Source organism: Leptospiraceae bacterium (assembly GCA_025059995.1).
Taxonomy (GTDB): Bacteria; Spirochaetota; Leptospiria; order Leptospirales; family Leptonemataceae; genus SKYB61.
Map to the genome: position 1 here is coordinate 402,389 of JANXCF010000002.1, position 57,671 is coordinate 460,059.

55 protein-coding genes (2 of these 55 running past the window's edge) are annotated in these 57,671 nt (G+C 34.2%); 27 read left to right on the forward strand and 28 right to left on the reverse strand.

The window, feature by feature from the left end; genetic code table 11:
- On the reverse strand, positions 1-544 hold the 5' end (the start) of the coding sequence (locus NZ853_04285) for a glycoside hydrolase family 31 protein (GenBank protein ID MCS7204892.1). It extends 1,787 nt beyond the left edge of the window; 544 of the gene's 2,331 nt are visible here — the first part of the coding sequence; the start codon lies at positions 542-544; its stop codon lies beyond the left edge, outside the window.
- Between the two features lie 20 nt (positions 545-564).
- Between NZ853_04285 and NZ853_04290 the strand changes: the two genes are divergently transcribed.
- The 5 genes from NZ853_04290 to NZ853_04310 all read left to right on the forward strand — a co-directional run bounded on the left by NZ853_04290 (position 565) and on the right by NZ853_04310 (position 5,300).
- A complete protein-coding gene (locus NZ853_04290; GenBank protein ID MCS7204893.1) occupies positions 565-1,317 on the forward strand; it encodes a hypothetical protein in 753 nt (250 codons plus the stop codon).
- Between the two features lie 119 nt (positions 1,318-1,436).
- Positions 1,437-1,787 (forward strand): hypothetical protein, encoded by a 351-nt coding sequence (locus tag NZ853_04295; GenBank protein ID MCS7204894.1) that lies wholly within the window; start codon positions 1,437-1,439, stop codon positions 1,785-1,787.
- Complete coding sequence (locus tag NZ853_04300) at positions 1,788-2,930, forward strand: DUF1577 domain-containing protein (GenBank protein MCS7204895.1); 1,143 nt, start codon at positions 1,788-1,790, stop codon at positions 2,928-2,930.
- Positions 2,902-3,747 carry an endonuclease gene (locus tag NZ853_04305; protein MCS7204896.1) on the forward strand — a complete coding sequence of 282 codons (846 nt, stop codon included), beginning with the start codon at positions 2,902-2,904 and terminating at the stop codon, positions 3,745-3,747. Before NZ853_04300 ends, NZ853_04305 begins: the two co-directional genes overlap by 29 nt.
- 68 nt (positions 3,748-3,815) lie before the next feature.
- Positions 3,816-5,300, forward strand: a complete 1,485-nt coding sequence (locus tag NZ853_04310) for a hypothetical protein (protein ID MCS7204897.1) — start codon at positions 3,816-3,818, stop codon at positions 5,298-5,300.
- Here NZ853_04310 and pth read toward each other — a convergent pair.
- Entirely contained in the window at positions 5,292-5,846 is a 555-nt protein-coding gene (gene pth / locus NZ853_04315; GenBank protein ID MCS7204898.1) for an aminoacyl-tRNA hydrolase, read from the reverse strand. The two genes, NZ853_04310 and pth, sit on opposite strands and share 9 nt — an antisense overlap.
- 60 nt (positions 5,847-5,906) lie before the next feature.
- Between pth and NZ853_04320 the strand changes: the two genes are divergently transcribed.
- On the forward strand, positions 5,907-6,587 hold the full coding sequence (locus NZ853_04320; protein MCS7204899.1) for a hypothetical protein: 681 nt from the start codon (positions 5,907-5,909) through the stop codon (positions 6,585-6,587).
- On the opposite strand, the gene NZ853_04325 is transcribed toward NZ853_04320, so the two are convergent.
- Complete coding sequence (locus tag NZ853_04325) at positions 6,588-7,217, reverse strand: YbhB/YbcL family Raf kinase inhibitor-like protein (protein MCS7204900.1); 630 nt, start codon at positions 7,215-7,217, stop codon at positions 6,588-6,590.
- A gap of 138 nt (positions 7,218-7,355) precedes the next feature.
- On the opposite strand from NZ853_04325, the gene NZ853_04330 reads away from it, so the two are divergent.
- Complete coding sequence (locus tag NZ853_04330; protein MCS7204901.1) at positions 7,356-9,122, forward strand: M28 family peptidase; 1,767 nt, start codon at positions 7,356-7,358, stop codon at positions 9,120-9,122.
- Here the strand turns inward: NZ853_04330 and NZ853_04335 are convergent, their stop codons facing one another.
- Positions 9,123-10,064: an AEC family transporter gene (locus NZ853_04335; protein ID MCS7204902.1), complete on the reverse strand. Its 942-nt coding sequence runs from the start codon at positions 10,062-10,064 to the stop codon at positions 9,123-9,125.
- Positions 10,065-10,115: 51 nt separating this feature from the next.
- Here NZ853_04335 and fmt point away from each other — a divergent pair, with 51 nt between their 5' ends.
- Together fmt and NZ853_04345 are read left to right on the forward strand one after the other, a co-directional pair.
- Positions 10,116-11,096, forward strand: coding sequence for a methionyl-tRNA formyltransferase (gene fmt / locus NZ853_04340; GenBank protein ID MCS7204903.1), 981 nt, complete (start codon positions 10,116-10,118; stop codon positions 11,094-11,096).
- The gene (locus NZ853_04345; protein ID MCS7204904.1) at positions 11,093-12,091 is read left to right on the forward strand and encodes a PASTA domain-containing protein; all 999 of its coding nucleotides are present in this window, start codon (positions 11,093-11,095) and stop codon (positions 12,089-12,091) included. The genes fmt and NZ853_04345 overlap by 4 nt, the downstream gene beginning before the upstream one ends.
- Here the strand turns inward: NZ853_04345 and NZ853_04350 are convergent.
- Genes NZ853_04350 through NZ853_04360 form a run of 3 tightly spaced genes read right to left on the reverse strand, consistent with a single transcriptional unit; the run spans position 12,088 to position 15,033 of the window.
- Entirely contained in the window at positions 12,088-12,744 is a 657-nt protein-coding gene (locus NZ853_04350) for a hypothetical protein (GenBank protein ID MCS7204905.1), read from the reverse strand. The genes NZ853_04345 and NZ853_04350 overlap by 4 nt on opposite strands.
- 40 nt (positions 12,745-12,784) lie before the next feature.
- Positions 12,785-14,047 carry an adenylosuccinate synthase gene (locus NZ853_04355; GenBank protein MCS7204906.1) on the reverse strand — a complete coding sequence of 421 codons (1,263 nt, stop codon included), beginning with the start codon at positions 14,045-14,047 and terminating at the stop codon, positions 12,785-12,787.
- A complete protein-coding gene (locus NZ853_04360) occupies positions 14,044-15,033 on the reverse strand; it encodes an ATP phosphoribosyltransferase regulatory subunit (GenBank protein ID MCS7204907.1) in 990 nt (329 codons plus the stop codon). Before NZ853_04360 ends, NZ853_04355 begins: the two co-directional genes overlap by 4 nt.
- Positions 15,034-15,116: 83 nt before the next feature.
- Here NZ853_04360 and NZ853_04365 point away from each other — a divergent pair, with 83 nt between their 5' ends.
- The 6 genes from NZ853_04365 (at position 15,117) to NZ853_04390 (ending at position 22,234) form a co-directional block, all read left to right on the forward strand.
- Positions 15,117-16,130, forward strand: coding sequence for a hypothetical protein (locus NZ853_04365; protein ID MCS7204908.1), 1,014 nt, complete (start codon positions 15,117-15,119; stop codon positions 16,128-16,130).
- Positions 16,131-16,137: 7 nt separating this feature from the next.
- Positions 16,138-17,286, forward strand: a complete 1,149-nt coding sequence (locus NZ853_04370; GenBank protein MCS7204909.1) for an STAS domain-containing protein — start codon at positions 16,138-16,140, stop codon at positions 17,284-17,286.
- On the forward strand, positions 17,283-18,944 hold the full coding sequence (gene murJ, locus NZ853_04375) for a murein biosynthesis integral membrane protein MurJ (GenBank protein MCS7204910.1): 1,662 nt from the start codon (positions 17,283-17,285) through the stop codon (positions 18,942-18,944). The genes NZ853_04370 and murJ overlap by 4 nt, the downstream gene beginning before the upstream one ends.
- 78 nt (positions 18,945-19,022) lie before the next feature.
- On the forward strand, positions 19,023-20,510 hold the full coding sequence (locus NZ853_04380; GenBank protein MCS7204911.1) for an aldehyde dehydrogenase family protein: 1,488 nt from the start codon (positions 19,023-19,025) through the stop codon (positions 20,508-20,510).
- Positions 20,511-20,613: 103 nt separating this feature from the next.
- Positions 20,614-21,642 carry a histidinol-phosphate transaminase gene (gene hisC, locus NZ853_04385; GenBank protein MCS7204912.1) on the forward strand — a complete coding sequence of 343 codons (1,029 nt, stop codon included), beginning with the start codon at positions 20,614-20,616 and terminating at the stop codon, positions 21,640-21,642.
- Positions 21,614-22,234: a hypothetical protein gene (locus NZ853_04390; GenBank protein ID MCS7204913.1), complete on the forward strand. Its 621-nt coding sequence runs from the start codon at positions 21,614-21,616 to the stop codon at positions 22,232-22,234. Before hisC ends, NZ853_04390 begins: the two co-directional genes overlap by 29 nt.
- On the opposite strand, the gene NZ853_04395 is transcribed toward NZ853_04390, so the two are convergent.
- The 11 genes from NZ853_04395 to NZ853_04445 form a co-directional block, all read right to left on the reverse strand.
- Positions 22,231-23,496, reverse strand: coding sequence for an FAD-dependent oxidoreductase (locus NZ853_04395; protein ID MCS7204914.1), 1,266 nt, complete (start codon positions 23,494-23,496; stop codon positions 22,231-22,233). The two genes, NZ853_04390 and NZ853_04395, sit on opposite strands and share 4 nt — an antisense overlap.
- Before the next feature lie 160 nt (positions 23,497-23,656).
- The gene (rfaE2, locus tag NZ853_04400; protein MCS7204915.1) at positions 23,657-24,145 is read right to left on the reverse strand and encodes a D-glycero-beta-D-manno-heptose 1-phosphate adenylyltransferase; all 489 of its coding nucleotides are present in this window, start codon (positions 24,143-24,145) and stop codon (positions 23,657-23,659) included.
- A gap of 5 nt (positions 24,146-24,150) precedes the next feature.
- Positions 24,151-25,125 (reverse strand): D-glycero-beta-D-manno-heptose-7-phosphate kinase, encoded by a 975-nt coding sequence (rfaE1, locus tag NZ853_04405; GenBank protein ID MCS7204916.1) that lies wholly within the window; start codon positions 25,123-25,125, stop codon positions 24,151-24,153.
- Positions 25,109-25,870: a hypothetical protein gene (locus tag NZ853_04410; protein ID MCS7204917.1), complete on the reverse strand. Its 762-nt coding sequence runs from the start codon at positions 25,868-25,870 to the stop codon at positions 25,109-25,111. The genes rfaE1 and NZ853_04410 overlap by 17 nt, the downstream gene beginning before the upstream one ends.
- Positions 25,837-27,813: an ATP-dependent DNA helicase gene (locus NZ853_04415; GenBank protein MCS7204918.1), complete on the reverse strand. Its 1,977-nt coding sequence runs from the start codon at positions 27,811-27,813 to the stop codon at positions 25,837-25,839. The genes NZ853_04410 and NZ853_04415 overlap by 34 nt, the downstream gene beginning before the upstream one ends.
- Positions 27,788-28,264, reverse strand: a complete 477-nt coding sequence (locus NZ853_04420; protein ID MCS7204919.1) for a hypothetical protein — start codon at positions 28,262-28,264, stop codon at positions 27,788-27,790. The genes NZ853_04415 and NZ853_04420 overlap by 26 nt, the downstream gene beginning before the upstream one ends.
- Before the next feature lie 72 nt (positions 28,265-28,336).
- Positions 28,337-30,262 (reverse strand): 1-deoxy-D-xylulose-5-phosphate synthase, encoded by a 1,926-nt coding sequence (gene dxs, locus NZ853_04425; protein ID MCS7204920.1) that lies wholly within the window; start codon positions 30,260-30,262, stop codon positions 28,337-28,339.
- Between the two features lie 14 nt (positions 30,263-30,276).
- Complete coding sequence (locus tag NZ853_04430) at positions 30,277-32,976, reverse strand: CHASE2 domain-containing protein (protein ID MCS7204921.1); 2,700 nt, start codon at positions 32,974-32,976, stop codon at positions 30,277-30,279.
- A gap of 36 nt (positions 32,977-33,012) precedes the next feature.
- Positions 33,013-33,873 carry a tryptophan synthase subunit alpha gene (gene trpA / locus NZ853_04435; protein ID MCS7204922.1) on the reverse strand — a complete coding sequence of 287 codons (861 nt, stop codon included), beginning with the start codon at positions 33,871-33,873 and terminating at the stop codon, positions 33,013-33,015.
- Between the two features lies 1 nt (position 33,874).
- Positions 33,875-36,703, reverse strand: a complete 2,829-nt coding sequence (gene secA, locus NZ853_04440; protein ID MCS7204923.1) for a preprotein translocase subunit SecA — start codon at positions 36,701-36,703, stop codon at positions 33,875-33,877.
- On the reverse strand, positions 36,700-38,154 hold the full coding sequence (locus tag NZ853_04445; protein MCS7204924.1) for an O-antigen ligase family protein: 1,455 nt from the start codon (positions 38,152-38,154) through the stop codon (positions 36,700-36,702). Before NZ853_04445 ends, secA begins: the two co-directional genes overlap by 4 nt.
- Positions 38,155-38,268: 114 nt before the next feature.
- On the opposite strand from NZ853_04445, the gene NZ853_04450 reads away from it, so the two are divergent.
- A complete protein-coding gene (locus NZ853_04450; protein MCS7204925.1) occupies positions 38,269-39,285 on the forward strand; it encodes an NAD(P)-dependent alcohol dehydrogenase in 1,017 nt (338 codons plus the stop codon).
- Positions 39,286-39,293: 8 nt separating this feature from the next.
- Here the strand turns inward: NZ853_04450 and NZ853_04455 are convergent, their stop codons facing one another.
- On the reverse strand, positions 39,294-40,106 hold the full coding sequence (locus tag NZ853_04455) for a CPBP family intramembrane metalloprotease (protein ID MCS7204926.1): 813 nt from the start codon (positions 40,104-40,106) through the stop codon (positions 39,294-39,296).
- 49 nt (positions 40,107-40,155) lie between these two features.
- Here NZ853_04455 and NZ853_04460 point away from each other — a divergent pair, with 49 nt between their 5' ends.
- Genes NZ853_04460 through NZ853_04475 form a run of 4 tightly spaced genes read left to right on the forward strand, consistent with a single transcriptional unit; the run spans position 40,156 to position 42,547 of the window.
- Positions 40,156-40,371, forward strand: coding sequence for a flagellar FlbD family protein (locus NZ853_04460; GenBank protein MCS7204927.1), 216 nt, complete (start codon positions 40,156-40,158; stop codon positions 40,369-40,371).
- Complete coding sequence (locus NZ853_04465; protein ID MCS7204928.1) at positions 40,371-41,159, forward strand: motility protein A; 789 nt, start codon at positions 40,371-40,373, stop codon at positions 41,157-41,159. Before NZ853_04460 ends, NZ853_04465 begins: the two co-directional genes overlap by 1 nt.
- 1 nt (position 41,160) lies before the next feature.
- The gene (gene motB, locus NZ853_04470; protein ID MCS7204929.1) at positions 41,161-41,970 is read left to right on the forward strand and encodes a flagellar motor protein MotB; all 810 of its coding nucleotides are present in this window, start codon (positions 41,161-41,163) and stop codon (positions 41,968-41,970) included.
- Positions 41,971-42,016: 46 nt separating this feature from the next.
- Positions 42,017-42,547, forward strand: coding sequence for a flagellar basal body-associated FliL family protein (locus NZ853_04475; protein MCS7204930.1), 531 nt, complete (start codon positions 42,017-42,019; stop codon positions 42,545-42,547).
- Positions 42,548-42,549: 2 nt separating this feature from the next.
- On the opposite strand, the gene NZ853_04480 is transcribed toward NZ853_04475, so the two are convergent.
- From NZ853_04480 to NZ853_04495, 4 genes are read right to left on the reverse strand one after another with little or no spacing between them, the layout of a single operon-like run.
- The gene (locus NZ853_04480) at positions 42,550-43,167 is read right to left on the reverse strand and encodes a hypothetical protein (protein ID MCS7204931.1); all 618 of its coding nucleotides are present in this window, start codon (positions 43,165-43,167) and stop codon (positions 42,550-42,552) included.
- Between the two features lie 3 nt (positions 43,168-43,170).
- Positions 43,171-43,584 (reverse strand): biopolymer transporter ExbD, encoded by a 414-nt coding sequence (locus NZ853_04485; GenBank protein ID MCS7204932.1) that lies wholly within the window; start codon positions 43,582-43,584, stop codon positions 43,171-43,173.
- Entirely contained in the window at positions 43,581-43,988 is a 408-nt protein-coding gene (locus NZ853_04490; protein MCS7204933.1) for a biopolymer transporter ExbD, read from the reverse strand. The genes NZ853_04485 and NZ853_04490 overlap by 4 nt, the downstream gene beginning before the upstream one ends.
- Positions 43,969-44,691, reverse strand: a complete 723-nt coding sequence (locus NZ853_04495; GenBank protein MCS7204934.1) for a MotA/TolQ/ExbB proton channel family protein — start codon at positions 44,689-44,691, stop codon at positions 43,969-43,971. Before NZ853_04495 ends, NZ853_04490 begins: the two co-directional genes overlap by 20 nt.
- A gap of 186 nt (positions 44,692-44,877) precedes the next feature.
- On the opposite strand from NZ853_04495, the gene fliM reads away from it, so the two are divergent.
- From fliM to NZ853_04520, 5 genes are all read left to right on the forward strand, one after another.
- The gene (gene fliM, locus NZ853_04500; protein MCS7204935.1) at positions 44,878-45,945 is read left to right on the forward strand and encodes a flagellar motor switch protein FliM; all 1,068 of its coding nucleotides are present in this window, start codon (positions 44,878-44,880) and stop codon (positions 45,943-45,945) included.
- A gap of 66 nt (positions 45,946-46,011) precedes the next feature.
- Positions 46,012-46,938, forward strand: coding sequence for a transglutaminase-like domain-containing protein (locus NZ853_04505; GenBank protein ID MCS7204936.1), 927 nt, complete (start codon positions 46,012-46,014; stop codon positions 46,936-46,938).
- Positions 46,913-47,920: a polyprenyl synthetase family protein gene (locus tag NZ853_04510; GenBank protein MCS7204937.1), complete on the forward strand. Its 1,008-nt coding sequence runs from the start codon at positions 46,913-46,915 to the stop codon at positions 47,918-47,920. The genes NZ853_04505 and NZ853_04510 overlap by 26 nt, the downstream gene beginning before the upstream one ends.
- A gap of 2 nt (positions 47,921-47,922) precedes the next feature.
- The gene (locus tag NZ853_04515) at positions 47,923-49,185 is read left to right on the forward strand and encodes a lipase (protein ID MCS7204938.1); all 1,263 of its coding nucleotides are present in this window, start codon (positions 47,923-47,925) and stop codon (positions 49,183-49,185) included.
- 1 nt (position 49,186) lies between these two features.
- Positions 49,187-50,644 carry an MBOAT family protein gene (locus tag NZ853_04520; protein MCS7204939.1) on the forward strand — a complete coding sequence of 486 codons (1,458 nt, stop codon included), beginning with the start codon at positions 49,187-49,189 and terminating at the stop codon, positions 50,642-50,644.
- A gap of 10 nt (positions 50,645-50,654) precedes the next feature.
- Here NZ853_04520 and NZ853_04525 read toward each other — a convergent pair whose 3' ends face one another.
- From NZ853_04525 to NZ853_04535, 3 genes are read right to left on the reverse strand one after another with little or no spacing between them, the layout of a single operon-like run.
- Positions 50,655-51,347: a diphthine--ammonia ligase gene (locus NZ853_04525; GenBank protein MCS7204940.1), complete on the reverse strand. Its 693-nt coding sequence runs from the start codon at positions 51,345-51,347 to the stop codon at positions 50,655-50,657.
- A 5-nt stretch (positions 51,348-51,352) separates the two neighbouring features.
- Entirely contained in the window at positions 51,353-53,260 is a 1,908-nt protein-coding gene (gene uvrC, locus NZ853_04530) for an excinuclease ABC subunit UvrC (protein ID MCS7204941.1), read from the reverse strand.
- A gap of 43 nt (positions 53,261-53,303) precedes the next feature.
- Positions 53,304-54,341 carry an RluA family pseudouridine synthase gene (locus NZ853_04535; GenBank protein MCS7204942.1) on the reverse strand — a complete coding sequence of 346 codons (1,038 nt, stop codon included), beginning with the start codon at positions 54,339-54,341 and terminating at the stop codon, positions 53,304-53,306.
- A gap of 106 nt (positions 54,342-54,447) precedes the next feature.
- Here NZ853_04535 and NZ853_04540 point away from each other — a divergent pair, with 106 nt between their 5' ends.
- Complete coding sequence (locus tag NZ853_04540; protein MCS7204943.1) at positions 54,448-54,672, forward strand: hypothetical protein; 225 nt, start codon at positions 54,448-54,450, stop codon at positions 54,670-54,672.
- 271 nt (positions 54,673-54,943) lie between these two features.
- Positions 54,944-56,338 carry a GH1 family beta-glucosidase gene (locus NZ853_04545; protein MCS7204944.1) on the forward strand — a complete coding sequence of 465 codons (1,395 nt, stop codon included), beginning with the start codon at positions 54,944-54,946 and terminating at the stop codon, positions 56,336-56,338.
- Here the strand turns inward: NZ853_04545 and NZ853_04550 are convergent.
- Both NZ853_04550 and NZ853_04555 read right to left on the reverse strand, forming a co-directional pair.
- On the reverse strand, positions 56,335-57,075 hold the full coding sequence (locus tag NZ853_04550) for a hypothetical protein (GenBank protein ID MCS7204945.1): 741 nt from the start codon (positions 57,073-57,075) through the stop codon (positions 56,335-56,337). The genes NZ853_04545 and NZ853_04550 overlap by 4 nt on opposite strands.
- 100 nt (positions 57,076-57,175) lie before the next feature.
- A protein-coding gene (locus tag NZ853_04555) for a hypothetical protein (protein ID MCS7204946.1) crosses the window boundary here: on the reverse strand, positions 57,176-57,671 show its final stretch. The gene runs 749 nt beyond the window's last position; the window shows 496 of its 1,245 coding nt (coding positions 750-1,245); its start codon lies off the right edge, out of view; it ends in the stop codon at positions 57,176-57,178.

Below are 57,671 nucleotides of genomic sequence, written 5' to 3' on the forward strand. Positions count from 1 at the left end.
TCTCGTATTTTATAGGATGATGCTGTTGAGAATTGATGACAATTTCTAAAGGATATGGTGTGTAGAATAAAACCGCAAAATGCTTTTGGGAAAACTTTCTACGAAAAAAAAGAACAGGAAAAGATGCATAAGGTTGATTCTTGAGTAAATAAAACATTGTATCGATGTTTCTTAAAATGTATCTTCCATTTTTGTGGATGTAATTTCCGTTGATAGCCCCCATTCCGTAAATATTTACTTCGTCATATAGCGAAAATTGAAGAAATTGTTCTTCTTCATTTTTGATTATCCCCATTAAAAGGGTTTTATTTTCAATATCGATTCGAATGTTTCTTGTAGGAGGATCATACATAAACAAAAAAGATTTCTTTTTTGCTGTGATTTTTCCTTCAGCGTCCTTAAAAACAGGGATTTCAGTTTCTTTACTCAAGATGGGGGTTGACTCTAAGTTTTCTCTTCCAAAAAAAGAGAATCGATAGACTTGTTTTTCGTAGTTGTGTATCTGTATGATTTTTTTGAAATTCTCTTGATGCTCCCTATTCATAAAAAAAATTTCGAACCATCATGTTTTTTGTAAATCGAATTCTATTGATAGCTCTCGGTTTTTTTTTGTTGTATATAAACTTTTTCCCCATTCACTATTTTAAGCCAAAAGAAAGAGTATATCATCACCTCAGTGAAGTAATTCAAGACTTTTCTTTAGAGAGTTTGCCTGTCTTTCGAATTCATCAAGATTCTGATTATTGTTTGATGGTATTTTCTTTTTCTTCTGAGTTCCCAGATTTTCCCTGTGTGATTTATTTTCGAAGTGAGATTTGGTCAAAAGATTTTAAAAAAAACTTAGACTTTTTGTATTGGATTTCGGATTTTTTGGTAAAACAAAAAAAAAGAGTTATTCTCTATACAGAAAATGACTTCCACCATTATGGTTTTTTCGTTGCAGGTTTTTTCCCAGAGGTTGAAGTCCTTATCATCAATGGCAGTTTTTATCAAGAATTACCTTGGATTTGGAAAGTTTTTGAACCAAGGATTTGTCAGGTCATAAACCCTGATCGTTGTATAAAATACAAGTTGTATAAATTTGTATTCAGAGAAGAATTCTTAAAACAAATACGCTCTCCGGTCTTTTGGTATTTATCAAAAGAAGAACTTCTACATTCTAATGAGAACATTAAAAAATCACTTGATGTTTTCCATCAATTAGGTGAAACTCCCTCTTTTAAGACAAAAAAACGAATTTTTATGTCAAACTCGAGTAAAAAAGAAGAAATTTTTGATTTGATTCAAAATCAACTCGCAATTTATATAGTTCATTAGAGAAGAATATAATATCAAATTTATCATAAAAAAAGAGTAGAAAAAAGAAAGGATTTCGTTTATATGTTTTTTGGCAAAACTCTTGTTTTTTATTTCTATAAAATCTATGAGGGTAAAAAATGCAGTGCCATAATAAGGTACTTATTGTTTCCAACGATTATGACATCATCCAGATTTTAAGAGAAATTCTTTTGACAAAAAACCTTCATATAGACATATCATCAACGTTGACAAAAATTTCCAATGATTATTGTTTGATCATCATAGGTCCGGATATGGCTCAGGATGAAGTTATTGAGTATTTGAGGGGTTTGAGAGGGATACTACCGAACTTTTTATTCTTAGAAAATGAAAATTCCTTCAATTTAGAATATGTTTCTTGCAAATGCAAACGATTGGCACTTCCTATGGAAATTTTTTACCTCGAAGATTATGTGGATTCCCTATTAGCATTGCATCATTATAGCTAAATGGCAATCAAGTCTGATAGAAAATTAGAATGGTTTCGTAATCCAAAAAAAATTCAACTTATCATAGAAAAACATTTACTGAATAAAAATATTTTTCTTAGAGTTTTAGATCAACCACCTGAATTAAAAATCTTAGAGATTTTACCTAATTCATTTAAACTCCATTCTGAGGTTGTTTTAGACAAAGAAAAAGAATACATTGCTTATAAAGTTTTGGGTAGATACGTAGAGATACATTTTGAAGTTTTATCTCCTTATGCTGAAAAAGGGTTTTATGAAATCAATATCAAAGCCATCGGAATTTCCCTTACAGAAAGAGAAAATGTTCGTATCCCTATTAAAAATAATGAAATTTATTTAACCAATTTTTTGGCAAGTAAGCATATCATTGACTCAAATACAAAGGTTATTCCCACGACCATCAAAATTGGTTTTTCGGAATTGGAAAACCAAATCAAACAATTATATGATTTTGTTAAAGTAGAGTCGTTTGAAAACTATGATTACCTTTTGGATTTGGTAAAAAAAACAGGAAAAATCATTTTTATTCCCAATACTAACAATAACAACTCTTTCTCTTTGGAGCATCAAGAGGTTCTGAATTTAAAAGAAATCTTTCATTCGGAATTAAACGAAGTAATTTATCGTTATCGAAAGGAGCAAGTGAAAAGTGAAATCGTAGCTCCTTTTTATTACCAAACTCATGATCGAAATTACATACCCATAGGTTATATACAAATTCGTAGCAAGCAAAAAGAACTAACTTGGGATGATGTAGAAAAAATCAAGTCTTGGAATCAGGAGCTGATAAGTCGATTACAACAAATCAACACCATACCTATTCAAGAAAAAGAAGAAGTATTGAATATCTCTCGAAACGGTTTTCGAACAAAAATAAAACACTTAAAGCTCATAAACTACCTTTTAAGACAGTCCGGTTTTTCTTGTGATATTGTTTTTAAAGGTCACAATCCTATTAGCATATACTCTGAAATTCGCTCCAGCGTTCGAGATGATAATGGCATCTTGTATATTGGTGCAAAGATCATAGAGTTCAAAAATAAAGAGCAGAAAGAACTTTACGAACAAATCCTAAAAGCATATGAAAAACGATATGCTATTTCTCAATCCAAAGAAAGTTAAAATTGTGTTTCTTTTTGCGATTTTATGGGCATTGTATCCGATTTATCCAGATACAGATGAAATTCTTTTTTTTCAACGCTTTGTTTTAGAAAAATATGACTTAAAACAAAACTACGGAAAAGGCTGTGAACTAAAGGATCCCAATGAGCAAAACTTTCGAGAGATGAAAAAGAAATTAAGAATTCTATACATCAACCATTATCCTTATTCGTTTTATTGTCAGTGTAAAATTTTTTGGGATCCTCTGTCGAATAAACTTTATCCTGATCCTTCAAGTTGTGGATATAGAAAAAAATCTCCCAAGGCTAAGGTTTTCATCAATTGGGAGCATGTTATGCCAGCATCGAGGATTGGTGGAAAACTTCCTTGTTGGAAGGAGCGCTTGTGCTTTGATAAAGACAAAGGTAAACCCTTTCGCGGACGAAAATGCTGCAATGAAATCGATCCTTGTTTTAATATCATGGAAGGGGATGTCCATAATTTGGTTCCAGAAATCTTTGAACTCAACAATGATCGAAAAAACTTTCGATTTGGATTGATACATGGCGAAAAAAGAGAATATGGTGAATGTGATTTTGAAGTGGATACAATTTATGATGTTGCTGAACCAATGGAGTCAATTCGTGGTGATATTGCGAGAGCATATCTATATATGTCTTGGTTTTATGGCATTCCATTAACAAACGAGGAGAAAAAACTCTTTTCTGAGTGGAATCTTCTTGATCCTCCTTCCGAAACAGAAATCAAGCTAAATAAACTAAAAGCAAGAATCCAAGGAAACGAAAACCCTTTTATTTCTTATTATAAAAAGCCCTAAATTGCATATTCAATCCAAACTACAAATCAGTTGACGTAGGTTTTTCTGTTTTTTTCGTAAAATTTAAGATGCTCAAACCTTTTCTTTCTTTTTTAGGGAAACAGGAATTAAAGAAGATAATTTTGTTCGTTATTGTCTTGGGAATTTTTATTAGAGCTTTGTTAGTAGAAAATTCCTTTGGTCCTTTTGCTATTGATGATTACAACCATAATGTTATCCCTGCTTATGCAATGGCTTTGGGTATCCCTGAGCAAATTCCGAATTACCGATCTCCCCTTTTTGTTTGGATATTGTCGAAGGTCTTTGATCTCGGTATGATGATAGGGATACAAGAGAAAGTTTCTTTATTGAAATTTATGCATTTTAGTTTAGGAGTCTTTTTTTTATTTTCTAATTTGGGTTTGTATTTGTATCTAAAAAGCAAAACAGCAGATCATAGTTTGATTTCTTTAACTTTGGTTATATATAATTTCCACTTCTTGTTGGTCTATATATCTACAAAAGCTTTCGGTGAGTTTTTTTCTATTGTTTTTTTTATGGCTGGTTTGGGAATGATAGAAATCTTTCATAAGAAAAATAAGTTTCTTTTTTTGCTCGGTATTTTTGTTTTGGGATTTTCTTCGTTTTTTCGTTATCAAAATGGAATTCTTTATATAAGCTATTTGGTTTATTGGTTTCTCTTTCGAGGAAAAGATAAAGTTTTGTACTTCATTAGTATGGGGCTTCTTTTGGTGGGACTTCAAGCTCTGATAGACATTCTTTTCGGACGATACCCTTTATCTACACTTCTAAATTATCTTGTAGTAAATCAAAATGTAAGTGAAGTTTACGGAAGAACAGGGTATCATACTTATGTGGTTTTGTTTTTGGGGCTCAGCTTATTTCCTTTGTCCTTGTTATTTTTGAGAAGCAAAGAAAAACTATTAATCCTCACGAAAGAACACGAAGTGATTTTATTTCTTTTTTTTGTTTTTTTATTCATACATAGTCTGATTCCTCATCAAGAAGAACGTTTCATGGCACCTATTATTCCTTTGTTCTTGATTTTACTTTCTCATCTTCTGTATCTATATCAAGATGACGTTTGGGTGAATAAAATTTACTTTCCTTTTTTTGGTATTCTACACGGAGTACTTCTATTCATCGTGATAACAAACAATAATCAAGTTGGGTCATTTGTTCCTATTGCAAAAATATCAGATCAATTCCCATCAGCGAGAATTTATTATAAAGACGCTACTTTCGTTCGAAATCTCTACTTAACTCATTTCTTCGCTTTCCAAAAAGATATTGAGTTTATAGAAATAAAAAATTCAAATCAGACCCTTTCTGAATTAGTAAAAATCTCTCCGAAAACTCACGTAGTATTTTTAACGAATAATGAAGAACTAAAAAACGAATGGAATTTAGAAAAAGCTAACATACCTTATGATTGTAGTGATTGGATCAAAGAAACCTCATTGGTTGATGAAGTTTTATTTCGGCTCAATCCAAAGATAAACTTCAAAAGAGCTCCTTCTTTTTATTTTTATTGTGAGAAAAAATTACATTGAAGAAATGCTGATTTTTTTTATAAATTTTTCTAATAATTCCTTTACTTTTTGATAGATGATTGGGAAATCCTTTTGTTCGTCTGTAGTGAAGGGAGATAGTAAATAATCAGCAACGGAAATACTTGGATCATGAGGTCTTCCAACACCAATCCGAATACGATTAAATTTATCACCACATTTTTGGATGATGTCCCTTAAACCGTTGTGTCCTCTGTGTCCGCCGCCTTCCTTCCATCGAACTTCTCGAAAAGGAAGTTCAATCTCATCATGAAGCACCAGCACTCTATCCAAAGGAAGGTTTTCTTCTTTGATACATTTACAGACGGCATTGCCAGATAAGTTCATATAGGTTTGGGGTTTTAGGAATTGGATTTGGGCCTCATGAAGATTTGCCTCAAAGTAGTGTCCAAGGTATTTTTCTTTCCATACGGCATGAGGGAAGAGCTCGTTTATCCACATGTCTAAGAAAATAAATCCTGCGTTGTGCCTTGTGAGTTTGTATTGAATGCCTGGGTTTCCTAAGCCAACAATCAAAAATTGATTCATGATAGAAATCAGAATTCTTGGTTGTAATTAACTGAAAAGACAAAATTATCGACGGTTTGTATGATAAAGGACTCAGAGCTTTTGGTTTTGTTTGATTTTGATACCCTGATATACAACAAGAACAATGTTTGGAGGGTGGTTCATCCTTCGTTGGGGAGGGTTGGTGGGGCAGTGGACGTTTTGGTGGTATTGAATTTTTTTTTGCAGAATTTCGAAAAACCTCGCTTTGATCTTTTGGAGTATTACATTCCGTCAATATCGGATTTTCCTGTTTTTTCGGTTAAGGAAATACAAAATACTGAATGGAATTTGTTTCCCATTGGAAAATTACAAGAAGGTATTCTTCAACATAAAATCCGTGGAAGAAAAATGTATTTTATAACTTTGCTTAAAAATCCAAAAATCCAAGAAATTCTCTTTCATAAACTTTCTCATGTTTTAGAAGAAAATTTGTTTTGGCAAATTCCGTGGAAAGAATACTGGGTAAAACCCAGTATCAATCAAATCAAAAGCTACGAATTCCCTCAGTTTTTAAAATTGATTTTTATCAAGAAGTTGATCAAAAGACTCAATCGCTACGAAAAAGAACAGCTTGATTTCGAAGTCAAATACAAAAGGATTTTTTACTATACGACCGATATAGAGATACTTCATTTGTTAAGGCAATATTTTTTTGAACATTTAGAAGAATATGAATTCAAACATAAAACCGTAATTTCTTACTTAATTACAAAGACTTAGTTATTTCTTTAGAAACTTTGGATTCAATGTGTAAGTTCCCATGATTTCGGAATAATCAAGCACATGACCTTCCATTGCGTTGAGGACATCATTTCCAAAGAACCTTCCACTCAAATTCAAAGAAGGAACATCCAATGCATAAACTTTAAAATAATAATGATGTATCAACTCATCATTCCAAGGTGGGCAAGGACCATCATAACCATAATAATCACCACCCAACTCAGCATGGTTGCCAAAAAAGTTTGTATAGTCATTGATACCGCGAATACCAAAAGAAGTTTTTTGCTCCCTCTTGCCTTTTGTTACTACGGCATCAGAGTCAGCACCTTCGGGGAGCTCCGTGATGGAAGGAGGAATATCAATCAATATCCAATGGAAAAAGTCAACCCTCTTTAACGAAATAGGAATGACTTTTCCTTCTTGGTTAACATCATCTGCCTTTGAGGGAACATCTTTATCAATACACAAAACTACAAAGGACTTTGTCTCTTTTGGGAAATCTATCCACTTTAGATGGGGACTTACATTTTTTCCAAAAACTACTTTTTCTTTTTCTGAGGGCACGCAAAAGGCATATTTTTCTGGAATACTATCTCCATGATTGAAGGAATAACTAATGAGCTTCATATCACCTCCATATAAAGTTTGTAAAGTTTGATTTTCCTAAAGCTTTTAAAGTAGCAAGTAGATTTTTTGATCTATGGCGTTAGCTAGTTTGGTAAAAAAGATTGTCTCAAGAATCTGGTGTCATTTACTTTATATAGAATGAGAGATATTAAAAAAAGCATAATAATTCTTTTCGTTTTTGTTTATGGGATTCTTGTAATCTTTACTTTAGTTTCCGACCAGCAGTTTCGCTATTTTACTACAAAAGAAATCTCCCTTAACGACATGCAGATGTATTTACGTCTTTTTTCGGATGATTCTAAAAAAGGACGTTATCCTGGAAGCAAAGAAATGGCAGATTTACAAACATGGTTGGTTTCAAAATACCAAGCTTTAGCAATCTATCCCATTTTTGATGGGAAATACACAATGGAATTTTCTTTTCCAGGTAGGTATCAAAAGGTTCAAAATAGTTATATAAAAATCAAAGGTTGTGATGATTGTGTGCTTGAAGTAGAACCTATGCCTTTGGGGGCTAATGGTTCTTATGAAGGGAAGATTATTTACGGTGATTATTGTATCGAAGAAAACTTTGATTTGAGTCGTGCAATTAGAGAAAAAAACATCACCAAAACCAATGAATATATCGTGATTTGCAAACGATATGCTCCGGAAGAAGTGAAACAAAAATTCTCGAACGAAGCACAAAAACTCATGTCTTTTGAACACAAATACAGCAACATCCAAAGATTGGGCTTTAAAGGAGTGATCTTTCTTAAAGAGGAGGGAGATCCCTTCCGATTGGAGCATGCCTTCTTTACAAAAAAAGGGTCTGCTTTTTCTGTATTCTTGGATGAAAAAAAATATAGCGAAATGATGCGAAAGATTACTACCCATTCTGAAATTGAAGTAAGTGTTCGTTTTGATAAAGAAACCCTTTTGGGGAAAAATATTGCTGCTTCCCTCAAGCCCCTACAAGAGAATCAAAAAATCATCATCATTGGAGCTCATTATGATCATTTGGGTTTTGGTGTGCCTCAGTTTTCGATGGGACCAATGAATGAAATTTACAATGGTGCTGATGACAATGCTTCTGGAAATGTAGCCGTTTTGGAATTGGCAGAGTATTTCTCAAAAGAATATGAAGAAAATCCTAAGATCATTCCTGAAGATTGGAATTTGGTTTTTATTCACTTTGATGGGGAAGAGTGGGGATTGATTGGTTCAGATAAATTTGTGAATTCAAACTACCTTCCCAAAAAGACAGTGGCTATGTTTAATTTTGATATGGTTGGACGATATCGTGATTCTCTACAAATTCAGGGAAAAGATACAGGCGATACGATTTGGCAGAACTGGCTTGAGAAAACCATAGAAAACTTTACACAAAAAAATCCCCTCAAAGTAGTATATCTGAAAGGTGGAATAGGACCAAGTGATCATACCTCATTTTATAAAAAGAATATTTCTATCTTGTATTTTTTCACTGGGATTCATGAAGACTATCATAAGCCCACAGATGACTTTCAAAAAATTAACTACGAAAAAATGGGGCTCATCGTTAATTTAGCAAAAGAGCTAATTTTGAATTTAGTAAACTTAGAGACTACACCTACTTTTCAAAAGGCAAAGGATGAATCAGACACAAGAAGACATCAATATCGAGTTCGTTTAGGAATCATTCCAAAAAATTATTTCAATGGAGAAGGAATAGAGGTGGGTGGTTTCGTAGAAGGAGCTCCCATCCAAAAATCAGGAATCAAAGAAGGGGACATCATCATCCAAATTGAAGATAAAAAACTACAATCGATTTATGATTTAATGGAGTTTCTCTCCCAAGCCGAACTAAAGAAAAAATACAAAATCTATTACAAACGAAATGGAGTAGTTTATCAAACCTACGCAGAACTCATGGGAAAAGACTAATCAATGAAAAAAATACCAAAAAATTGGTGCTGTAAAAAATGACAAAGGAATTCCTAATGCGAGCATTAGAGCTACTAAAGACGGACGGAGTTGATAAGAAATAGCAACGATACCTCCCGTAATCATGGGACCCATAGCTGCTTCAAAAATCGCAATGTGATAGACTTCTTTGGAAATATCAAGTGGGGCATACAAAATCACAATCAAAATGGGAGCTATCAGAAGTTTATAGAGAAGCCCAAAGATTAGATAGATTCCATCGTTTTTGATTTCGCTTAGTTTTAGCTGAAATCCAACGGAAAATAATGCCAAAGGTGGCAGGGTACTACCGAGTTGAAGAAGTACATTTTTCAACCAATCAGGATAAGGGAAGGGACGTAAAATCAAAGTAATCATCAACACAAAAAACGGTGGGAAAAACAAAATCCGTTTGGTGATGCTTATGAAGTCTTGGGTTTGATGTTCTGTATGAATGGGGGTATACTTCATAGCAATCCATAGTCCCAAAGTAGATAGCATGAAGAATGTTCCTCCTTGATCGGCGATGAGCCCATAACCAAGAAATTCCTTTCCGTAAAAAGCTTCGATCATGGGAAGTCCTACGAAAGAAGTATTCCCCAAGCCAGAAGTTAAGATAAGTCCACCAGTTGTAGGTTTATCCCAACGAAAAAGTTTCGCAAAAGTATTCATGGTCAAAATACCAAAAGCGAAAACAATCCAAGGCATAAAAATCAAAGCAATCAAAGAAAACTGAAATGGAACCTCATGAATATGATATAGTATCAATGAAGGAAGGGAAATATAAATAATAAAGGCATTCAAAACCTTTGGGGTTTCTATGGGGAATGTGATTTGGGATTTCTTCGAATAAGAAGATTCACTCCATCTTCGAAATAGAATTCCTAATAAAAAGCTTACGATAATCAAAATGATGTTGGACATGTTTCTACCTTTTTCGGTTTTCTATCGTCGAAAAGAAAAAAATTTGGCAATGTGGATGTTTGTTATTTTGGAACACCTGATTATTCTCGAGCTCTGCTTTGGGAATTATCAAAACACCATCGAATCGTTTGTGTGATTTCAAATCCTGATTCTATATCCGACCGAAGTCGAAAGTGGAAACCTTCTCCGGTTTCAGAATTAGCATTAGAACAAGGATGGAAATTACTTCGACCTCAAAAACTCAAGGACCCAGAATTTTTAGAAGAATTTTTCTCCAACAAATATGATATTGGGATTGTATTCTCTTATGGAAAGATTTTACCAAAAGAACTTTTAGAGATCCCCAAATATGGGATTTTGAATCTCCATGGTTCTTTGTTGCCGGATCTTCGTGGAGCTTCGCCTTTACAAACTGCCATCATGAAAGGTTATACAAAAAGTGGATGGACCTTACAAAAGGTTTCAGAAAAAATGGATGAGGGGGATATTGTAGCTCAAGTGGCTTTCGAAATCCAAGAAGAAGAAACCACGGGCGAACTCTTACAAAGGGTCCTTCCATTGGGGATTGAATTGGTTTTGGAGGTTTTAGGAGATTTGGAACGCTATCTTCTTAAATCCAGAAAGCAGGATCCAAGCTTAGCAACTTATTGTTATAAAATCACAGATGAAGTAAGTCGAATTGATTGGAAGAAATCTTCTCAAGAAATCCATAATTTGATTCGAGCTCTCAATCCAAACCCAATCGCCCATACAACACTAAAAAAGCATGATTCTCAAGAAATCTTTCCCATAAAGATTTATCGTTCTCGATGGAAGATGGAACCAGAAATCCAAAGACTTTTAGAACCCCATTCTCATGACGAAGAAGGAAAAATTGTTTTTTTGAAGTATCAAAAAAAGAATCGAATTTTTGTGAAGACAAGTGATGGATGGATAGAAATATTGGAATTACAATATCCTAATAAAAAAATTCTTAATGCCCATGATTTCGTGAATGGAAAATTCATCCAAGAAGGAGAAAAATTTATATGAAAGAAATACTCAAAAACTTTATCAAACAATACTTAGTGTTGTATTTGGTGTTGTTTCTTTTGTTTTTTGTAGTGGTTTATTTGATTTTGTTTTTTAAGATGTTTTCTATTGAAAGCTACATCATGCCAAGTTTGGTAGGGAAGTATTATATTGATGTTCACAACGAAGTCTCGAAGTACCAGCTCAATGTGGAATTAAGAAAGGTTTACATTCAAGAAAAGCCAGAAGGAATCATCCTACAACAAAACATCATGCCAGGGGAAAACATCAAACCCAAAGATAAATTGGTTTTAGTAGTGAATTCTTATGAAGCTTTGCTAACTATGCCTCATGTAGAAGAACTTACTTTGAATAATGCTATGGAAGTTTTATCCACAATCCCTTATGATGAAGATGTTTATCAATTGGAAGTAGCAAAGATACTTTATGTTTATACCGAAGATAAATCCGACAATATAGTTTTGTATCAATATCCAGCACCTGGAACAAAAGTCAAAATCAACACTAAAGTGTTTTTGATTGTATCCTCAAAAGAACAAACTGAAACCGTTCCCCTCGAAGAACTAAAAAAATTAGATTTAGGGATTGTATCCCAGTATTTGGTTTTAAAGCAAATTCCGTATTTAGTCAAAGAAATCATAACTCCAAAAACAAGCAAAGAGAATGGCAGAATTCATGAGATTCGTGTAGTGAACGATATTTATGAAGTCGAAGTGTATTATCGAAAGAAGAAACATAGTTTTTTCTCGGATTATGAATTGGTCTCTTTTCGTTTTCCTCGAGAAGAAACATGTGATTTGTATCATTCCCCACAGAGTTTAGAAAATATAGAAGATATAGAGAGAACCAGAAAAATTTGGTTTTCTCGTCCTAACATCTTTCGAGAAAGAAAATTGGATTTGTTATTCTATCGAAGTGGAAATTCGCATCTCTATCTGATTTGCAACGAAAAGATCGTTTGGAAAAAAGTTAAAAAGCCTGATTATTCTATTTAATCTTTATCTTTTTTTTCATGCTTTTCGTGCTTTTCATGTTTATCATGTGAATCTTCTTTATGAGGTATATTCTCCTGTTTTTCTTTTGTTGATTCGTTGGTTTTGAACTGCGAATGATATTCTTCTATCAGGACCTTTCGAAAGTAGGGTGCATCTAATTCATAAACAATTTTTCCACCTAAGTATCCTGTAATCAAGACCAGTCCCACTGCTATAAAAGACATCACGAGGGATAAGATTCTCATTAAGAAGTGAAATCCAATTTTGCTGTGTCCAAGAAAAATTATTGCTAAAAGAAAAATAGAAAACACAAACAAACTTTCGGCAAAGACTTCGTGTTGTTCAATCGTTTGCTTTAAGTAAGGACTATGTTGAAGAAGTTCATTCTCAATATCTCCTGAATAAAGTGAAAAATAAAGAAAGATCAAGTTGATAACTTGCAGAATTATGATGAAGTTCCAAAGGAGCTGGGACTTATCCCCGAAGACATTTTTTTTCACAAGGATAAGTATAGCTAAAATAAAAAATGGCAAAAGCAAAGTCAATACAATAGGAAAATGAACAATTACAGGATGAAAGGGAGTATCGCTTGGGATATTTTTGAGCTTAATATAGGCTTCTTGGGCTTGGAGAAATATAAACAAAGTATTCATAATAGCATGGTTTTTATTTGTTTATTTCAATGCAAGGATTTTATAATTCAATGGTTTGGTTTCGGTTCGGACCAATGGAAATGAATTTGATGGGAATTTGAGTCCATTCTTGTAGTTTTTCGATATAGTTTTTGCAGTTTTTGGGAAGCTCTTTCCAACTGCTGATGTGAGAGATATCCGTTTTCCAACCTGGAAGGTATTCATATATGGGTTTACAATTTTCTAATCCAAAGCTGGGGAAATAGGGCATAGGTTTTTGATTCACTTCATATCCTACAGCAACGGGAATTGTATCAAAATGGGATAAAACGTCAATCTTGGTCAAAACCAGTCCTGTGAGTCCATTGATTCGTCCAGCGTGCTTTACAAGCTCCACATCGAACCAGCCGCATCTACGAGGTCTTCCTGTGGTAGCACCGTATTCATTGCCGTATTTTCGAAGAAGTTCCCCCATTTCGTTATTTTGTTCCGTTGGGAAAGGACCTTCTCCTACTCTTGTCACATAAGCTTTACAAATACCATAAACATTTTCTATATAACGATAGGAAATTCCTGTTCCTGTTAGAGCTCCCCCTACTGTGGTATTGCTGGATGTTACGTAGGGATAGGTTCCATGATCGATGTCTAAGGCAGTTCCTTGAGCTCCTTCTAAAAGAACGGTTTTTCCTTTTTTTAGGGCATCTTCAAAAAACGTGGGAGTGTGAATTACCATGGGTCGTATCTTTTCTGCGAAATCAACGAGTTCTTCGTAAATTGTCTCGAATGGGATTTTGGATAAGTGATAGATTTGTTCAAGTTCTTTGTTTTTTATCTCGACGAAATATTTGAGCCGTTCCTCTAAATTGTAATAAAGATCCCCAATGCGAATTCCGATTCTTAGCATCTTGTCTGCATAAGTGATTCCGATGCCACGTTTGGTGGTGCCAATTTTTCGGTTATCTGCCATTGTTTCTCTGTGGGAATCAATGATTTTATGAAAAGGCAATACGATGTGGGAGGCATCAGAGATAAAGATTCGGTTTTCATAGGAGATGTTTTCTTTTTTTAGACTCTCGAGTTCTTCCAGAAAGGCTTGTGGATCAATTACAACTCCATTGCCTAATACACAGATGGTATTTGGATAAAGCATGCCGCTGGGAATCAGATGAAAGATAAATTTTTTGTTGTTAACAACAACAGTATGACCCGCGTTAGCTCCGCCTTGATAACGCGCTATGATATCAATTTTTTCGCTCAAATAATCAATGATCTTGGCTTTTCCTTCATCGCCCCATTGAGCACCCAAAACAATAGTTACACTCATTCAATCACCTCTATGGAATTAATTAACTCAGAAAAATTAATGGCAAAACCACATGCCGGAACCTTATGATGCGAAAGCTGAAGGGAAAAGTGATCATAAATACCTCCAGAGAGAATTTTTTTATTTGTATTTTGGCAATAGGCTTCTATGATAAAACCTGTATAATAATCAAACTCTCGCACCAAGCTAAAATCAAAAAGAATTTCATTAGTATCATTCTCTGAAAGCTCATGGATGGTATTTTTAACAATTTCGAGAAGTTCGGGCTTTTGGGATAAGATTCGTTTCCATTCTTTAAGGACTTCTTTTTTTCCTACAAGAAAAGGAATTTCCAAGAGATAATCTGCAAGCTTACGAGAAATGTCATGTTTTTTAATGATTTCTTTTAATTTATATTTGTCTTTGAAGTAAAATGCAGTTAGGATTTCTAGTAGAGCCTCCTTGGGATAGAGCTCGAGAAAATGCTTCATGAATAAAGAATTACCCACAACAAAAGTGAACTGAAAAGGAAAGATTTTCAAAAGTTCTTTTGAGGTTTGGTATAATTTCTCCACTCGATGTTCGTAATTTCCTATCCATTCTACGCCTATTTGATAAATTTCTCGATGGAAACCTGCTCCCTTGCTGAAATCTCTATATACTGGTTGTATGTAATAATACTGAATTTTTTCTATCATCTGGGTTTGAAATAAAAACGACTTCATTGCCATTACAGTAATGTCTGAGCGAAGGGAAAGGAGTTCACCATTTGAGTCTTTGACTTCAAAAAGCTTTTCTGCGTAAAAAGATTTTCCATTTAGAAAAGAATTGGTATTGATTAAAAAAAGGTCAATAAAATCAAACAAGGGAGGAATAAATTCAATGAAGCCTTGACTTTCAAGCCATTCTTGGGCCTTTTTTTTGTATTGATTGAAAATCTTGGTTTTTTTTAGAGAGAAATATTCTATACCAGAAGGAATGGATGCGTATTTATTTATGAAATGCATTCGCTCTCAATTTTTTGAGCATTAGAAAAAAATCAATAGAATTTCTCTTGATAGGTTTTGACTTTCCGATAATACAAATAATTATGAAAAAGTTTCTTTTGTTTTTGGTTATTGGTATTGTCGTGATTTTGTTTCTTCTATTGGGAGTTCTTCTTCCGGTTTATTTTATATACCAAAATGGGAAAGGATTTATTGCTGAAATCCAAGAGCAAACCAAACAAAGGGCTTATGAAATCGCTATTGCTTTGGATACCATGAGTGGGGAGAGTTTTTACTATGATAACTTTATTTCTCTTAGTAATGTGATGGCAAAAGTAATTGAGTACAGCAATCAAAGGGATGATCCTTTTAGAATTAAAGAAATCTTCTTGTTGGATAATCAAGGAAATCTAATAGCCCATAATAATATTGTCAAAGTTGCGAAGTCCTTTCAGCCGAAATACGAAAAAGAAACCTTTCGATGGGATGAAGTTCGCTTTCAGGGTAATCCCGTAGAGCTCAAAATCACGGGCTTTGCAAAGTTGGAATTACCCGAAGAATTCGCTCTTTACGAAAAGATACTCTTTTTTGTTCCAGTCAGAAAGATAGTTGAAAATAGTTTAAAAAAGCATCTTCCTGAACTTTTGGCAAATGAATATCACATCATTACCTCTGTTTATCCACCGGATGAAGTATTACCCAAAGCAACGTTGCATATTTTGATACAAAATCAAGGGATACAAAAAGTAACATCTTACTGGTTCGGGGAATTGTTGAAAAACTTTATGATCTTTTTGGGGATTTTTGTCATAGTTTTATTGAGTATGATAACTTTTTTTATTTTGAAAATGGTACCTAAGCCCACAGATGATGATACAAAACAAAATCAAGCCAAAAAAGAACCAACTTACGAAGAAGAGGAATTGCCATTAGAACCCATTAAAGTAGAAGACATCGATACTGACAAAGATTTAGAAAAAGAAAAAAAAGAAGTCAGTATGAGCTCTAAAGTCATTCCTTTTGAAGAAGCCCAAAAACTAAAAATAGAAAAAGAAAAAAAAGAAGAAAAATTTCCAACAATAAACGAAAATATAATGGATGCAGTACCCTTAGAGTAGGAGAACTATGGGAAATCAAACCATTCAAGATATTCTCGCAAATCGAGTGGCGTTTTTGACTCTTAAAGGGGATCTACGAAATGGCAATGCCTTGTCTTTTAAAAAAAGCATCTTTCATCTACCGGAAAATAAAGATTTTTTGATTTTGGATTTGACGAATTTAAATTCTATCTCAGGAGAAGGCATTAAGGTTTTTGTTGAGAGCATTAAGTATTTCAAAAAAAAAAATGGAACCATTGTAGGGATACAACCCAAAGAGGAAGTTTATCTACTCCTGAGATTTTTACAGCTACTGCCTTATATTAAACTGGTTGGTAGCTACGAAGAAGCGAAAGAATATATCGTATCGCAACTACAAACCACAAAAACTCAAACCTTCAACATTGAAGAAAAACATTGGGATGAGATTTTTCAAAAAATTGAGGATTTAAAGACCAATCTCACCAATGCCATAGCCATACAAGAAGAAACTTCGAATTCCCCATCAAACCCAAAATCTCAAGAGACCAACAAGCAACAAGAAGATCATTACGTTGAAGTCAAAATCTTAAATGAATTTACAAAAAGGCAGGAAGAGTCCATAAAACAGCTCGAAGGTTTAAAAGAAAACATTCACAATATCAAAGATCAGCTTCAGAAAATCACTCAACGTTTGGACAAACAAGAATCACCAAACCAACAAAAAGAATTGATCAATCACATAAACAGTAAAATCCAAGAAATCAAATCCTACAATGAATTTCATTTTCGGGAATTCCAAATTCAGTTAAACCAACTCAAGGAAAATCAGAAGAACTTCGACGAAACCCTCACTTCGATTAAAAACGAACTACAAGAAGTCAAACAAGCAATCCAATCAGTCAAAGTAGAAAAAGTAGAAAAACTTGAATCCAATGTAAAAACAGACCTGCAAAAAGAATTCAAAGAACTACAGAAAACCAATAAAGAAGAACCCAAAGTACAAGGCGAAACCCCCAAAACCGAAACCCCTCCGAAAAAAGAAATCAAAAGAATTGATGGTTATATCATAATTCGGTGTCAAAACTGTGGTCAATTACTACGAGTCTATCAAGAAGGAAAACACCTTTGTCCCAAATGTAAGTCCGAGTTTATGGTTTTACCAAAAGGTGAGGTAAAATTTTTTGAACCTTTGTGAGTTCTAGTGCTAAAGCTTCTGTAAAACTGACTTTTTTGACTTTCATTTCTCGGATATTGGGGCTAATTCGAGATCATTTGTTAGCAAGATCCTTTGGAACGGGAATTTATTCTACTTACTGGGAAATAGCCTATATGTTTCCCAACATGCTAAGAAACTTATTGGCAGAAGGAGTTCTTTCTCAATCCTTTGTTCCCTTGTATTCTTCTTCGCTAAAAGAATCTGAAGAGAAAGCAAAACGAGATTTTGGGATAATCGTGGTGGTAGTTGGGATATTCGTTGGGTTCGTGGTGCTTTTTGGGATTTTTCTTTTTCCGATTGTGTTGCCTTACTATGTAGGCAAGCCCAAAGAGGAGATCGAACTTTTGATTTTGGTTTCTCAAATAGTGTTTCCTTTTATTTTTTTTATTAGCCTTTCTTCCGTTTATGCGGGGGTTCTGAATACCCATCAAAAATATGTGGTCCCAACTTTGTCGCCAATCCTACTTAATATTGATTTTATTATTACTTTACTTCTTGTAGGGGTTTTATCGCATTTTTATTTTTTCCCGAAAGATAAGGTTTTGATTCTTTTGGGGGTGATGGTAGTAGTAGGAGCTGTCTTTGTTTTAGGAATGCATGTTTATTTTGTTCATAAGTATCAATGGAGTCCTAAGTTCTTTTTTACAAAGGATTTTGGGAATGAACCCGTCATAAAGGATTTGCTTCGATTGGTGGTGCCTGCGATTTTGGGAGCAAGCATTTTTCAGTTAAATCAACTCATAGATATTTTTTTAGCAAGCTATTTGGTTTCGATTGAAGGGGCTATCCCAGCTTTGAGGTTCGCCCATCGTTTGATTCAATTACCCACTGGTTTGATTGGGGTTGCCATATCTACTACGATTTTACCTACGATTGCTTTGTTTATTCGTAAGGACGTATCCCTCGAGAAAATAGGACAAGAAGTGATTTTTGCTTTGAGGTTTTCTTTCTTCTTGACCATTCCCGCCTCCTTAGGACTTTTTTTGATGGGTCCTTGGATTGTTCATTTTTTGTTCTCTGGTGGACTTTGGGATTTAGGTTCTACTTTCATTACTTTGTGGACCTTACAGTTTTATTCATTGGGGATTCCTTTTTATAGTGCGAATAAAATATTGACTTCGGTTTATTATGCATATCAAGATACAAAAACTCCCATTCGGATTTTACTTTTTGTGGTTGTTTCGAACTTGATTTTGAACTTACTTTTGATACCGTTTTTACAACATGGTGGTTTGGCTTTGAGCACTTCCTTGAGCTCTCTTTTGAATTTTATTTTGCTAATTTATTTTCTGCGATTTAAAGCCATAAAATTGCCTTTTGACCTCCTCAAAGACTTTTTGAAAAAACAAGCCATTTTGATGATTCTAATGTTTTTGTTTTTGAGTGTTGTTTTATTCTGGTTTCCTTTTCCGTTTCAAGAAAATCGTTTTGATGTTGATTTTCTTTTCCAGTTGAATCAGCTAGATCATGAAACCCTAAAAGCTCCAGAAGAAATCCCCAGTCGCTGGGTCTCGCTATGGGTTTTGGTTCTCGCTATTGGCGGAAGTATCCTTCTATATTTTTCTCTTTCTAAGGTGTATCTCAAAGAAGAAATGAATATCATCCTTAGCTACTTACAAAGAAAAAAAATGGCATAATCCTTTTGAAATTCTTTTTACTTTACTTTATTCCAAAAATCTTTATATTGATTTTAAAATCAATTTTGGTGAGAAAAAATGAGCGTTATCATACAAAATAATGAAATCATCAATATCAACCCGGCAACAGGAGAAGAAATCAATCGACTTCCCATCATGAACAAAGAAGAAGTCGAAACGATTATAATCAAAGCAAAAGAATACTTTTCTATTTGGAGCAAGTATTCTTTGAGCGAAAGAGCTGAATTCTTAAAGCGACTTCAAAAACAAATCACAAAAGACATGGATGAATTAGTAAAAACCATCTGCGAAGAGACAGGAAAAACCGAAATGGACGGTGTAGTCGAGGTTTTTACTGTTTTAGAACATTTGAATTATGTCATCAAAAAAGGTCCGAAATTTCTAAAAGATGAAAAACGTTCAACAGGGATATTCTTTCACAAAAAGGCTTATGTTTCTTTCATTCCTAAAGGGGTAGTAGGGATTATTAGTCCATGGAATTATCCATTCATTTTAACGGCAGGACCTTTAGTTCAAGCATTGATGGCAGGAAATACCGTAATCATCAAGCCATCAGAAGTCACACCTAACACATCCCTCAAGCTAAGAGAAATAGCCATCAAAGCTGGCATACCCGAAAATGCCATTTTTGTTGTCACTGGTGATGGAAGAACCGGTTCTTATTTAGTGGAGTCTCCTCATACGGATTTGATTTGCTTTACGGGGTCAACAGCCACTGGGCGAAAAATTGCAGAAATTTGTGGGAAAATGCTAAAACCAGTGATTTTGGAGTTAGGTGGCAAGGACCCTATGATCATTTTTGAAGATGCTAACCTAAAGAGAGCAGCCAAAGCAGCAATATGGGGTGGGTTTTCTAACTCTGGTCAAACTTGCATTGCTGTTGAAAGAGTAATAGTTCAAGAAACCATATACGAAAAGTTCATAGAAATCCTTAAAAAAGAACTTTCTCAAATCAAACAAGGGATGCCTCATGAAGATGTAAGTATGGGTTCCATGGCTTTTGAAAAACAATATCAAATTGTTTCTGAACATATCCAAGAGGCGATGAACTCTGGAGCAAAATTAATTACTTCAGAAATAAAGACTCCAAAAAAAGGTTTCTTTCTTTCCCCCGTGATTTTGACGGATGTTAAAGATGATATGAAAGTTTGGAAGGAAGAAACTTTTGGTCCTGTAATAGCCATAAGAACTTTTCGAACCGAAGAGGAAGCCATACAAATGGCTAACCAAACGAACTATGGATTGAATGCATCAGTTTGGACCAAAGATATCCAACGTGCTAAAAGAGTAACAAGAGCTATCCAAAGTGGTGCTTTGTGTATCAATGATGTGATGGTAAATTACATTATTTCTGATCTTCCTTTTGGAGGTGTTAAAGAAAGTGGCTTGGGACGTGTATATGGAAAAGAAGGTTTGAGAGCTTTTACCAACATGCAGTCGGTTTTAGTGGATGGTTGGAATCTACCTTTTGAGTTGTGGTGGTTTCCTTATACGAAAAGAATAAAAAATTTATTTAAAAAATTTATAAAAATTTACTTTGGTTAGAATGAAAAGAATAAGCATTTTAAATGATTGCCACTATTAAGAGAATATTAAACTATGTTCAATGATTGATGTTAAAGAATACATACCAAATCATATTCAAAAAATGAAAGGTTATGTTCCCGGTCTTCAACTAAATTATAAAGTTATCAAGCTTAATACAAACGAAAACCCTTATCCTTTACCAGATTTTTTGATCAAAGCCATTCAAGACTTTGTAAAAGAAAACATTTTTCATTTATATCCTGATCCAGAGTCAAAAATACTTCGAGAAAAATTAGCAAAAATTTATAAAAAAAACAAAGAAAATATACTGATTGGGAATGGTTCGGATGAAATCCTTTCTATAGTATTTCGAGGGTTTCTCCAAAAAGGAGATCGGATTTTGATTCTTGATCCTTCTTATAGTTTATATCCTGTATTAGCGGAAGCTCTCCAAGTAGACGTAATTTCGGTTCCTCTAAAGTCAGATTTTACAGTTGACTTGGATTTAGTAATACATCACGCAAAATTATATCAACCCAAATTACTTGTGATTACCAATCCCAATGCCCCCACTGGAATTGCCATGAGTAGAAACGAAATCCTTTTTTTGTATAATGAAACTCAGCTTCCAATGTTAGTAGATGAAGCTTATGTATTTTTTGGTGGAGAAACCATCATGTATGAGGCAGGTTCAGAAGACTATCCTTTATTGATGGCATGTAGCACATTTTCGAAGGCTTTTTCTTCAGCAGGTTTGAGATTAGGTTGGCTAATAGCAAATCCAGTTTGGATCAAACAATTCGATAAAATCCGAGATTCTTACAATATCAATATTTTTACTCAAAAAGTGGGAGAAATGATTTTAAATGAATGGGACTATTTCCATTCAAGAATTCAAGAAATCATACAAACGAGGGAGTGGTTTATAGAAAAGTTAAAAGATCTGAATTTTTTTACTCTACCTTCAAAAACGAATTTTGTATTTACAAGTCCACCAGATCAAAATGCTCAAAAATTATACGAGAAATTACTAACAAAAAATATTTTGGTTCGTTACTTTTCGCAAATTCCTGCATTTTTGAGAATCACCATTGGAACAAAAGAACAAATGGAAGTCGTTTATGAGGAAATATATAAAATTCATTCTTAGTTTTCTATTCATTTGTTGGAATTCTTTTTTACTGGGGATTTCTTACGAAGAAATTCAATATTCTCAGTTTCAAAGTTTGATTTTGATGATTGGGAAAGATAAAATCTACACCCATTTAGAAAAGAAATCTCAATCTTTAGGAATTGTAACCGTAGTTGGAGTCATTCGAGCTCCTATCGATGTGGTTTGGAGAACCATCAATAGTGATGATAAAAAACTCTATCCAGAATTTCTCTATAAAGAAGTTAAAAAAATTAGTGAAAATATATTAGTCAAAAAGGCGCTTCTGGATTTCCCATGGCCCTTTGAAAATCGATGGACCATTTACAGAGAGAAGCTTGATCCTAAAATTTATGCCAAGGAGTGGTACGAAATTGGTGGAGATATAAAAGTCAATCGGGGAGCTGTTCGTTTATTTTCTCTCAATCCAGAAGAAACTGTGATGGTGTTCAAAAGCCAGTTCGATCCTGGTATAGGTATTGTTCCAATTTGGGCTATTGAAATGGGAATGAAATACAAAGCTCCCTCAATTATCCAAAAAATTCGAGATTATCTAAAAAATAATCCCCATAAGGGGGAGGGTAAGAATTAATCTGCTAATATAGACGACATAGCATGTAAGCCAATTTCCATTGTTTTCCAAGCAGTTCCTGCGTGGAATGGATCCGCATTACGGAATCTTGTAGGTAAATATAATCCTAAAAACTTCTTCCCAACTCTCCACATGGGAGAAACACCAACTTTATACAAATCAATTCGGCTTTGATCGACTTCTACAGGTTTGTTCTTATCACCAGTTAATTTCAAAGGAACTTGAGCGAAGGTTGCTTTGTCAAACTGTTCCATTATACACATGGAGACGGGATCAAAAAGGTTATTAACTGGATTATTCGTAATATCAGCAAAGATTTTATTTGCAACAGCATCAGCTTGTAAAAATGCTAAGAAGGCTTGCTTAACAGGGAAATCACCTGCATCGCCGGGAGCAAAAATGTTATTGAATCCTTTAACAGAACGATCTTCAAAATTGGTTTCAATGAAGCCTCGATCGTCAGAAGGAAGATTCTTATAAAAAACACTGGCAATATAAGGTGGGAATGAAATCAAAACATCATAAGGGATTTCTTCTCCATTTTGATAAATCACTTTATTTGATAGTATTTCTTTCACTACATACATTTTATGTCCTTTTATGTTTCTTTCTATAAATTCTTGGATGACTACTTCATCTAATCTCGGACCAAAAGCTTGGATATAGCTTTCTTCGTAAGTTGTCCATGTCATTTCTATTTTATTGCGAACCTTCTCCCTTCTTAGATGAGTGTCGATCATCATCACCATTTCGTAAAGCGGACCGGAACATTTGTTATTAGGCGGAACTAAAAACAAAATATGAGTGTTTTGATTGTTTTTTGCACGTTCTATCGCTTGATTTAAAGATTTCCCTAAATTTAACATATCTTGTGAGGTCCATATGGTATTTGCATATTCTTTTAAACCGGGAACCTCTTCTGGTCTCATTGCAGCTCCTGTTGCTATTACGAGATAATCAAAATCTATCTTATGATTTTTTGTATAGAGTTTACTTTCTTTTGGTTCAACACCTTCAACAGGATCAACAATAAAATCAATGTTGTGTTTAGGAAGAACTTCTTTTAGAGGGATTTCTAATTCTTTTGGATCAGTGCCAAAAGGGATATAGATTGTGTTTGGACGAAAAAGAAAATTTTCTTCATTAGAAACAATGGTGATTTTAATTTTGTCTTTGTTGTGCCTAAAAAGATACCTGATTACGAAAGCACTTTCTAAACCAGCAAATCCACTACCAGCAACAACGATGTGTTTTTTATCCATAAAGAATCTCCTTTGAAAATGAATGCATTTAATCTAATGGATTGATTTTTTTGTCAATTCAATTTTTTTGAATTGATAATTTTATTTTATAATTGTAATTCAAATTTAAATAAGCATAAATTTATCTTTAAGCTTGTAAGCTGAATGTTTTCTTTTTGTTTTATTTCATTCTTGTGATGATGTTTGTTGTTGAATATCCCTTTACATATGGAATGATTTTTACGTTTCCACCGTATTGTTCTACGATGGGTGTTTCGGGGAGTTGTTCTTTTTGATAATCTCCTCCTTTTACGTGTATATGGGGTTGGATAACTTTGATTAGCTCAATCGGAGTTTCTTCTGAAAAAAAAGTCACATAATCCACAAATTCAAGAGAGGCAAGTAAAAACATACGATCTTGTAAAGTGTTAATAGGTCGATTTTGACCTTTCAGACGTCTAACAGATTCATCACTATTGATACCTATAATCAAAATGTCTCCTAATTCTTTTGCTTTCGCTAAATAGTAAACATGTCCTCTATGAAGAATATCAAAACATCCATTAGTAAAAACAATCCTTTGGTTTTGATTTTTGAGGGAAGAAACAATCTCTTGCAGGTGATCTCTTTGAAAGATCAATTTTGATTCGATTCTTTCGAGATAGTTCATGATTTCTATATCAACAATTCTTCGGGTTTTACGGTTGCCGCTCCTAATCTTCCTACAACTATCCCAGCTGCATGATTACTCAAGAATGTTGAATACAATAAATCTTTACTTGCGCAATAAGATGCCATAAGAACTGAAATCACCGTGTCTCCTGCTCCTGTTACGTCATAAACTTCTTTTGCTACTGAGGGAATATGATAGGTTTCATATTTTGTGATTAACGTCATTCCTTTTTCTCCTCGAGTGATAAGTACATTCTCACAATTTAGTTTTTCTAGAATTTCCTTTCCACCTTGCTCAATCTCTTGATCGTTGTAGATTTTTCTATTTAAAAATCTACCTGCTTCGATATGATTTGGAGTTACGATGAAAACTTCTTGATAAGAAGAAAAATGACCTATTTGGGGATCTACCGCAATTGGAATCTGGTGCCTTTTCCCCAGAATCACCAGCTCCTCTATCAATTCACGAACAATCACCCCTTTGTCGTAATCAGAGATAATGATGCCATCGATTTTTGATGCAATGGAAGTGATTTTTTTTAATAATTCATCAAGTATTTCTTTCGATATTGGAGTTCGATCTTCTCGATCTAATCTGCATATTTGTTGATGAGTTGCTATAATTCTTGATTTTCTCGTTGTAGGTTTGGAAATAGGTATTAGCAAGTTTTCTTCTGAATGGAGCTGAAATTCTTTCATTTTTTGTAGTAGAATCTCACCTTCTAAATCTTTTCCATAAGTTCCAGCACAATAGGTGGTTATATGTAAAGATTTTAGATTACAAAATACATTTCCTGCACCTCCGGGAATGTGTTTTCTATGAGTTTCTTCAACGATGGGAACGGGAGCTTCGGGAGAAATCCTTTCGGCTTTCCCGAAAATGTATTCATCCAACATGAAGTCTCCAACCACAAGTATCTTTATATCTTTGAACTTTTCGATGATTTGCTTTGTCTTTTGGTTATTCAGGCTCATCATAGATCACCACCAAAATATTATCAGGATGTAAAAGTTTTATTCCCAGTAGAAATTGGATTTCTTCTTGGGGTAATACAATGTGATTTTGATAAATCTGATTGGCATAAACAATATAGGGCTTTATTTGATCATTCTTAACAATAAAATCAGCTTTTTTAAAATATAAATTTTCTTTCGATAAAAAAGACAAAATTCTTTTCCCATTGGTAGAGTAAAGATGGAAAATCAACGTAGGAGAAAAATCTTTTTGGGAAACATAGATTATCACTTTGTTAAATTCTTTTTCTTTTTTTACTGGCAGAGAAAAATCACCTTCAAGAATGGGTTGTATAAAAAAATATCTTTTTAAGAACTCATAAAAATACAAAGTTAATCGGTATTCTATTCTATTTTGATAAATGTTCTTTTTTTCTGTTTGAATGTAATCTTTAATAGAATGAAAGTTTTTTTGTAGGAAGGGATTTTGGGCTATAATTTCTTTGATCGGAGTTTCACCTTCAAATGGGATTTGAAGAAAGTTTTGGATCAATTCAAAATATGCTTGTTTGTAAGCTTCTTTTTCCTGTTCTTGTCTTGGCGTTTGCTCAAAGTTTTGCGAATATTCAATAGAAAGAGTCCCTTTGGTCCAATTGATTATGACATTTTTTTCTTTTTGAAGAAAATCTTTGTTATTAGAATAAATCTCATAAACAAAGAAAATATAAAAAAATATTATAAATTTACCAATATATTTTCCTGATAGCATTTTTTAAGTTCTTCAAAATCATTGACTATGTGATAGTCTGATAGTGCATTGAGGATGAATTTTCCGTATTGTTTCTGATAAATTCTTGAGTCCAAAATTGAGATGATCCCTTTATCGGTTTCTGTTCGGATTAACCTTCCCATCCCTTGTTTTAGTTTGATGATCATTTCGGGGATTTGAACTGAAAGAAAATAATCACGTTCTTTTTCTTTTTCCATTTCACTTTGGGCTTCTTGTATAGGATCAGTTGGCACCAAGAAAGGAAGTTTTACTAAAATCACGCCTTTCAACTTATCGCCTGCTATATCAATTCCTTGACGAAAAGTATCAAGCCCAAACAAAACAGAATTTTTATTTTCCAAATAGTTTTTCAATGCCATAGGAGCTCCCAAGATTTCTTGAGAGAAAATCTTTATGTTTCTGGACAGAAGATAATTCTTGTATTCATCAAGTATGGTTAACTTTTTATAAACATCATTGAGGGTTTTTTTTGATGTAAAAATTACTAAGATGTTTCCTTGTAGCAACTCCAAGTGACGAAAAATTTCTTTAGTTATGTTTTCTACATATTGAGGTGAATCAGGGTTTAAATTTTTGGGAATATAAACTAAGGCTTGTTTTTTATACACAAAAGGAGATGGAACTAAAATGCTATTATATCTAAATTGATCTTTTGCATAATCATCTAATCCGACTTTTTCATTGAAATAATTGAACTTTTGATTTACAGAAAGGGTAGCGGAAGTAAAGATCACACAATTTAATACTTGCAGAAATTTTTCTTTAATGTCAGAACCAACTTCAACAGGGGTAATGCAGATTCTTCCATCTAATCCCGAAGGATCAGACTCAAAATAATGAACGTAATTGTATTTCGGTCCTTCATATAAGGTGTTCAGGATATTCTCAATCTGGTTTAAGTATGCTTTTGATTGTTCTAACTCCAATTCTTTTTTATTTCTCTCTTCAGTTTTAGATTCTGGGAACAACTCTAATATGTGATTTTGTTTGTTTTCTAATTCGCCTTTTATATCAATTAATTGATTAAGCAAGCTCAACAAAGAAGGATGATGAATACGATTCTTGATTCTGATTTTTAATTCTTGATTTTGGTGATTCGAAAAAATTTGTTTTTTGATTTCATTGAAAAACTCATCGATCAATCCCACGTTCGGGATTTGATGTTTTTTAAAAAAAGATTTTAGTTCTTGTGATGACAAACATTGAAGGCTTTGTTCCCGAAAAATCTGGGGGAATGAATGAGCCTCGTCGATAATTGCTATTTCGAATTTTGGAAGTAACGTAAAGTTACTTATGATATGGGAAGCAAGAAGATGGTGATTCACAATGAGAATTTTGGCTTTTTCCCATTTTTTCTTTTCAAGAAAGTAGTATGATATATTGAAATTAGGACATTGATTTTTTAAGCATAAATCGGGAATTCTCACAACTTCATCGATAAAATTTTTTGGTAATTCTTTGGGATATTCAAAAATCAACCCTCTTTGGGTTTGCTTTTCCCATTCTTTAAAGTCCTCAATCTCTACTTTATCCGAAAACTTGGATACTTGTTCAGAATTTAAAAATTCCTGAAGCCTTCTTTTACATATATAATTCATGGAACCAAAGGCAATTTCTGCATGGATTTTGGTTTGTAGAACCTTTTCAACTATAGGTAAGTCTTTGTATAGGATTTGATTTTGGAGAGTTTTGGTTTCGGTACTGATTAAGATTTTTTCATTTTGAGTAGCAAGGATACTTGCAATAAGGTAAGCAAGGGTTTTTCCCGTTCCTGTTCCAGCTTCTGCTACTAAAAAAGATTCTTCTTGGATTGCTTGATAAATGGCTTCTGCTAATCGAACTTGACTTTCTCGGATTTGGTAATTAGGAAAGATTTGTTTCCATAAATTAGCATTTTCAAATATCGGTCTCACTTTGTCCATATTTTTGATGAATGATTTCTCTCAAATAGATTGCAGGTAAATAATTACTAGCAATTCGTAAACAAAAGTTTATACATTGTATACTTCTTTCTGGTTTGTTTTGTAGAAAGTAAATCCAAGACAATATATAATAAACATGGGATTTTGTTTGTTTGTCGAGATAGGGTAGATATCTTTGTAACCACTTCAAAGCCTTTGGATATTCTTGGTTGAGAAATAGTAATTGCAAATAATGGATTTTTAAGTGATAATCTTTTTTATTTTTCCAGATCAACTTAAAAAGATGCTTTTTTGCCTTTTCTAAATCTTTTCGAAAATATGTGTAGTATTCACTCATTAGGTAATTTCCATAATTTGGTTCTACTTCTAGAATGTGATGTAACAAATATTCAATTTGATCCCTTTGTTGAGAGGATAATGCTTTTTGGATATAATCCAAATAATAATTCATAAGTTCAATTTTAGATAAATAAATAAAATTTAAAGCAAATTTATAAATTAATTTAAAAAATGAATTTAAAACCTAAAATGAAATCGCACTTTTTACTTCTTTTTCAAAGACTTCGAACAAGTATTGGCTGATATTTTTGCTACTTATACCATATTTATCAAAAATTTCATTTCTTGTTCCATGTTCTATAGGTAATGATGGGAAGGCAAAGGTTTTTAAGTGTTTGCCTTTTGCTTCAGGAGAGAGTTGTTCTAGGATTGCCATTGAGGCACTGGCAAATTCGTATGAATCTTCAATGAATATCAAAAATTGGGCATTTTTGATGGTATTTTCTAAAGCATTTTTATCAAAGGGTTTGACCCACCTCATGGCAATCAATACCGATTGATAACTTTCTTTTCTCAAGATTTGTTGTAGTTCTAACCCAACACTTCTCATTACTCCAATAGTGACTATTGCCACTGTGACTTTTGTAGGATGATTTGTGCTGTATAAAATTTCTGGAGTTAGATTTGATACATCTACTTCTTGAGATAAATTGTCTATGTTTTCTTCTGCTTTTGGGAAACGAATGGCAATGGGGCCGAGTTCATCTTTTTCAACGAATTTCAATATGGCTTGTAACTCAGCTCCTGTTGCTGGTGCATATAATCTCAAATTGGGGATAGCATATAAATACCCTAAGTCATAAAGTCCTTGATGAGTCTCTCCATCAGGTCCTACACATCCTCCACGATCGATCACCAGTTTAACAGGTAAATTCATCAGAGCTACGTCTTGAATAAGTTGATCAATGCCACGATTCAAAAAAGTAGAGTAGATACACATATAAGGAACTAAACCGCCTGATGCTAGAGCTCCCGAAAAAGCAATAGAATGTTGCTCAGCAATACCCACATCAAAAACACGATTAGGGAAGGTTTCGTGAAGTTTCCTCAAGCCTGAACCTTCAATCATAGCAGGAGTGATAGCTACAGCTCTTGGATTTTTTTTGAAAATTTCTATCAAAGTTTTTCCAACAATATTACTAAAACTAATAGAATTGGGGTTCTCTTTTGTGAGAATACCATCATTTCGGTTGAACTTTGTCACACTATGAAATTCTACGGGATTTTTCTCAGCAGGTTGGTATCCTTTTCCTTTTTGGGTGATTACATGCAAGAGAATGGGACCTTTCATGATTTTTACTTTTTTGAGGGCTTCAATCAGCTCTTTCAAGTTATGACCGTCGATAGGACCAAAATATCGAAAACCAAAATCTTCAAAAAGACTTCCTGGAAGTAAAAAGTCTTTGATAGCACGCTCAAACTTCTCAGAAAAAAATTTCAAAGCAGGTCCTATGATTGGAAGCCAATAGAGAAACTTATACCACAATACACGGGATTTGTTATAGAAATTCGACATGACAATTTTATTCAAGTATTGGTTCAAAGCACCAACGTTCTTTGAAATGGACATGTCATTATCGTTCAATATAACTAAGCAATCGGTTTGGATGTGCCCAGCGTGATTAAGAGCTTCAAAAGCCATGCCACTAGCAATTGAAGCATCACCAATAACAGCAATACACTTATAGTCCTCGCCCTTGAGATCACGTGCTATGGCTTCTCCTACAACTTGAGAAATCGATGTTCCCGCATGCCCAGTATTGAATAAGTCATATTCTGATTCTTCCCGCTTGGGAAAACCTGAGATTCCTTTGAATTTTCTAACGCTTTTCAGTTGATGTTTTCGTCCTGTGAGAATTTTGTGAGGATACGTTTGATGACCAGTGTCCCAAATCAATTTATCTTTTGGGGTGTTAAAGACATAGTGTAATGCCACAGTGAGTTCTACTACCCCCAAATTTGAGGCAAAATGACCTCCTGTTTCTGAGACTGTTTCGATCAGATATTCTCGTATATCCTGACAAAGGAAATTTAACTCTTTGAGAGAAAAGTTTCTGAAGTCTTCTGGATAATCGACTTTGCTTAAATATGGATATTTACTAGGATTCATATTTTAACCTCATCTTAAGTTTTTTTAGTGGAAATTTTTAGTTTTTCGAAGTCTTCTTCGTTTACAAGTCCCATGAGTTCATAAATTCTTACGGGTTCTAATTTGCCTTTTACCCGAACCAAATCGAGTTCTCGTGCGTATACTCTATCTTTCACTCTTTCATAAGTAAATTCAGAAATACATATTTGGACACCATAAGTTTTTGTAGTTCCTTCTAATCGTGAACCCAAATTTACAGTATCTCCCATCACCGTATAATCCATTCTACGACTTGATCCCATATTACCTACAACTGCAGGACCCGTGTTGATTCCAATACCAATATCAAGCACTGGAATGTTTCTTTCTTTCCATCGTTGTTGCAATTCCTTGAGCTTTTTAGCTTGAGCTAATGCAGCAACGCATGCATAATAGGCGTGATCATCGTTGGGTGTTGGTGCACCCCAAAATGCCATAATGGCATCCCCCATGTATTTATCAATCGTTCCTCGGTAATCTATAATCAGTTCAGTCATTTCTGATAAATATTCATTAATCAAATTAACCAAATCTTCTGGTGTGAGTCTTTCTGAAACAGTTGTAAAACCACGAACATCAGAGAAAAATACTGTGATTTCTCTTTTTGAACCTCCTAAGGTGATTGCATCCGGATTGTTTAATAATTCTTCAACCACATCTTGAGACACAAACTTAGAGAATGTAGTTCGAATGAATTTTACGTTTTCTTCTTCTGTAAGGACGCGGAAACCGACAAAAGCAATTAATTGTGTGAATTGGAGAATAATTACAGTTGGGTAAATATGAAGTAGACTAAACTGATTAAAGGTAATGAAAAATGTTATAAAACTATAGGCAAGTGCAATTATCACAAATAAGATATAATTATAAGTGGTTTTAACGAAGGGATGATAAGTTCCCATGATAAGGCTTACTATCAATAAAATCAAAAAATTTATAGAATCTGGCACTGTATAAGCAAAATCTTGATTCAAAATCGTATTGATGGCATAAGCATGATGTTCTATACCTGCCATATCACCATAAGGAGATAAATGAATATCTTGAGCTGTTCCCACGCCAGTGGCATAATACATGGCTATGAGGGTAATTTTATTTGAGTAATATGCACTAGCATCATCTTGAGACAATTCAGTGACTTCTAGAATTTCTCTTGATTTAAAGCAATACCTTCCTCCGCGGAAATTGATGTTCATTCGTCCAGCTAGGTCTATAGGAATGATAATTTCTCTTTGAGGATTGGGTTTTGCCATGATGTCGTAAGTAATTTCTTTTAAGGTTTTGAAATCAAACTTTGTGAAGGTTTTTTCAGGAATATTTTTAAGTTTTACATATCCCTCTAAAAAGTCGACTTCAATGTCTTTTTTGATGTCAATACCATAATACTTGGCTACTGCAATCAAATCTATCCCAGGATAAAAATAGTCATCTTTATTGGGGTCATAATCAGGACTGGTAGCTCTTTCTGAGTTCACTATCCTCGCTACTAAAGGAACTTGACGATTGATACCTGTTTCAGGCTTTAGAATGTTTGCATAACCCATGCCATCTAAGTATATTGCAATTTTTTCTATTGGTGGGACAGGAAGTTTTCCCCATACAATGGCATATTCTCCGTTTTTAATGTTTGTAAGACGTTCTTTTTCATTAAGAATTGCTAAACGTTTCTCGTAATTGACAATTTTAGGTCTTGATTCATCTGTAGTTTCGATGGGATAGTCAGCTAAAATAATATTTTTGTTTTTTTGTAGAGCTTCTGATAAAATATCCACCTGACTCTTTAAGATTTGATTTTTGTTCAAGGGTCTACACTCAAATAAGACACCGCAATGGGAACCACCGTAAATTCCTTTATTGTCCAAAAAGCTAATATCGAAAAGAAGGATATTATTTTCTGCTTTGTTTAATTTGTTGATAACTTCTGCATAAATCCCCCAATCGATTGGCCAATTTCCTTGTAGCTTTTCAAGCGTTACATTTGTGATTCCTAAAATTTCGATGTCTTCTCTAACTAAGGGAGGGTTAGGAGCAAAGACTGTGAGTTTTTTCCCCGTTGCATCGTAGGGAGCTTGGCAATAAGGCAACCCTGATTCGAGATGAATGCTTCTTCCTGGATTTCTTAACCAGTTGTATTTTAATGAATGAAAGGTTTCTTCTAAGTAATGCAAAAAAGGAACTTTCAAAAGTAAAATCCCAAATAAAAACCCAATTACTAAACTAAGAAGAATACTTCCTATGATTTCTTTGAATTGTTTTTTTTCAGATACTATTCTATACAGAAACCATGCTGATATCAAAATTAAAAAGAAATTCCACCAAAGCAAAAAAGTAAACAAATCAGGAGAAACAAAATCAATCAAGGGAAAAATTGCTTTAATTTGGTGAACCCAACTGTCTGGTTCTAAAAAATACAAATAGAAAAAAAACAAAACAGAAATCCCAAATACAATAAGCGAAAAGAGTTCATTGAGATTCCATTTCTTTTCTTTGGTCCTTTTTAAAATCTTTGGCTCAAAGTAAAAAACAACCCCCAAAAACAAAAGCCCAAGTCCAATAGTAAAATATACATCTTGAAAGAAATGAACATAGTTTATGAGATAACTACTTTTGATTTCAATCAAAATAAATAGAAAAATTGGCATGAGAATAAGTATAGAAAGGGATGTAATGAATAAATACTTTGCTATTCTTTTCATATTAATTCCTTTTATTTATTGTCTGCTAAATGTGGTTTAAATATTTCCATTTAAAGATAAATGATCAACGAAATTTTTTGTGATTTGGAAGATTTGCTGGTACAACATATCAAGCCTTTGGCTTTCAATGAGTTCTTCTATGATTTTGTGATTTAAACTACCAACGATGATTCCATCGAATAAATTTTTGAGTTTTTCAACTTGTTCTGTCTTACTGATACCAAAACCCGCAAAAATAGGGAGATTTGTTAGTGATTGTAAAAGCGATATTCTTTCAATAAAATCATCAGGTAATTCTTCTCGGATACCTGTGACCCCCAAGCTGGTGATGTAATACACAAATCCTGAACCTTTCTCTAAAATTTTCTTTGCTCTTTTGAACTTCGTATTGGGAGCTATCATTGGAATAAGGGCAATGTCAATTTCTAATGAGTGAATATTTTTTTGTAATTCTTCGGCTTCGGGTGAATCTAAGGGAAGGTCTGGGATTACCAAAGCTCGAATACCTAATTCGTAGGCTTTTTTTAAAAAAGCTTCACCCAAAAAGGCATTTTGTGATTTTTTGTATTGAAAGATGGGATTGAAATACGTTAAGTAAACTAAAGGGATTTCTGGTGCATAATTGTGGATCTTTTGAGTAAGCTCAAAAATCTTTTCCAAAGAAAAGTTCTTTTGGTTCATGGATCGAACCATGGCTTTTTGTATCAGAGGTCCATCAGCAGTTGGATCCGAAAAAGGTATCCCTAATTCTAAAAGACTGGATCCAGCATCTATCATGGCTTTTGCTACAATAAAACTCTCTTCGAACGAAGGATCCCCTAAGGTAAGATAAGGCATATAGAGAGCTGAACGTTTTCTTTTTTTTTCTTCTATTATATGTTGTGATAAATTTTTCATTTTATCTTCTCTTTTTGCGAATACGAAATCCTCTTTTTTGAGAAGCTCCTCCACTAGATACCACAATGGTTTCTTGAGGTTGTGGTTTTGAAGGCTGAGATTTTTTCTCCTCGAAGGCGCTGATGCTTTCGTGTTTTTCTTCTCCAATCGTTCGTTGGGGTTCTTTTTGTTCGTGAACAACAGGTCCTTCGATCTTTATACGGAATAAAAATTCAATGATATGTTCTTTGATACTATCCATCATTTGATCAAAGAGCTCAAATCCTTTGAGACGATATTCCACTAAAGGATTTCTTTCAGAATAGCTACTTGCCCAGATTCCCTCACGAAGTTGATCCATTTGATAAAGATGCTCTTTCCATTTGGCATCAATCACATCCAAAAGGATTCTTTTTTCGATGTATTGAAAATCTTGGGGGTTGATGGAATTGGCTTTTTCTTCGTATTTTTCTTTACATGTGTTGAGAATCATTTTATAAAGAAAAAGTTGTGGATCGTCTTCTTTTTGAAGTCTTTCTTTAAATTCTTGGGTATCTATGGGAATGTCCACCTCCAAGCTCAATTTCAAAGTCTCCCGCAAAGACCCTAAATCCCAATTATCAATATCCTTGTGTTCACAATAAAGAAGGATTTTCTTTTCTAAGACATCTTCTAAGAAATGATAAATCGTGTCTCGAACAGAAGAGTTTTCTAGGATTTTATCTCGTTCTTTGTAAATGATTTCTCTTTGGCGATTCAAAACATCGTCGTATTCCAAAAGATGTTTTCGTATGTCGAAGTTATGGTTTTCTACTTTTTTTTGGGCTCGAGCTATGGCTTTATCCACTAAGCGTGATTCTAATTCTTGTCCTTCTTCCACCCACATCCTCTGCATTAAGTTTCTCCATCCTTCGCCCCCAAAAAGTCGTATCAAATGATCTTCTAAGCTAAGATAAAATCGACTCGAACCAGGGTCTCCTTGTCTTCCAGCACGTCCTCGAAGTTGGTTATCAATCCTACGTGATTCATGACGTTCGGTTCCAATGATGTGTAAGCCACCTACTTCTTTGACTTTGTTGTGATCTTGAAGCCATCTTAGAGCACTATCTAGGATTTGCTTGGAAATTTTTTGGGAATGGGGATCCTGAATTTGAGGAATGATTTCTTTTGCTCGATCGAATTCTTTTCTATGGATAGCTTCTTTGAATTCTTTGATGGCAATTTCTTTTTCTTCTAATTTTTCCAAATCTTTTAAATACATAGGATAACCACCGAGAATGATATCTGTTCCTCTACCTGCCATGTTCGTAGCAATGGTGACGGCTCCGGGTTTTCCCGCATTTGCGATGATTTCTGCTTCTTTTTCGTGATACTTTGCGTTCAACACAGCATGGGGGATTTTGTATTTTTTTAGGAGTTGGGATAGATATTCTGATTTTTCTATGGAAATCGTTCCTACGAGAATGGGTTGTCCTTTTTGGTGTCGTTCTAGTATATCTTTAATGATGGCTTGGAATTTTTCTTTTTCGGTTTTGTATACTTTGTCAGGATAATCAATTCGTATCACGGGTTTATTCGTGGGAATTACCACAACATCTAAATTATAGATTTTTTTGAATTCTTCTGCTTCGGTGTCAGCGGTTCCTGTCATTCCTGCGAGTTTTTTATACATACGAAAGTAATTTTGGAAAGTGATTGTTGCTAAGGTTTGGGTTTCTTGCTTGATGGGAACACCTTCTTTGGCTTCAATGGCTTGATGTAAACCATCGGAGTATCTTCTTCCAATCATGAGGCGTCCCGTATGTTCATCAACAATTATGACTTCTCCATCTTTTACTACGTAATCCACTTCGTTTTTATAAACTAAGTGAGCTTTTAAAGACTGATTGATGGCAGCCACCATGTTGATGTATTCTGGTGCAAAGAGGTTTTGTATTCTTAAGATTTCTTCGATTTTTTTGACTCCTTCTTCGGTGAGTAGCACCAGTCGTGCTTTCTCGTCAATATCGTAGTAAAAACCCCGAATGATGTGAGGTTCTTCTATCTGTCCTGGTTCTAACTTTCTTGGAGGTGGGGGTGGTGCTTTTTGCTCATATTGAATGAGCTGTCGAACTGCTCTATCGATGATTTGATACAAACCAATGTTGTCTTCTGTTGGACCAGAGATAATCAAAGGGGTTCGAGCTTCGTCAATCAAGATAGAATCCACCTCGTCTACGATGGCATAGTGGTGTCCACGTTGGACTTTATGGTAAAGATCCGTTGCCATGTTGTCTCGAAGGTAATCAAACCCAAATTCGTTGTTAGTTCCGTAAGTCACATCCATTTGATATGCCTTTTTTCGTTCTTCAAAAGGCATTTGGTTTTGGATGTAGCCTACACTAATCCCTAAGTAATCGTAGATGGGCTTCATCCAGTTGGCATCCCGCTTGGCTAAATAGTCATTCACAGTTACAACATGAACGCCTTTACCTTTAAGAGCATTTAAGTAAATGGCTAAGGTTGCGGTGAGGGTTTTTCCTTCTCCTGTTTTCATCTCTGCAATTTTTCCTTGGTGTAAAACTATCCCACCCATGAGCTGAACGTCGAAATGTCTTTGTCCGATGGTTCGCCATGCCGCTTCTCGAACTAACGCGAAAGCCTCAGGGAGAATTTCATTCAGTGTTTGTTCGGGGTTTGGGGATTTTTGAACAACCTCACGAAAATACTGGGTTTTTTGAAGAAAATCTTCGCTACTGAGTTGTTTGATTTGGGGTTCTAAGGAATTGATTTTTTCAACAATAGGAACAAGTTTTCGAATATCTCTTTCATGTTTTGTGCCAAAAATCAAGCTTAGGAATTTTTGCATCATGTTTTCTCTCCTTGTTCTTGGTTCTTGTTGTGGTTGTGTTTCTGGGATAAACCTAAGGATGTGCCGTATAATATCCAAAAAAATTGCATGGTATGATCATCCAAAAAATAGCATTGAAACAAACCAGAAAACAACAAAAAAATTGGCAAAAACAAGTAAATCCTAAAGTTCATCTCGGAAAAATAAATGTCTTTGATGTTATTTTCTACTTCGTGATTTTGGTGGGTAAATAATTCCAAGCTTGTTTTTAAAGAAAAAAAGAAAAAAAGCCAATACGAAGCTGCTCCAACAAAACCAGAAATCACAAGAAAATGCAAAAAATCGCTATGGGCATGGACAATTTCAGTTTGAAAAAAAGGATACCAAAGAAGTGGTTTTTGGGAAATCTGCTTTAGCATTTCTTCAAAAATGGCTGATTTAAAACTACCAGCTCCCACTCCAAAGGGGTTTTCGAAGAAAACCCTCAAAGCAAGAAACCAAAGTAATTCACGTTGGTAATCCGTGTGTCTTCTATCAAAATGAAGCAAATTTTGAGAAATCTCAATAAGACCTTTATCAGAGAACAAAATCAAAACAGAAGTAATTCCAGAAAAGAAAGCAATAAATCCAATAAACCAAAAAAAGATCGTACTCATGAGTTTTTTGATTTGAATTTGGATTTGAAAAACATGAAGATTTTTAAAAAAAATCACTAGAAACAAGAGAACTAAGAAAAACAAACCCACGACAACTGAACGAGCTTGGGTGAAGAAGACGATAAGCAAGTACAAAAACGAAAATCCTAAAAACACTGAAGTTGTCTTAACGTTTTTTTGGATAAACAATAGAAGAGTAATATAGACCACATATAAAGATGACATTCCCACGAGAGCTCCAAAAGAAAGGTGAGTCTGAGTAAATCCAACCGGAACATAAATACCAAAGGGTTTTGGTTCAGGAAAATCCCATTGATCCATCAAAAACGGGATAGAAAATAAAAAGTGTTGTTCTCGGTATTGGGAATTAAACTCGAACCCATGTCCTAGATGATAAGGAAGATTGGCTAAACGAAAGGGTAGAAATGAAGACATCCATCCAATCACAAAAAAGACAAAGATTACAAGACCTATGGTTTTGGTGAGTTGCTTTTGAAATGAACTATTTGCGAAATAGAATGCCCAAAGAAAAAAAAGAATCAAAAAACCGTCTTTAAACTCAGATTGAATGATCTGAAAAAAAGAAATCTTCTGGATCAAAGAAATAAAAAAAATCCATAAATACAGAGCTCCAAAAGAAAAAAGTATCTTTCGAATGGGGGAAAATATAGTCAAATTTTGGTTTCGTAGCAAGTGAATGATCAATAAAAGAGAAGCTAAATACAAGAAAAATTGGGTGAGGGACAAAGAAAATGGCAAAAACAAAATCCCAACTATCCCCGACAGAAAAGAGATATGTTCGATAGAAAATTTCATTAGATATAAAGCAAAAATTACAAAAAACGCTTTTACGTAAATCACAATCTTATTTCGAAATTTTGATTAAAAATTGAAATGCCATATTAGAAACCCAAATAAACTTGGCATATTATGAAAAACATTGCATGGAAGTTTGAAGCCTTTGGCATGAATCATTTAAAAGTCTATGAGGAAGAAGTTCCGGAGATACAAGATGATGAATTGTTATTAGAAATCAAAGCAGTTTCTTTGAATTATCGAGACCTTTTAATGATCAAAGGAGAATACAACCCGAAATTAAATTTACCAATGGTTCCTTGCTCTGATGGTTTGGGGGTTGTCGTAAAGGTGGGAAATAACGTCAAAGAATTCAAAGAAGGAGATCGAGTGCTTCCCATCATCACTCAAGGTTGGCATGATGGAAAGCTTTTTCGAGAAATCCATCGAAGAACCTTAGGAGGACCATTACCAGGAGTTTTACAAAAATACTTTGTAGTTAAGGCATCAGAGGTGGTTCCTGCACCAAAAAACCTCACCGATGTAGAAGCCTCTACGTTACCTGTTGCTGCTTTGACGGCTTGGAGTGCCTTATTTGAGTTTGGAAAGCCAATCCCTGGTCAGACTTTGTTGACCTTAGGAACTGGTGGGGTTTCCATTTTTGCATTGCAATTCGGAAAGCTGCTGGGACTTAAAGTCATCATCACATCTAGCAGCAACGAAAAACTAGAAAGAGCAAGACGATTAGGAGCTGATTATACCATCAATTATCAACAAAATCCTGACTGGGAAAAAGAAGTCCAAGCCATCACCAACTCCAAAGGAGTTGATTACGTGATAGAAGTGGGTGGAGTCGGAACATTGGAAAAATCCCTTCGAAGTGTTAAGTCAAATGGAGTAGTGTTTTTGATTGGGGTTTTGGCAGGAAAAAAGGCTCCCATAGATTTGACTTCGGTATTGATGCAGAATATCACCATTCAAGGAGTTTTTGCGGGGCATAAACGATCTTTTGTGGAAATGAATCAAGTCTTTGATACATTTTCGATAAAACCCGTTGTGGACAAAGTATTTCCTTTTGAGGAATCTCCTAAAGCCTTTGAATACATGGCATCAGGTTCCCATTTCGGAAAGGTTTGTATTTCTCTTTCTTAGTCTTTTTCTTAATCTTTTTTGGGGTATTTTCTAGGGATAGCGTAAAGTGAATAAATCAATATCAAAGTTGATAGCAAAAGAACCTCAAAAGGAAGATTTTCTTTTTTTGCATTGGGATCAACGAAAGGTTCAAGGTAATCACCTAGAAAAGAAGGAAACTCAACAAAACTAAAAATCAGGCTAATACTATTGACAAATATATGTAAAACCATGGGTATCCAAAGATTTTTTGTTTTTAGATACAAATACCCGAAAAGAATTCCAATCGGAAATGCGTAAAGAACTTGAAAGGGATTCAAATGGGCAAAACCAAAAAGAAGAGCTTGTAAGATGTTAGAAAAACTGGGAGAGTGATATTTAACTAAATTCGACAGAATTATTCCTCGAAAAAAATACTCTTCGCTTATGGGAGCTACAAAACCAATGGTGAACAAACTTAACCAAAGATCCTTTTCGTCTTTGGGGAAAAGGAATTCTTTTAGATGATAGTAATACTCATGAAATCTTTCAGGGATAAATGAAAAACTCATGATTTCCAATGCCGTTGCCAAAAATTGTATTGATAATGCCAGAATCAAAGTTAAAAAGTAGAATCCCAAGTTGGTTTCAAATTTTGGATAGATAACTTCGAATCGAAATAACCAATGGATTAACAAAATGGGGAGAACGAACGTGAGGCTCAAAAACAACTTTAAGTCGTGATATGAGATTATTTCTAAAGCAAATAAAAGTTGAATTACAAAACTAATCACAAGATTGCCAAAAACAAATAAAATAAAAACGAGGATGGCTTTAGGATAGCGAAAGTTCTTGAATTTCATGAACTCTTTTTTTTGTGGATTTTTATAAAGAAAACTTTTTTCTTTCTTTATGATTCTTCTTCATCGATTGAATAAAAAAGCTTTTTATTTGAACCATCGATTGATTGAACGGATTGAAACGAATCCCGATACTACCATTCATTTAATGAACGGTCAGAGTTTTGTGGTTAGGGAAACTCCTGAGGAAATTCAAGAAAAAATCATCGATTTTGAAAGAAAAATATTTTATGATAAAATTATCAAAATTGTCGATAAACAATCTTGATGGATATAGCAACCATTGTCGGATTAATAGGAGGTGCCTTACTTTTATTGTTTGGAATGTTTGTTTCGGGTTTGAGTTTTTTTGATGTTTTTGATTTGCCTTCAATTTTCATTACGTTTGGTGGGGGTATAGCGGCAACGGTGATTGCCAATCCCTTCTTTCGCATACGTAATCTTCCAAATTTTTTGAAGTTTGCTTTTATTGAAAGAAAAGTTTCCATAGTGGATATCATGACACGATTCTTAACGTTAGCAGAGAAAGCAAGAAGAGAAGGTTTACTCTCATTAGAGGATGAACTTGCTGAGATTGAAGATCCTTTCATGAGAAAAGGAATTCAATTAGTAGTTGATGGAACTGATCAAGATCAAATACGAAACATTTTAGATAACGAATTAACCGCAATCAAAAATCGACATGCTGCAAATATCAAGTTCTTTTCCATGTTGGGTGGGTATTTGCCAGCTTTTGGTATGATTGGGACTTTGTTGGGACTCATACAAATGCTAAAGAACTTGGGAACAGGGGATGCTTCAGCAATAGGTCAAGGAATGGCAACAGCATTGATTACCACTTTATATGGTTCAATTGGTGCTAACTTGATAGCTTTACCTATACGAGATAAACTTTTAACCAAAGACGCTGATGAAATTTTAGAACGAACTGTGATGATAGAAGGTATTATAGGAATACAACAGGGAGAAAACCCAAGGGTTCTAAAAGACAAATTAGCATCGTTCTTGGCGCCAGCCGATCGAGCTGTTTTAGATGAAGTGTTAGGGCAAAGGTAAAATGGCAAGAAGAAGAGAAGAATGTCCAGCCTGTGAAGAAGCTCCTATTTGGCTCACCACTTATAGTGATATGGTAACTTTACTTCTTACGTTTTTTGTGATGTTATTCAGTTTAGGAAAAGAAATACCCAAAGAAATCTTTATTATTCTTTCAGCTTTTTCTAATACTTTAGGATTTTTTGAGGGTGGACAAACTCTACAAAGAGCAAGACTTGAAGATATGGGATTGAATGTAGAAAGTTTACCATCAGAAACTCGTGGTAGAGCTTTGTCAAAAGCAAAAACGGAAGCGATATCAATCTTCAAACCAGAAATTCAAGCAAAAAAAGTGCGGGTAGAAGAAAACGAAAGGGGCTTAGTCATTTCTTTGATTGGGGCTGATTACTTTGAGCCAGGGAGTGCAAAATTGACACCTGCTATAGAAGAAGTGCTAAAAAAAGTTTCTTATTTACTTAAAGATTTAAAGCGCTACACAAGGATTGAAGGACACGCAGGAGCAAAAGAAGTAGAATTGCAATCTCCCTATGCTGGTGAAAGAAAATACAAAAACAGCTGGGATTTAGCTTCCGCAAGAGCTGTTGAAGTGGCTACTTACCTTCAATCGTTGAATGTAAATCCGAGTTTGCTTCAGGCATTAAGTTATGGTTCTTATCGCCCTTTAGTTTACGAAGGTGAATTGGGGACTCCTGAGGCTGATGCTCATAACCGTAGGATTGATATTGTTATTCTTCCGTATAGAGAACCTCTAAAAAATCGATTTGATCAAAATAATCTAAATCCCCCTTCTTTGGAAAGTATGATTCCGGATTGAAGTTTTTATAATACTTCTATAATTTATAAAAAAAGAGGAGGAAAGTATGGGAATAGCAGATGAAGAGGTAGAACAAGCACAAGAACAAATTCAGCCAGCCCAAACCCAAACAGGACTAAATCGAATCATCAAAATATTAATTTACATTGCTTTGGGCTTGGTGGGTATTATAGTTATGTCACTAATAGCTTATTATGTAGCAAAATTTGCAACAGCCCAACAATACAAAGAGATTGCTTCGATTGCCGTAGTAAAACCACCACCACCTTTAGAAATTTATAACTTTACTGAAGATTTTCGTGTAAATACAGCTGATAGGGAAGAATTACATTTTATTCGTTTGAAGTTAAGTGTTGGATTTCAGCCAGGAAATAAAGCATTAGCGGCAGAGTTGGTTCAAAGGACACCTCAGCTAAGAAATATCATTAATTTGATTTTGGCTTCGAAAACTCGAGAGGAATTATCTACGATAGAAGGGCAACTCCAATTACGAGAAGAAATTAAGGCATCTATCAATCATGTTCTTGCGGAAGGGAAAATCGAAGAAGTGTATTTTAACGAATTTATCATTAACTAAAATCATTCTAACATAAAAGTTACACTTGTATACCAAATGAAGTCTTTGTATTCACCATTGACTTGGTAGGGTGGGGAAAGAAGTTTTCCTTTTTCTAAAAAGATTTTTCTGACTGCTTGATAAAAATCTTCTCTAAAAGCATCAATGTTTCCTGAGGTGCTTTCGATGTTTCTTACTTTTACATCTTTGATTTTGCCAGTTGAACTAATATAGAGCATCACATAAACTTTTACTTTTCCTAAGTTGAAGGCTTTGGCTTTCGAGGGATAATCGTCCGGAGATACCTGGACAGAAATCTTTGCTACATACCTTTGTGAGAAATCCAAAGTAGGGTCTACAGCATTCTGCCAATTAACTTGTTCTTCTTTCAGAGGTTTTTGGGTTTCGATGATGGTTTCGGATAAATCTTTTGTTTGTGCTTGTTGTATGGGAGCTGTGGGTTCTTGATATTCAATGATGGAGAGATCCGTGAAAATCGAAACCGAGTCTTTTTTTTGGATGATCTCATCTTCAAATAGTGAAAAGAAAATCTCAGCAAAAACCAGTAAAAGGACTTGTATACAAAAACCAACAAAGGTCCAAAATCGAAGATCTAATCTATCTATTAGTTTTGTGTTCATAGTTTATTCTATAGGTTTTGTGGTTATGATTAAATTTTTTATTCCTATTTCTTTCATCTTCTGTAGAATTTGATACATATACTTAAAGGGTAAGTCTTTTTGGATGTTGAGATAAACACGATAAGAGTCTGGAGCTTCTTGGATTTTTCTTTTTAGTTCTTGTTCAAGAACTACAAGAGGGATTTCTTGATTAAAAAAATAAACTCTGTTTTCTTTAGCCAATTCCATATCCAAATAAATGATAATGGGATAAGGAGTTGTTTGGGCTTCCGCTGTAAGTTCTGGTAGAGCAATTTCCCTTGGTTTTTGATCCGAAAGCATGGTAGTTGAAATATAAAAAATCAACAACAAAAAAGCTATATCACCCATCGCCGAAAGAGGAATGGATTCAAAATTCCTTCGCTTTCGGAGCTTCATTTTGCCATCGTCATAGAAAAACGATAAATATTCTTTCTTTTCAATCCAAAGAGAAACTTGGGTATGATTTCCGTAGGACACTCGGGATCGACTTTAATAGAAACAATCATTTCTGGGTTTTGACGAAATTTCGCTTCCAGAACCTCTAAGACTTCTTTTAGGTTATAGCTTTTATTTTCGTAAATAAAGCTTTGATCTTTTGTGATGTTTATTTTGATTAGATTTTTTGACTCAACTTGTATGGGGGGAGCATCTTTTTTGGGTATAGGGAGTTTTACTCCTTTGAGTTCCAACAACGCACTTGCCGCCAAAAAAAAGATAATCAACAAAAAAGCGATATCAGCAGTGCTTGCTAAAGGGATTTCTTCTGGAGCTCTAATTTTTCTACGAATTTGAATAGCCATCTTCTTGAAGCTTGTTGATGAGTAAATTTCCGCAGCGTTCAATCTCGATTGTCAAAGTATCAATCCAGTAGATAAACAAGTTGAAAATCAAATAAGTTGGAATCGCAATCAAAAGTCCTGCTTGAGTGGTTATCAAAGCTTCTTCCACCCCTGCCGCTAAATCTCTTGCTGTGGGAGCTACTTTAATGGTAAATTGGATAAAGCTATTTCTCATACCAATCACGGTTCCAAAGAAACCTACAAGAGGCGCTAAATTTCCAAGGTTTGAAAGGAGGTTTAGCCCTTTCTCAAGTCTTCCTACTTCAATTATGGCTGCATTTTCAATTTGTTTTTCCACAACTTGAGGTCCTTTGCTTTTATTGTGTATTCCTTGTTGCAAAACTCTTGATATTAAACTTCGATCTTGATTAAGAAAAGTCTCTAATTCATTGAGACCTTTTTCCAAATGCTGTGAGAATACATAAAAATAATTCTTTGTTTTTACCCCACTTCTCTTAAAGAAAATATATCGTTCTATTGAAAAACCGATGATGATAGAAGAAATCAAGCCTAAAACATACATGGTAGGACCACCTTTTTGGATCCAGTCAAAAATGGTTTCTCTCATAGTCATTTGGGTTTCTTCTTGAAGAGGTGGTTCTTGCTGTGGATAAATTTCTTTGGGCAAACTCAACAAAAACAAATGTATTGCTAAGATAAACATAACAAGATAAAGAAAGACTCTTGTCGAAGATGCTCGATGATTAAACGGTTGGTTAATTTTCATTTGCTAATAAGCTATAGCATGTAGAAAAAATGTCGATAAATTTTTATCAGTTAAAAAAACGAAAATTTCAAGTATTTTATAAAAAAATCTTGATTGAAAGAAAATTTGTCATAATTTAGAATTATGACAGAGGTCTTATCGAATGATGAAATCAATGATTTATTTAAACAAATCAGCAGTTCTACACCTTTTTTTTCCCAAGATTATAGTATTACAGAGTTAAAGGATGAAAAAGAAACAGCAACGATAAGTAAAAAAGACGTAAAGCCATACGACTTTCGTAAACCTGACAAATTCTCTAAAGATCAAATCCGAACTTTGCAAATGATACACGAAACTTTTGCCAGAATGGTCACTACTTCTTTATCAGCGCAACTTCGAACTGCCGTGCAAGTTCATGTGGGTTCTGGTGGTGGCGGTGTGGATCAATTAACTTATGAGGAATTTAACCGTTCCATTCCTTCTCCTACCACCTTAGCAATTGTCAACATGGACCCTTTACGAGGTTCTGCTATTTTAGAAATCGATCCGAATATCAGCTATGCTATCATTGATCGACTTTTTGGAGGTAAGGGAGAATTAATCAAAAACATAAACCGTGAATTAACTGACATAGAACGTTCAGTGATGGAAAACGTCATTGTCCGAATGTTGGGAAACCTACGAGAATCTTGGTCGACTGTGGTAGATTTAAGACCAAGGCTTGGCAACATAGAAACCAACCCTCAATTTGCTCAGATTGTGCCTCCTAACGATATGGTGGTTCTAATCACTTTTGAAACGAAAATTGCTGAAGTAGAAGGAAATATGAACTTTTGTATTCCTTATATCACCATTGAACCCATAGTGAATAAACTTTCAGCTCAGTATTGGTATTCTTCTATCCAAAGTGCACAAACAGAAGAAATGAAAGAATTGATACAAAAACGTTTAGAGCAGATCCAACTCCCTATACGCTGTGAGGTTGGAGAAATTGAACTTTCCATTCTTGATGTGATAAATCTCCAAGTTGGTGATATTGTTCGATTGAATACTACCATTAATGGTGAGTTTATCGTAAAAATTGGTGAAAGAAAAAAGTTCAAGTGCATTGCAGGTAGAGTAGGGAAGCGCTTAGCAGTCCAAATTGGAGAATCCATAGAAGACATTCCTGATGAGCTTTTAGCTACAACGAAAGACAAAAAAGAATAAAAATGAGTATTGAAATTTTTTAGAAATTGACTGGATGGTGGTTTTATAATTAATTTATAATCAAGTATGGACATAAAAGAAAAATCGGAATCAGACATAATCAAATTACTTTATCTTTATTTTGATCATCATGACATAACAATAAGAAAAAATCTTCTGAAGAAGATTGTGGAAAAAATCCCTTTTGGAGTTCATCCATTATTTTATATTGAAAATATACGTGATACAGATATTCGCTTTTATTTGAGGGTATATGAAGCTGAAACTTTGGATTATGAAAAGTTAATATATGACTTTCATATTTTTTCTGCAAGTCCCAAGGATTTATTGAAGGGTTCCTTTTTGGTATCAAGGTTTTCTGATTCTTTTTATATCAACTTTAATGACTATAAAAAAAGTTTTTTTTCATTGGTTCATGAGTTTTTAAAACTCTACCCTGATTTTTCATTTCAAAACCCCGAAGTCAAATTTCAAAAAATTGTTGAGTTTTTGTATTATATTAAAGGCTTTCATGGCAACTCAGAAGATTATTACAACCCTAATAACAGTTATCTAACGAAAGTCTTAGAAACCAAAAAAGGGATCCCCGTTAGCTTGGCAGTTTTGACTATCATCTTTTACGAAATACTGAAAAAACTACTCGAAAGCAAAATGAATCAAAAACTTGATTTTACCATCTATGGGATCAATATGCCAGGACATTTCTTATTGGCATTCTCTTCAGAAAAGTTCTTTACTTATTTTGATCCTTTTAATTTTGGCAATATGATCACTTATGATGAGTGTTGTCAGTTTTTGATAAAAAATGGAATGACCGTTGATCCAAGAATTTTTTATCCTGCGACCCCCGTAGTTATCATCCAAAGAATGCTAAGGAATTTGTGGAATTACTATCAAAACGAAAATCAAACCAAAAAAAGCAAGACAATAGAAGATGTCTTAAAAATCCTGAATCCAATAATCCAAGTTGAAGAAAAAAATTATAAACTTTGATCTCAGCAAAATCGTAAAGAAGGTTAAAAGAAAAAAAATCATACAACAAGTAGATAGGAAGTTATATCATATCATTAAAGAAGATTTGCATTTTTTTAAAGTCGTTAAGCGCTTTGTGGTTTTTTCTGGAGGAAAGAGAATTCGTCCATTTTCTCATTACTACTTCTCCAAACTTTTGAACTATGAAGGAAAAGAATGGATTGATGTTGCAGCAATTGGAGAACTCATCCATGCAGCTTCTTTACTTCACGATGATGTGATTGACAACTCCGACCAAAGAAGAGGAAAACCTACTCTGAATGCTACACATGGAAACAAAAAAGCGATTCTGGGAGGAGATTATCTTCTTGCCTGTGGGATAGATCATTTGATTACTTTACCCCACAAGTTACAGCTCCTTCCGGTTTTTACGAGAGTCATTAGGAACTTAGCAGTAGCAGAAATCCTACAAATGGAATACGAAAAAAACCCCCAAATGGATTTTTCTATTTATGAAAAAATCATCGAAGGGAAAACTGCTGATTTATTTTCTGCCATGGTGGAAGCATCAGCAATTCTCATGGATTATCCCCCAGAACAAACCAAAAAATACCGTGAAATTGGTTTAAAAATGGGAAGACTATTTCAAATCCGCGATGATTACTTGGATTACTTTTCAAACGAAAATCAATTAGGAAAGAGACTTTATTTGGATTACGAAAGAGGGATTATCACCTATCCCATATTAGTTTTGAGAAGTTATATGAACAAAAGCGAAAGAAACTTTTTTGATTTTTGGGGAAGTGATGAATTTCGAAAACAAAACTTAGCACACATGTTGGAACTAATGAAAAAATATCAAATCTCTCAAAGAATCAAAAACGAAATAGATCAAAAGCTTGATGAAATCATAAATTTTATCAAAGAACATCAAACCAAAAATCCCAACGAAAAAGAAGAATTGATTTCAACCTTAAGGCAGCTTTCTGTGTCAATTGAATAAAAATGAAAAAAGAAGTTTCTTTTTTTGTTTCTCTTTTTTTGTTTTGGTTGCTGTTTGAGATTTTCCTCAGGCTTTATCACATACCATCTTTAGATTATTTTTTAAAAATGAATCAAATACATCGGTTTCATCCTGATTATTTTATTGGGCTTCAACCCAATACAAGTGTGTATATTCGACATTTTTCGGGAAAATGGGAAGGACAATTTAGCATTAATTCCTTCGGCATGAGGGGAACAAAAGAACCTGACCCACAAAAAAGAAAAGTCATCTGTTTAGGGGATAGCCTAGTAATGGGCTATGGAGTAAGTGATCATGAAACCTTTTGTGCTCTATTAGATGAAAAATTTTTTGATCATGGAATTCAGTTCTTAAATGGTGGGATTGATGGTCTTGGTTCTTGGGGAGCTTACCAAAGATTAAAAGAAATTCTGAGCCAAGTTTCGAATGTTAACACAGTTTTATTTTTTGTCTCCCCTAATGATTTTACCATGCCACCATCCTTATTAGAAAAAGGTTTCTTTCCTGATGATCAAACCGAAGAGGCTCGTTTACTTCAGCCAACAAAACGTTTGATAGATACTTGGCAGTTTGTCCTTTCTGATTATGTTTATACCCTCACAGTTGCGAAAATAACCATTAAGCAACTCCTCCTTCGATTTCATCTTTGGAAAGATACTTTTGTAGCTACTTTGAACCGATGGAAAAATCAAAATCTACTCACCACCATCAAGCAAAGTTTTCTTTTAGAGTCTCAAGCTGTTTCGTGTCCACAACCAACAAACACTCTTTTTGAAACCATAGGGAAAACGTACATTCCACAAGAAAAAAGGATCTTTAGCCAGCCAAAAAAATGTCCTGAAGAAATCCCCGAAGAAATTTTAAAAGAATGCACAGAACCACCCAAGGTAATTCCCGAGCTCCCTAATTTCACCCAAAGAGTTTACCTAGACATGTTAGAACTAACGAAAAAAAACCAAATCCGCTTTGTGGTTGTGATTTTGCCTGTTCAAATCGAAGAACTTTATTGTCATTCCATCAATCGATATCATTTCTTACGATTATATGCTTTACAAGTTATTCGTTTTTTTCAAAAACATCAAATCGAAATTTGGGATCTTATGGCGGATACTCCTTCTATGTGTCAAGAGGGGAAGTGGGGTTTTAAAGATTACTTTATACCCGAAGATGGACATTTGACCCAATTAGGGAATGAATGGTTAGCGAATGTTTTAGAAAAAAAACTCAAATTTTTGATTCAATGATATGCTGTTTAATTCTCTTCATTATTTTGTTTTTTTTCCGATTGTAGTTTTTGTTTTTTTTGTTCTACCTCAAAGATGGCAAATGCTTTGGCTTTTTTTTGTGAGTTTGTATTTTTACGCGGTCTTTCAGTTTCTTTATTTGTTTTTGCTTTTTTATTCCATCATAGTTTCATATCTTTCTCTGAAACTAATCTTGAGGTTTCAAAATCAGATACACCTGAAACGTTTTTTTTTAGTTTTAGGGATTGTGGGGAATTTGCTTTTACTTTTGGTTTTTAAATATAGTGTGCAAGTCTATGATTTTTTGAATTTTCTTTTAGGATTTGAGCCATGTGATAAAGATTATATCCAACCACCGAATATTTTACTTCCCATGGGGATTTCGTTTTTTACCTTGCAAGCCATTTCTGCTTTAGTGGATGTCTATCGAGGAGTTGCGGAAAAACCAAAAAATATCTTTTATTTTGGTTTGTATTTGAGTTTTTTCCCTCAGCTAGTGGCAGGTCCAATCCTAAGAACCAAAGAACTCATCGCTCAGTTTTACGAAAGAAAATCTTTCTCTTACGAAAACTTTCGTTTGGGTTTATTTCAACTCTGCTTGGGATATATGAAAAAGACCCTTATTGCTGATCCCATCTCTCCTTATGTGGATCGAGTGTTTGCTTCACCTTGGGAATTTCATACCTTGAGCTTATGGATTGCCGTGTTTTTATTTTCGATCCAAATTTATGGGGACTTTTCGGGATATTCTGATATTGCCATTGGCACCGCAAGGATCATGGGGTTTTCTTTACCTGAGAATTTTCGACGTCCTTTTTTTTCTACTACAATGAGTGAGTTTTGGAGAAGATGGCACATTTCTTTTTCCAGCTGGCTTAGGGATTATATCTACATTCCTTTGGGGGGAAGCAAGGTTTCTTCATTTAGAACCTATGCGAACTTATTCATAACCATGATCATTAGTGGGGTTTGGCATGGCGTAGGTTGGCATTATCTGTTGTGGGGAAGTATTCATGGCTTCTTATTACTTTTCGAAAAATGGATTTTGTCTTTTCCTTTCTTTGGTAAAATCAACCTTCCCAAAATGATTTCAAAAATCTTAGGCATTTTCTATACATTTTGGGTATTTTCTTTTACGTTTTTCTTTTTTCGTGCAAAACCTTTGGTTTTTCCTGAAAATAATCTTCCTTTAAGTGCGATTGATGTGGGATGGTATATGACCCTTCGGGCTTTTGTTTATTCTCCTGGGGAAATCCTCATCCCCTCTTGGCATATCTTCGTTATGATTGGGATTTTATTCGGGATGGAAATTCTTTTCGAAAAACATTCTCAATCTTACTTTGTTCATCATTGGCTAAAAGAGACTCGATTGTATTTTTTTGCTGGTTTGATTCTGATGACGTCATTTATTATTTATAGTGTATCTGTAAGTCAGCCTTTCGTGTACTTCCAGTTTTGAGGTTTTACCTTCATTTGGGTAAGAGCTCGCAAAACCAATAAGATGCCTTTTGATTTTGATATTCATAAGTTTTTAGAACATGTTCTTTTATTTCGAACGGAATAGGAAACTGAAAGATGGGACCATCAAAACAGAATGTATGGTATTCTCCTTTTTCACCACAAGGATCCACATTTTTGGGAAGCTGTTTCAGAAAATACGAATTGATTTCTTGTGCCAAGAGTTCCTTTCCTAAGATCTCCGCATTGACGGAAACTACAATAGCCCTAAAGCCTAATTCAATGAATTCTTGAATCAAAACTTTTGTATCTCTTCCCCACAAGGGAAATATAGCCTTGATTTCATAACGAGATAGTTGTCTTTCTCGATAAGAGCGAACCTCTTCTAAAAAGATGTCCCCAAAAATGGCATAATCAAAACCTTGCATTTTGAGATTGTTAAGATGAAACTCCATGATCTTTTCGTATTCTTCATTGGTGGGTAAGTCTGGGATCTCAAGAATTTGGTAAGGAATGCCAATCGATTGGAATTGTTGAATTAGCAATTCTTTTCGTATTCCGTGTAAACTCACCCTTTGGTATTTGTCAGATATGGTGGTAATTAAGTAATCTACATGAAGTTCTTTTTGTTTACGAATTTCCCACAGAGCTCTTGCGGAGTCTTTCCCTGAACTCCAATTCAAAAAGGCTTTGAGTCTTTTCATGAAGTTTATATTTGATTTTCTTTTTTCTGTTCTTGAACTTTTTTATAAATCATTTGGGCTAATTGTTTTCCAATACCTTTAATTTTGAGTAAATCTTCCATTTGGATTTCTTCTAAACTTGAGTTTTCTAAGTATTTTAGGATTTTCTTTTTTCTCTCTTCTCCGATTTTGGGGATGGTATCTAATACATGTTGAAACATCCGTTTTCGCATTCTTTTACTTTGGTGAGTGTTGGCAAAGCGATGGGCTTCATCTCGCATTTCTCGAAGAAGCAACATTCCTAAACTATTAGGATCAATTCTCAAAGGTTCAGCTTGATGGGGTAAATAAATTTCTTCTTGCTTTTTGGCAAGCCCAATCACAGGGATAAAAACTTGATGTTCTTCTAACGCTTTTAAAGCAAAGTTCACTTGAGCTAATCCTCCATCCACAACTATCAAATCAGGAAATTCTTGGTTTTCTTCTTTGAGTCTTCGGATTCGGCGAAAAATCACTTCCTTGATGCTTTCAGGATCATGGATGTCTTGGACACTTTTGATCAAATAATGTCGATATCCTTTGGGATGAGGCTGACCTTGGATAAAACGAACTCCCGAAGCTACTATCTCATTCCCAGCAAAATGGGAAATATCATAACATTCAATGATTTCAGGCAACTTAGGAAGTTTCAGGATTTGTTGTAGTTCCTTTAGGGCTTCTTTCTTTTGTTTGTTTTTGACCCCCAAAATTTTTTCTTTTAAAAGAAGTTCTGCATTTCTTTTCGCTAATTGTATCACCCTCGATTGTTTTTGAACAATGATTTTGATGGGGTATTGAAATTTCTCTTTTAGATAAGATTGAAGTTCCTTTAATCCTTCTACTCTCAAAGGTATGATGATTGTAGCAGGGAATTGATCTTTCTGAACAAAATGTAAGTAATATTCCCTTAAAAATCCTGCTAACATCTCAGGTTCATAGGTATTCAATGGAACATCCTTGGGCACATACAAAGAAAAAGACTTTCTGGATACCAATTTCGCATTACGAAATTCCAACACTACGGCATTGGCTTTGTGGTATTCTTGATTGATGGCAATGGCAATTACATCTTGATCGGGATCACGAACTTTTATGTTTGATTGTTTGTCTTGGAATTGTTTGAGTCTGATAAGAATATCACGATAGATTGCTGCTTTTTCATATTCCATTTTGCTACTATATTCGTTCATTCTTTTGATGATAACTTCTTCTAAGAGTTCTTTTCTTCCCTCAAGAAAAAGAATGATTTCATCAACAACTTTTTGGTATTCTTCTTTCGGAATGTTCCCTTGACAGGGTGCCAAACACCGTTTTATAAAATAATTCATACAAGGACGTTTGGGAGTTTTTAGAGGAAGTTCTTGATTCACTTTTCTAATAGGAAATGTTTTGTGTATCAAATCCAAAAGTTGCCTTGCAAACTTGGAATCCGTATAAGGACCAAAGTATCGATTTCCATCCTTTCTGTACTTACGGGTAATAAAAATTCTTGGATAGTCTTCGTTTAAAGAAATACATAAATAGGGGTAACGTTTATCATCTTTGAGTCGCACATTAAAGGGCGGCAGATATTGTTTGATCAAAGAATCTTCTAAAATCAAGGCTTCATTTTCATTGTTTGTGATAATCCACTCCACATCATAAGCTTTATGAATTAGTAAAAAGTGTTTATAATCATCAGGGCGAAGATAACTTTTCAGACGATTTTTCAAAGAAACAGATTTTCCCACGTAAAGAACTTTATTATGTTGATCCTTCCAAAGATAGCAACCAGGAGCTTCTGGTGCGAGCTCAATTTTTTGTTTGAGAAATAAAATCCTTTCTTCTGAAGAAATAGAAACCTCGTAAGGTTGTGGTTGTTCTTGTAGGATGAAGTTTTCTTTTGACTTTTCCATTTGATAAAAAATTTATAAAGAACTTTCGTTTTGTCGAATGAATTTAGTTTTCCAAAACCTGACGAAAATCCTCCGGTAGCTCGGATGTGATTTTGATTTGTTTTTGGTTTACTGGATGGATAAATCTAATTTCACTGCAATGTAATCCCGTCCTTGTTAACATTATGAGCTTTTGTTCTTTTTCTGAAAATTGGTTATTTAGAAATTTTAAGAATATTTCTTCTGATGGTCCGTAGATTTTATCACCGACAATGGGATACCCAAGAGAAGAAAGAGTGGCACGGATTTGGTGGGTTCTTCCCGTATGAAGCACAACTTTCACCAAACTGATTTCAGTAAACAAAGAATGCGAAATCTTTTTTGTTTTTATCAAATGAAATTCTGTTTTTGCGTATTTATAAACATACGTTTGATCTCCAACAAAAAAAGAAAAACTTTCTGTATTTGGTGTGTAATCGTTTTTATAGGATTGGATCATTTGCTCAATATCTGCTAAAGGGATAAATCGATGTTTAATGTGGATAGGGCTCAAAAAGTCTTTTCCAATATAACCATCAATCATAGATGAGTGATGGTAATTTCCAAAAATCAAAACATGGTAAATCTTTAAGATTTGGTTTTGTTCAAATAGTGATTGCATTGCTTTGATTATGTAGGGATTCTTTCCAAATAAGATAATTCCTGATGTCTCTCGATCCAATCGATTGATGGGATGACAGTAATCATACTTGAGTTTTTCTTTTATGTGTGTATGTAATGTAAACGTGCGATAATTTCCTGAGGGATGAACAGGAACATCCGGTGGTTTATCCAAAATCAGTAAATCTCTGTCTTCATATAATACTCGTATCGTGATGGACCTTTGAGGTTCTGGTCTGATAGAATAAAAAAAAGATATGACATCGTTCTTTTTTATTTGGTAAGAGTTTTTTACTTTTCGGTTATTCACCAAAACAATCCCTTGCTTGATTCGATTCTGCCATTGATTACGAGGAATGTGCTTAAAGGTTTCTGCTAAGAAAAGATCCAAACGTTTGTTTTCAACTTCCTCTGATACTATGATTTCTTTTTTTACTAACATGTGATGATAACTCATCTGAGTTATTGATTATATCAATTACTTTATACCAAAGATTCGTTTAATTTTTTTACTTTAGAGAATCGATAACTTTATTAAGGAGGTGAAAATGAATCTTAAAAAAGCATTAGATAAAGAATACGAAGCAAAAAATCTTACAATCAATCAAATTCTCGATCTCCCCGTAAATGCATTGCAAGGAATAACCGAAGAACAAGCTGAGCTCCTCAAAAAAGCCTTAAAAATCAAAACCATCAAGGATTTAGGCAAAAACAAATACTTCCGCTGGGCAAGTTCTTTAGTCAACTTAGCAGATGCAGAAGAAGCAAAATAGCCCAAACTCTTGGGCTATTTTTTTAGCTCATAGGTAATTTAACACAAATCCAAATCAATTGCTACAAAATCGAATTCCAAATGATAATTAATAGAATAACTTTTTTTAAGTTCTTCTAACATACATTTAACATACATTAGAGAGTTCTGAATCATCATTATCCAAAGAAAAATCACATTTTTTCAAACAAAACGGTCTTTTTCCAATTAAAATCATAACCATAACTCAAAGAACCAATTGACTCTATAGTCAAGTTTTAAATCTTTATGCCATGAATCGATGGGAATTTGGAGAAAATTTCTTGTGGGGTGTTGCAACAGCTTCTTATCAGATTGAGGGTGCATGGAACGAAGACGGTAAAGGAGAATCCATTTGGGATCGATTTACCCACACTCATTCTTTGTTTTCTTTTCTGGGGTGGAAACCACGCATTTATCAAAATCAAAATGGAGACATTGCTTGTGATCATTACCATCGATACAAAGAAGATTTGGATTTGATGAAAGAATTACGTATTCCGAACTATCGTTTTTCAATTGCATGGACTAGGATTTTTCCAGATGGCACGAAAAAAAATGTCAATCCCAAAGGAGTAGATTTTTATCATCGTCTCATAGATGCGTGTTTGGAAAGAGAGATTGTTCCTAATGTCACTTTATACCATTGGGATCTACCACAAGCCTTAGAGGATAAAGGTGGTTGGACGAATCGAGATACTTATCTTCACTTTTTGGATTATGTTGACTTTGTCACGAAAGAATATAAAGATAAAGTTCCAAGATGGTTTATCTTGAATGAACCTTCAGCGTTTACAATCTTGGGATATCTATTGGGGATTCATGCACCAGGAAAAAAAGGGATTTCAAATTTTTTCCCAGCAGTATATCATGTAGCTTTAGCCCAGGGTGATGGTGGAAAAATAGCAAAATCAAACTCACCCAATTCAGAAGTAGGAACTACTTTTTTTACCATGTATTTAGAACCATTTAGTAAAGATGGAATATTCTCAGAATGGGATAAAAAAGCAACACAACGATATGATGCTTTAATAAACCGATTATTCATAGAGGTCTTATTGGGTCTTGGTTTTCCTGAGAGGGATCTTCCTTTTTTGAAAGAACTACAAAAGTATTATTTGCCCGATGACGAAAAAAGAATGAAGTTTATTCCTGATTTTATCGGTATCCAAAATTATACTCGTTTAAAGGTAAGAGCTTCTCTTTTTGTCCCAATGATGTGGGGAGAATTGATAGAAGCAAAAAAGATAACAAACCAGATCACGGATATGGGATGGGAAGTTTACCCAGAAGGTATTTATCATATATTGAAAAAATTTTCTCAATACGAAAATGTAAAAAAAATTTATATTACTGAAAATGGAGCCGCATTCCCAGATAAACTTGAGAACCATAATGGTGAGATTCGAATTCAGGATACTCAAAGAATCGATTATATCAGGAGTTATTTAGAACAAGTATTGAGAGCAAAGAAAGAAGGTGTGCCAGTGGAAGGATATTTTATTTGGAGCTTTATGGATAATTTTGAATGGGCAGAGGGTTATCGCCCTCGCTTTGGTTTGGTCTATGTTGATTATAAAACTCAAAAAAGATATGTAAAAGATTCAGGATATTGGTTTCGTGATTTTCTTTTAGGAAAAGATGTCTAAAAACATTGGTATCGAACCGCATTGACTTGATGGGTGTATTGTTTTTGATAAAAGTTTTTTTTTGGATAATCACGAATTACATAACGTTGATTTTCACGATCAAATTCTCGAAAGTTCCCAGAATCATCAAAGTTGGTACCAAACGAAGTTGGTGGGTAGAAACACTCAGGGAAGAGTTTTGCTTTTTGTAGCTTTTCATTTGAGATTTGATATTCATAGATTTCATCCTGAGTTCGAAAAAAGAATTTATCCATTACCTTTGAGTCCCAAGTAATGGAGTAGCGATCTATAAGTTCCAAATCAAGAACCTTAAAAACCTCCACATATTGATTTTCTTTTTGATAATTCAAGATATACGTTTGATGGTTTTTGGATGCAATGATCCAGTTTTTCTCTGGGGATGGATAAAAGAACTTCACATCGTCGAGGATTCGCTCTATGTCTTCAAATTGGTAGAATTCTTTTTTATTTTCAATAAATAATCCCATGCTTGGGTTTTGAGCAAAAAAATCATCTTTGCCATAAAGAAAAAGTAATGTCAGGGGTTGGACATTCATGGCATAGATAGACTCTGGGATAACCCAAAAATCAAAAGTAACGTTTCTGATTTCAATGGGGTCAGTAAGATTTCGAAATTTAACTAGCTTTACTTTTGTTTGATAATCTTTTTTTTTCGTTGTTCCTGATAGAGGATGAGTAAGCCTTTCTTTCCAGTGAAGTGAAATCTCTAAATACATCGAGTCTTGAACATAACTAAGTATTCTATCTATTTGGTTTTTCTGATAAAAAATCATCTGGCAATGAGTAAGAAGAAAAAGAACTATAAATAAGCTTATTTTACTTTTTTTGAGAAGAAAGCCAATCTTCATTTGAAAATTCAGAAAGTCTGTAATATCTTTTGGTTTTGTAGTTTATATTTGTGTATGGTATATAGAAAAACAGAGGTTCATCTTTGGGAGGTGCATTTACGATAAAATCTTTTTTTGTGGGATCTAAAAACCAACTAGGTGGAAAAGGTAAGTTTTCGCAATATCCTCTCAGGTCTTTTAGCAAAAAGTGTCCCTCAACTTCTTTATCATGGAAAATCTTTCCCCAAAATTGAAAAGTAATTTTATGAATACCAGGCGACAAAATATTTTTGTAGGTTACCCAATGGGTGGGTTCATCAAATTCGACAGAAAATAGATTTGCTTGTATGTGATATTCACATTCTTTGTTAACTTTGAGAAATGCAGATATATATAAATGCCCATCTTTGATTTCTTCTTCAAATTGATCTAAAAACTCTGCAACTACCCATGGACTTGAGAAAAATGTTTCTGAAATTTCAAAT

Excerpts from the sequence above, each read along its gene's own strand:
- NZ853_04290 (MCS7204893.1), top strand. The coding sequence starts at position 565 with ATGTTTTTTGTAAATCGAATTCTATTGATAGCTCTCGGTTTTTTTTTG.
- NZ853_04295 (MCS7204894.1), top strand. The coding sequence starts at position 1,437 with ATGCAGTGCCATAATAAGGTACTTATTGTTTCCAACGATTATGACATC.
- NZ853_04300 (MCS7204895.1), top strand. The coding sequence starts at position 1,788 with ATGGCAATCAAGTCTGATAGAAAATTAGAATGGTTTCGTAATCCAAAA.
- NZ853_04305 (MCS7204896.1), top strand. The coding sequence starts at position 2,902 with ATGCTATTTCTCAATCCAAAGAAAGTTAAAATTGTGTTTCTTTTTGCG.
- NZ853_04310 (MCS7204897.1), top strand. The coding sequence starts at position 3,816 with ATGCTCAAACCTTTTCTTTCTTTTTTAGGGAAACAGGAATTAAAGAAG.
- pth (MCS7204898.1), bottom strand. The coding sequence starts at position 5,846 with ATGAATCAATTTTTGATTGTTGGCTTAGGAAACCCAGGCATTCAATAC.
- NZ853_04320 (MCS7204899.1), top strand. The coding sequence starts at position 5,907 with ATGATAAAGGACTCAGAGCTTTTGGTTTTGTTTGATTTTGATACCCTG.
- NZ853_04325 (MCS7204900.1), bottom strand. The coding sequence starts at position 7,217 with ATGAAGCTCATTAGTTATTCCTTCAATCATGGAGATAGTATTCCAGAA.
- NZ853_04330 (MCS7204901.1), top strand. The coding sequence starts at position 7,356 with ATGAGAGATATTAAAAAAAGCATAATAATTCTTTTCGTTTTTGTTTAT.
- NZ853_04335 (MCS7204902.1), bottom strand. The coding sequence starts at position 10,064 with ATGTCCAACATCATTTTGATTATCGTAAGCTTTTTATTAGGAATTCTA.
- NZ853_04345 (MCS7204904.1), top strand. The coding sequence starts at position 11,093 with ATGAAAGAAATACTCAAAAACTTTATCAAACAATACTTAGTGTTGTAT.
- NZ853_04350 (MCS7204905.1), bottom strand. The coding sequence starts at position 12,744 with ATGAATACTTTGTTTATATTTCTCCAAGCCCAAGAAGCCTATATTAAG.
- NZ853_04355 (MCS7204906.1), bottom strand. The coding sequence starts at position 14,047 with ATGAGTGTAACTATTGTTTTGGGTGCTCAATGGGGCGATGAAGGAAAA.
- NZ853_04360 (MCS7204907.1), bottom strand. The coding sequence starts at position 15,033 with ATGCATTTCATAAATAAATACGCATCCATTCCTTCTGGTATAGAATAT.
- NZ853_04365 (MCS7204908.1), top strand. The coding sequence starts at position 15,117 with ATGAAAAAGTTTCTTTTGTTTTTGGTTATTGGTATTGTCGTGATTTTG.
- NZ853_04370 (MCS7204909.1), top strand. The coding sequence starts at position 16,138 with ATGGGAAATCAAACCATTCAAGATATTCTCGCAAATCGAGTGGCGTTT.
- NZ853_04380 (MCS7204911.1), top strand. The coding sequence starts at position 19,023 with ATGAGCGTTATCATACAAAATAATGAAATCATCAATATCAACCCGGCA.
- hisC (MCS7204912.1), top strand. The coding sequence starts at position 20,614 with ATGAAAGGTTATGTTCCCGGTCTTCAACTAAATTATAAAGTTATCAAG.
- NZ853_04390 (MCS7204913.1), top strand. The coding sequence starts at position 21,614 with ATGAGGAAATATATAAAATTCATTCTTAGTTTTCTATTCATTTGTTGG.
- NZ853_04395 (MCS7204914.1), bottom strand. The coding sequence starts at position 23,496 with ATGGATAAAAAACACATCGTTGTTGCTGGTAGTGGATTTGCTGGTTTA.
- rfaE2 (MCS7204915.1), bottom strand. The coding sequence starts at position 24,145 with ATGAACTATCTCGAAAGAATCGAATCAAAATTGATCTTTCAAAGAGAT.
- rfaE1 (MCS7204916.1), bottom strand. The coding sequence starts at position 25,125 with ATGATGAGCCTGAATAACCAAAAGACAAAGCAAATCATCGAAAAGTTC.
- NZ853_04410 (MCS7204917.1), bottom strand. The coding sequence starts at position 25,870 with ATGCTATCAGGAAAATATATTGGTAAATTTATAATATTTTTTTATATT.
- NZ853_04415 (MCS7204918.1), bottom strand. The coding sequence starts at position 27,813 with ATGGACAAAGTGAGACCGATATTTGAAAATGCTAATTTATGGAAACAA.
- NZ853_04420 (MCS7204919.1), bottom strand. The coding sequence starts at position 28,264 with ATGAATTATTATTTGGATTATATCCAAAAAGCATTATCCTCTCAACAA.
- dxs (MCS7204920.1), bottom strand. The coding sequence starts at position 30,262 with ATGAATCCTAGTAAATATCCATATTTAAGCAAAGTCGATTATCCAGAA.
- NZ853_04430 (MCS7204921.1), bottom strand. The coding sequence starts at position 32,976 with ATGAAAAGAATAGCAAAGTATTTATTCATTACATCCCTTTCTATACTT.
- trpA (MCS7204922.1), bottom strand. The coding sequence starts at position 33,873 with ATGAAAAATTTATCACAACATATAATAGAAGAAAAAAAAAGAAAACGT.
- secA (MCS7204923.1), bottom strand. The coding sequence starts at position 36,703 with ATGATGCAAAAATTCCTAAGCTTGATTTTTGGCACAAAACATGAAAGA.
- NZ853_04445 (MCS7204924.1), bottom strand. The coding sequence starts at position 38,154 with ATGAAATTTTCTATCGAACATATCTCTTTTCTGTCGGGGATAGTTGGG.
- NZ853_04450 (MCS7204925.1), top strand. The coding sequence starts at position 38,269 with ATGAAAAACATTGCATGGAAGTTTGAAGCCTTTGGCATGAATCATTTA.
- NZ853_04455 (MCS7204926.1), bottom strand. The coding sequence starts at position 40,106 with ATGAAATTCAAGAACTTTCGCTATCCTAAAGCCATCCTCGTTTTTATT.
- NZ853_04460 (MCS7204927.1), top strand. The coding sequence starts at position 40,156 with ATGATTCTTCTTCATCGATTGAATAAAAAAGCTTTTTATTTGAACCAT.
- NZ853_04465 (MCS7204928.1), top strand. The coding sequence starts at position 40,371 with ATGGATATAGCAACCATTGTCGGATTAATAGGAGGTGCCTTACTTTTA.
- motB (MCS7204929.1), top strand. The coding sequence starts at position 41,161 with ATGGCAAGAAGAAGAGAAGAATGTCCAGCCTGTGAAGAAGCTCCTATT.
- NZ853_04475 (MCS7204930.1), top strand. The coding sequence starts at position 42,017 with ATGGGAATAGCAGATGAAGAGGTAGAACAAGCACAAGAACAAATTCAG.
- NZ853_04480 (MCS7204931.1), bottom strand. The coding sequence starts at position 43,167 with ATGAACACAAAACTAATAGATAGATTAGATCTTCGATTTTGGACCTTT.
- NZ853_04485 (MCS7204932.1), bottom strand. The coding sequence starts at position 43,584 with ATGAAGCTCCGAAAGCGAAGGAATTTTGAATCCATTCCTCTTTCGGCG.
- NZ853_04490 (MCS7204933.1), bottom strand. The coding sequence starts at position 43,988 with ATGGCTATTCAAATTCGTAGAAAAATTAGAGCTCCAGAAGAAATCCCT.
- NZ853_04495 (MCS7204934.1), bottom strand. The coding sequence starts at position 44,691 with ATGTTTATCTTAGCAATACATTTGTTTTTGTTGAGTTTGCCCAAAGAA.
- fliM (MCS7204935.1), top strand. The coding sequence starts at position 44,878 with ATGACAGAGGTCTTATCGAATGATGAAATCAATGATTTATTTAAACAA.
- NZ853_04505 (MCS7204936.1), top strand. The coding sequence starts at position 46,012 with ATGGACATAAAAGAAAAATCGGAATCAGACATAATCAAATTACTTTAT.
- NZ853_04515 (MCS7204938.1), top strand. The coding sequence starts at position 47,923 with ATGAAAAAAGAAGTTTCTTTTTTTGTTTCTCTTTTTTTGTTTTGGTTG.
- NZ853_04520 (MCS7204939.1), top strand. The coding sequence starts at position 49,187 with ATGCTGTTTAATTCTCTTCATTATTTTGTTTTTTTTCCGATTGTAGTT.
- NZ853_04525 (MCS7204940.1), bottom strand. The coding sequence starts at position 51,347 with ATGAAAAGACTCAAAGCCTTTTTGAATTGGAGTTCAGGGAAAGACTCC.
- uvrC (MCS7204941.1), bottom strand. The coding sequence starts at position 53,260 with ATGGAAAAGTCAAAAGAAAACTTCATCCTACAAGAACAACCACAACCT.
- NZ853_04535 (MCS7204942.1), bottom strand. The coding sequence starts at position 54,341 with ATGTTAGTAAAAAAAGAAATCATAGTATCAGAGGAAGTTGAAAACAAA.
- NZ853_04540 (MCS7204943.1), top strand. The coding sequence starts at position 54,448 with ATGAATCTTAAAAAAGCATTAGATAAAGAATACGAAGCAAAAAATCTT.
- NZ853_04545 (MCS7204944.1), top strand. The coding sequence starts at position 54,944 with ATGAATCGATGGGAATTTGGAGAAAATTTCTTGTGGGGTGTTGCAACA.
- NZ853_04550 (MCS7204945.1), bottom strand. The coding sequence starts at position 57,075 with ATGTATTTAGAGATTTCACTTCACTGGAAAGAAAGGCTTACTCATCCT.